The organism is Neobacillus sp. C211, assembly GCF_051842875.1.
Lineage (GTDB): Bacteria > Bacillota > Bacilli > Bacillales > Cytobacillaceae > Neobacillus.
The window spans coordinates 1-51,272 of record NZ_JBPXRO010000037.1 but is presented as its reverse complement, the minus strand read 5'-3'; the positions used below and the strand labels follow the sequence as shown (position 1 = coordinate 51,272).

At 39.5% G+C, this 51,272-nt stretch carries 53 protein-coding genes and 2 rRNA genes; 1 reads left to right on the top strand and 54 read right to left on the bottom strand.

Annotated elements, in window-relative coordinates:
• The 43 genes from ACSU6B_RS25125 to metG form a co-directional block, all read right to left on the bottom strand.
• Nucleotides 1-75, bottom strand: a 16S ribosomal RNA gene (locus tag ACSU6B_RS25125); the annotation flags it as partial.
• A 349-nt stretch (nt 76-424) separates the two neighbouring features.
• Complete coding sequence (gene lysS, locus ACSU6B_RS25120; protein ID WP_410889056.1) at nt 425-1,909, bottom strand: lysine--tRNA ligase; 1,485 nt, start codon at nt 1,907-1,909, stop codon at nt 425-427.
• Nucleotides 1,910-2,100: 191 nt separating this feature from the next.
• Nucleotides 2,101-3,102: a tRNA dihydrouridine synthase DusB gene (gene dusB / locus ACSU6B_RS25115; protein WP_410889055.1), complete on the bottom strand. Its 1,002-nt coding sequence runs from the start codon at nt 3,100-3,102 to the stop codon at nt 2,101-2,103.
• 27 nt (nt 3,103-3,129) lie between these two features.
• Nucleotides 3,130-3,336: a helix-turn-helix domain-containing protein gene (locus tag ACSU6B_RS25110; RefSeq protein ID WP_168241482.1), complete on the bottom strand. Its 207-nt coding sequence runs from the start codon at nt 3,334-3,336 to the stop codon at nt 3,130-3,132.
• A complete protein-coding gene (gene folK / locus ACSU6B_RS25105; protein ID WP_410889054.1) occupies nt 3,288-3,815 on the bottom strand; it encodes a 2-amino-4-hydroxy-6-hydroxymethyldihydropteridine diphosphokinase in 528 nt (175 codons plus the stop codon). The genes ACSU6B_RS25110 and folK overlap by 49 nt, the downstream gene beginning before the upstream one ends.
• A gap of 2 nt (nt 3,816-3,817) precedes the next feature.
• The gene (gene folB, locus ACSU6B_RS25100; RefSeq protein WP_214717294.1) at nt 3,818-4,177 is read right to left on the bottom strand and encodes a dihydroneopterin aldolase; all 360 of its coding nucleotides are present in this window, start codon (nt 4,175-4,177) and stop codon (nt 3,818-3,820) included.
• Nucleotides 4,170-5,012, bottom strand: coding sequence for a dihydropteroate synthase (folP, locus tag ACSU6B_RS25095; RefSeq protein WP_410889053.1), 843 nt, complete (start codon nt 5,010-5,012; stop codon nt 4,170-4,172). The genes folB and folP overlap by 8 nt, the downstream gene beginning before the upstream one ends.
• A 145-nt stretch (nt 5,013-5,157) precedes the next feature.
• Nucleotides 5,158-6,087, bottom strand: coding sequence for a cysteine synthase A (gene cysK / locus ACSU6B_RS25090; RefSeq protein WP_215000024.1), 930 nt, complete (start codon nt 6,085-6,087; stop codon nt 5,158-5,160).
• Nucleotides 6,088-6,235: 148 nt separating this feature from the next.
• Nucleotides 6,236-7,129 carry a peptidyl-prolyl cis-trans isomerase gene (locus ACSU6B_RS25085; RefSeq protein ID WP_410889051.1) on the bottom strand — a complete coding sequence of 298 codons (894 nt, stop codon included), beginning with the start codon at nt 7,127-7,129 and terminating at the stop codon, nt 6,236-6,238.
• Nucleotides 7,130-7,162: 33 nt separating this feature from the next.
• Complete coding sequence (hslO, locus tag ACSU6B_RS25080) at nt 7,163-8,041, bottom strand: Hsp33 family molecular chaperone HslO (protein WP_410889049.1); 879 nt, start codon at nt 8,039-8,041, stop codon at nt 7,163-7,165.
• Nucleotides 8,042-8,055: 14 nt separating this feature from the next.
• Nucleotides 8,056-8,841, bottom strand: a complete 786-nt coding sequence (locus ACSU6B_RS25075; protein WP_410889047.1) for a type III pantothenate kinase — start codon at nt 8,839-8,841, stop codon at nt 8,056-8,058.
• Between the two features lie 110 nt (nt 8,842-8,951).
• Nucleotides 8,952-10,892 (bottom strand): ATP-dependent zinc metalloprotease FtsH, encoded by a 1,941-nt coding sequence (gene ftsH, locus ACSU6B_RS25070; protein ID WP_410889046.1) that lies wholly within the window; start codon nt 10,890-10,892, stop codon nt 8,952-8,954.
• A 125-nt stretch (nt 10,893-11,017) separates the two neighbouring features.
• Entirely contained in the window at nt 11,018-11,563 is a 546-nt protein-coding gene (hpt, locus tag ACSU6B_RS25065; RefSeq protein WP_410889045.1) for a hypoxanthine phosphoribosyltransferase, read from the bottom strand.
• Nucleotides 11,564-11,588: 25 nt separating this feature from the next.
• Nucleotides 11,589-12,974, bottom strand: a complete 1,386-nt coding sequence (gene tilS / locus ACSU6B_RS25060; RefSeq protein ID WP_410889044.1) for a tRNA lysidine(34) synthetase TilS — start codon at nt 12,972-12,974, stop codon at nt 11,589-11,591.
• 199 nt (nt 12,975-13,173) lie between these two features.
• On the bottom strand, nt 13,174-14,187 hold the full coding sequence (locus tag ACSU6B_RS25055; RefSeq protein ID WP_215016803.1) for a serine/threonine protein kinase: 1,014 nt from the start codon (nt 14,185-14,187) through the stop codon (nt 13,174-13,176).
• The gene (locus ACSU6B_RS25050) at nt 14,156-14,893 is read right to left on the bottom strand and encodes a vWA domain-containing protein (protein WP_168241471.1); all 738 of its coding nucleotides are present in this window, start codon (nt 14,891-14,893) and stop codon (nt 14,156-14,158) included. The genes ACSU6B_RS25055 and ACSU6B_RS25050 overlap by 32 nt, the downstream gene beginning before the upstream one ends.
• Nucleotides 14,894-14,987: 94 nt before the next feature.
• Nucleotides 14,988-17,462: a stage II sporulation protein E gene (gene spoIIE, locus ACSU6B_RS25045; protein WP_410889043.1), complete on the bottom strand. Its 2,475-nt coding sequence runs from the start codon at nt 17,460-17,462 to the stop codon at nt 14,988-14,990.
• Between the two features lie 299 nt (nt 17,463-17,761).
• Nucleotides 17,762-18,199: a S1 domain-containing RNA-binding protein gene (locus tag ACSU6B_RS25040; protein ID WP_215000039.1), complete on the bottom strand. Its 438-nt coding sequence runs from the start codon at nt 18,197-18,199 to the stop codon at nt 17,762-17,764.
• A gap of 95 nt (nt 18,200-18,294) precedes the next feature.
• Entirely contained in the window at nt 18,295-18,678 is a 384-nt protein-coding gene (locus tag ACSU6B_RS25035) for an FtsB family cell division protein (RefSeq protein ID WP_410889041.1), read from the bottom strand.
• A gap of 13 nt (nt 18,679-18,691) precedes the next feature.
• On the bottom strand, nt 18,692-19,324 hold the full coding sequence (yabQ, locus tag ACSU6B_RS25030; protein ID WP_410889039.1) for a spore cortex biosynthesis protein YabQ: 633 nt from the start codon (nt 19,322-19,324) through the stop codon (nt 18,692-18,694).
• Nucleotides 19,321-19,623 carry a sporulation protein YabP gene (gene yabP, locus ACSU6B_RS25025; protein ID WP_168241468.1) on the bottom strand — a complete coding sequence of 101 codons (303 nt, stop codon included), beginning with the start codon at nt 19,621-19,623 and terminating at the stop codon, nt 19,321-19,323. Before yabP ends, yabQ begins: the two co-directional genes overlap by 4 nt.
• A 76-nt stretch (nt 19,624-19,699) precedes the next feature.
• A complete protein-coding gene (locus ACSU6B_RS25020; RefSeq protein WP_088084933.1) occupies nt 19,700-19,975 on the bottom strand; it encodes an RNA-binding S4 domain-containing protein in 276 nt (91 codons plus the stop codon).
• Nucleotides 19,976-19,993: 18 nt separating this feature from the next.
• The gene (gene mazG, locus ACSU6B_RS25015; protein ID WP_410889038.1) at nt 19,994-21,460 is read right to left on the bottom strand and encodes a nucleoside triphosphate pyrophosphohydrolase; all 1,467 of its coding nucleotides are present in this window, start codon (nt 21,458-21,460) and stop codon (nt 19,994-19,996) included.
• Nucleotides 21,461-21,462: 2 nt separating this feature from the next.
• Entirely contained in the window at nt 21,463-23,073 is a 1,611-nt protein-coding gene (locus tag ACSU6B_RS25010; protein ID WP_410889037.1) for a putative polysaccharide biosynthesis protein, read from the bottom strand.
• A gap of 162 nt (nt 23,074-23,235) precedes the next feature.
• A complete protein-coding gene (spoVT, locus tag ACSU6B_RS25005) occupies nt 23,236-23,772 on the bottom strand; it encodes a stage V sporulation protein T (protein WP_214717308.1) in 537 nt (178 codons plus the stop codon).
• Nucleotides 23,773-24,011: 239 nt separating this feature from the next.
• Entirely contained in the window at nt 24,012-27,557 is a 3,546-nt protein-coding gene (gene mfd / locus ACSU6B_RS25000) for a transcription-repair coupling factor (RefSeq protein ID WP_410889035.1), read from the bottom strand.
• A gap of 96 nt (nt 27,558-27,653) precedes the next feature.
• Nucleotides 27,654-27,884, bottom strand: a complete 231-nt coding sequence (locus tag ACSU6B_RS24995; RefSeq protein WP_168241463.1) for an anti-sigma-F factor Fin family protein — start codon at nt 27,882-27,884, stop codon at nt 27,654-27,656.
• 145 nt (nt 27,885-28,029) lie between these two features.
• The gene (gene pth / locus ACSU6B_RS24990) at nt 28,030-28,590 is read right to left on the bottom strand and encodes an aminoacyl-tRNA hydrolase (protein WP_098933560.1); all 561 of its coding nucleotides are present in this window, start codon (nt 28,588-28,590) and stop codon (nt 28,030-28,032) included.
• 174 nt (nt 28,591-28,764) lie between these two features.
• Nucleotides 28,765-29,394, bottom strand: coding sequence for a 50S ribosomal protein L25/general stress protein Ctc (locus tag ACSU6B_RS24985; RefSeq protein ID WP_215000049.1), 630 nt, complete (start codon nt 29,392-29,394; stop codon nt 28,765-28,767).
• Between the two features lie 159 nt (nt 29,395-29,553).
• Entirely contained in the window at nt 29,554-30,510 is a 957-nt protein-coding gene (locus tag ACSU6B_RS24980) for a ribose-phosphate diphosphokinase (protein ID WP_214717310.1), read from the bottom strand.
• Nucleotides 30,511-30,533: 23 nt separating this feature from the next.
• Nucleotides 30,534-31,907: a bifunctional UDP-N-acetylglucosamine diphosphorylase/glucosamine-1-phosphate N-acetyltransferase GlmU gene (gene glmU / locus ACSU6B_RS24975; protein ID WP_410889032.1), complete on the bottom strand. Its 1,374-nt coding sequence runs from the start codon at nt 31,905-31,907 to the stop codon at nt 30,534-30,536.
• A 206-nt stretch (nt 31,908-32,113) separates the two neighbouring features.
• Nucleotides 32,114-32,404: a septation regulator SpoVG gene (gene spoVG, locus ACSU6B_RS24970; protein WP_003347151.1), complete on the bottom strand. Its 291-nt coding sequence runs from the start codon at nt 32,402-32,404 to the stop codon at nt 32,114-32,116.
• A 153-nt stretch (nt 32,405-32,557) separates the two neighbouring features.
• On the bottom strand, nt 32,558-32,932 hold the full coding sequence (locus tag ACSU6B_RS24965; RefSeq protein WP_168241459.1) for a RidA family protein: 375 nt from the start codon (nt 32,930-32,932) through the stop codon (nt 32,558-32,560).
• Nucleotides 32,933-33,131: 199 nt separating this feature from the next.
• Entirely contained in the window at nt 33,132-33,959 is an 828-nt protein-coding gene (purR, locus tag ACSU6B_RS24960) for a pur operon repressor (protein ID WP_215000053.1), read from the bottom strand.
• A 56-nt stretch (nt 33,960-34,015) separates the two neighbouring features.
• The gene (gene ispE, locus ACSU6B_RS24955; RefSeq protein ID WP_410889030.1) at nt 34,016-34,885 is read right to left on the bottom strand and encodes a 4-(cytidine 5'-diphospho)-2-C-methyl-D-erythritol kinase; all 870 of its coding nucleotides are present in this window, start codon (nt 34,883-34,885) and stop codon (nt 34,016-34,018) included.
• A 275-nt stretch (nt 34,886-35,160) separates the two neighbouring features.
• Nucleotides 35,161-35,346 (bottom strand): small, acid-soluble spore protein, alpha/beta type, encoded by a 186-nt coding sequence (locus tag ACSU6B_RS24950; RefSeq protein ID WP_410889028.1) that lies wholly within the window; start codon nt 35,344-35,346, stop codon nt 35,161-35,163.
• A gap of 122 nt (nt 35,347-35,468) precedes the next feature.
• Nucleotides 35,469-35,732: a biofilm formation stimulator Veg gene (veg, locus tag ACSU6B_RS24945; RefSeq protein WP_066249244.1), complete on the bottom strand. Its 264-nt coding sequence runs from the start codon at nt 35,730-35,732 to the stop codon at nt 35,469-35,471.
• A gap of 208 nt (nt 35,733-35,940) precedes the next feature.
• Nucleotides 35,941-36,825 (bottom strand): sporulation peptidase YabG, encoded by an 885-nt coding sequence (yabG, locus tag ACSU6B_RS24940; protein WP_215000082.1) that lies wholly within the window; start codon nt 36,823-36,825, stop codon nt 35,941-35,943.
• Nucleotides 36,826-36,934: 109 nt separating this feature from the next.
• The gene (gene rsmA / locus ACSU6B_RS24935) at nt 36,935-37,813 is read right to left on the bottom strand and encodes a 16S rRNA (adenine(1518)-N(6)/adenine(1519)-N(6))-dimethyltransferase RsmA (protein WP_410889026.1); all 879 of its coding nucleotides are present in this window, start codon (nt 37,811-37,813) and stop codon (nt 36,935-36,937) included.
• On the bottom strand, nt 37,806-38,366 hold the full coding sequence (gene rnmV / locus ACSU6B_RS24930; RefSeq protein ID WP_215000059.1) for a ribonuclease M5: 561 nt from the start codon (nt 38,364-38,366) through the stop codon (nt 37,806-37,808). The genes rsmA and rnmV overlap by 8 nt, the downstream gene beginning before the upstream one ends.
• 211 nt (nt 38,367-38,577) lie before the next feature.
• Nucleotides 38,578-39,759, bottom strand: coding sequence for a ubiquitin-like domain-containing protein (locus ACSU6B_RS24925; protein WP_410889025.1), 1,182 nt, complete (start codon nt 39,757-39,759; stop codon nt 38,578-38,580).
• A gap of 235 nt (nt 39,760-39,994) precedes the next feature.
• Nucleotides 39,995-40,762 (bottom strand): TatD family hydrolase, encoded by a 768-nt coding sequence (locus tag ACSU6B_RS24920; RefSeq protein ID WP_410889023.1) that lies wholly within the window; start codon nt 40,760-40,762, stop codon nt 39,995-39,997.
• Nucleotides 40,763-40,947: 185 nt separating this feature from the next.
• A complete protein-coding gene (gene metG / locus ACSU6B_RS24915; RefSeq protein WP_215000065.1) occupies nt 40,948-42,915 on the bottom strand; it encodes a methionine--tRNA ligase in 1,968 nt (655 codons plus the stop codon).
• Nucleotides 42,916-43,393: 478 nt separating this feature from the next.
• Here metG and ACSU6B_RS24910 point away from each other — a divergent pair, with 478 nt between their 5' ends.
• Nucleotides 43,394-43,684, top strand: coding sequence for an AbrB/MazE/SpoVT family DNA-binding domain-containing protein (locus ACSU6B_RS24910; protein WP_176525588.1), 291 nt, complete (start codon nt 43,394-43,396; stop codon nt 43,682-43,684).
• Between the two features lie 91 nt (nt 43,685-43,775).
• Here the strand turns inward: ACSU6B_RS24910 and rsmI are convergent, their stop codons facing one another.
• The 11 genes from rsmI to rrf form a co-directional block, all read right to left on the bottom strand.
• The gene (gene rsmI / locus ACSU6B_RS24905; RefSeq protein WP_410889021.1) at nt 43,776-44,648 is read right to left on the bottom strand and encodes a 16S rRNA (cytidine(1402)-2'-O)-methyltransferase; all 873 of its coding nucleotides are present in this window, start codon (nt 44,646-44,648) and stop codon (nt 43,776-43,778) included.
• Nucleotides 44,626-44,913: a GIY-YIG nuclease family protein gene (locus ACSU6B_RS24900; RefSeq protein ID WP_410889019.1), complete on the bottom strand. Its 288-nt coding sequence runs from the start codon at nt 44,911-44,913 to the stop codon at nt 44,626-44,628. The genes rsmI and ACSU6B_RS24900 overlap by 23 nt, the downstream gene beginning before the upstream one ends.
• Complete coding sequence (locus ACSU6B_RS24895) at nt 44,903-45,652, bottom strand: tRNA1(Val) (adenine(37)-N6)-methyltransferase (RefSeq protein ID WP_215000071.1); 750 nt, start codon at nt 45,650-45,652, stop codon at nt 44,903-44,905. Before ACSU6B_RS24895 ends, ACSU6B_RS24900 begins: the two co-directional genes overlap by 11 nt.
• A 48-nt stretch (nt 45,653-45,700) precedes the next feature.
• The gene (gene yabA, locus ACSU6B_RS24890) at nt 45,701-46,072 is read right to left on the bottom strand and encodes a DNA replication initiation control protein YabA (RefSeq protein ID WP_168241447.1); all 372 of its coding nucleotides are present in this window, start codon (nt 46,070-46,072) and stop codon (nt 45,701-45,703) included.
• A 13-nt stretch (nt 46,073-46,085) separates the two neighbouring features.
• Entirely contained in the window at nt 46,086-46,913 is an 828-nt protein-coding gene (locus tag ACSU6B_RS24885; RefSeq protein ID WP_088084910.1) for a PSP1 domain-containing protein, read from the bottom strand.
• Nucleotides 46,906-47,913 carry a DNA polymerase III subunit delta' gene (gene holB, locus ACSU6B_RS24880; protein WP_410889017.1) on the bottom strand — a complete coding sequence of 336 codons (1,008 nt, stop codon included), beginning with the start codon at nt 47,911-47,913 and terminating at the stop codon, nt 46,906-46,908. The genes ACSU6B_RS24885 and holB overlap by 8 nt, the downstream gene beginning before the upstream one ends.
• A 46-nt stretch (nt 47,914-47,959) precedes the next feature.
• Nucleotides 47,960-48,289, bottom strand: coding sequence for a cyclic-di-AMP receptor (locus tag ACSU6B_RS24875; protein WP_088084908.1), 330 nt, complete (start codon nt 48,287-48,289; stop codon nt 47,960-47,962).
• 127 nt (nt 48,290-48,416) lie between these two features.
• Nucleotides 48,417-49,052, bottom strand: coding sequence for a dTMP kinase (tmk, locus tag ACSU6B_RS24870; RefSeq protein ID WP_214717325.1), 636 nt, complete (start codon nt 49,050-49,052; stop codon nt 48,417-48,419).
• 32 nt (nt 49,053-49,084) lie between these two features.
• Nucleotides 49,085-50,524 (bottom strand): aminotransferase class I/II-fold pyridoxal phosphate-dependent enzyme, encoded by a 1,440-nt coding sequence (locus ACSU6B_RS24865; RefSeq protein WP_410889015.1) that lies wholly within the window; start codon nt 50,522-50,524, stop codon nt 49,085-49,087.
• Nucleotides 50,525-50,668: 144 nt separating this feature from the next.
• On the bottom strand, nt 50,669-50,887 hold the full coding sequence (locus tag ACSU6B_RS24860; protein ID WP_215000078.1) for a sigma factor G inhibitor Gin: 219 nt from the start codon (nt 50,885-50,887) through the stop codon (nt 50,669-50,671).
• Nucleotides 50,888-51,095: 208 nt separating this feature from the next.
• A 5S ribosomal RNA gene (gene rrf, locus ACSU6B_RS24855) occupies nt 51,096-51,212 on the bottom strand.
• Nucleotides 51,213-51,272 lie beyond the last annotated feature (60 nt).

The following is a 51,272-nucleotide window of genomic DNA, read 5'->3' as shown; positions in this document are numbered from 1 at the left end:
ATTGGTTCGCTCGACTTGCATGTATTAGGCACGCCGCCAGCGTTCGTCCTGAGCCAGGATCAAACTCTCCAAGAAAGTTGATTAGCTCATTTTGTTACGTTGGCTTAGTTTCAGAATTGAAACTAAAAATTTTGTTTGTTTGCACGATTTTGTTTGTTTAGTTTTCAAAGATCAATTTCTCTATCGCCTAAAAGCGACTTTATAATCTTACCAAGTTATCAATGTAAAGTCAATAACTTTTTTTATTTCTTTTATCTTGTCATCACTGCCTCGCAGCAACAGATATTAATATACCACCATTAAAGACCTAGTGCAATAGTATTTATTATTTTTTTATATAAAATTACAAAGTAAAAATATTCTAACTCTTCAAGGCTAAAAGCAATAAAAAAAGTGCCAGTGGCACCGGCACTTTCTAAAGATATTACTTATGACGCATTAACGGGAATAACAGTACGTCGCGGATAGATGGTGAATTAGTCAACAGCATAACTATGCGGTCTATTCCGATTCCTAATCCTCCAGTAGGCGGCATACCATACTCCAGAGCTTCAACGAAGTCATCATCCATCATATGGGCTTCGTCATTCCCTTGTTCGCGTTCCTTTAATTGCGCTTCGAAACGTTCTCTTTGATCAATCGGATCATTAAGCTCTGTAAACGCGTTTGCATGTTCACGCGCTACAATAAATAATTCAAAACGATCTGTAAATCGCGGATCCTCATCATTTTTCTTCGCAAGCGGCGAAATTTCTACTGGATGGCCGTAAATAAACGTAGGCTGGATTAACTTTTCCTCTACTTTTTGCTCAAAGAATTCATTTACAATGTGACCATAAAGCATGTTGTTATTAATTTCGACACCATGTTCTTTAGCAAGTTGACGAGCCTCTTCCACACTCATCTCTTTCCAGAAATCTGCACCCGTGTATTCTTTAATGGCATCAACCATGTGAAGTCTTTTCCATTCCGGGTTAAGGTCTACTTCATAATCCCCATATTGAATTGTAGTGGAACCAACTACTTCTTTAGCAATGTGGGCGATTAAATTCTCAGTAAGACTCATGATATCGCGATAATCTGCGTAGGCTTCGTAAAGTTCAATCATTGTGAATTCTGGGTTATGACGGGTAGAGACCCCTTCATTCCGGAATACACGGCCAATTTCATAAACCTTTTCTAGCCCCCCGACAATTAACCGCTTTAAGTGAAGCTCAATAGCAATCCTCATAAACAACGGCATATCGAGAGCATTATGATGCGTAATGAACGGACGTGCGGACGCACCCCCAGCGATAGAATGCATCATAGGTGTTTCAACTTCTAAATAACCATGGTCATCTAAATAACGACGCATCGATTGAATAATACGGCTTCTCGCAATAAATGTCGCCTTACTTTCTTGGCTCATAATTAAATCCAAATAACGCTGACGGTAGCGCTGTTCTACATCTTTAAGTCCATGGAACTTATCAGGCAGCGGACGCAATGCCTTTGTTAAGAACACAAAGTTTTCAACCTTTACGGATAGCTCGCCCACTTTTGTTTTAAATAAAGTTCCAGTTACCCCAATAATATCCCCTAGATCAGCGGTATCAAATAGTTTGTAATTCTCTTCACCAATAGCATCCTGACGAACATATACTTGAATTTGACCCGTTAAATCTTGAACATGCGCAAAACCTGCTTTACCTTTTCCACGCTTCGTCATAATTCGGCCTGCTAAAGAAACAGAAATGTTTTTTGCTTCGATGTCTTCTTTTTCTAATTCTCCATATTGCTCAATCAATTCATTTGTATTGTGTGAACGGTCAAAACGCTTACCAAATGGATCAAGACCATTTTCGCGCATGGTGTTCATTTTTTCACGTCTGACCCTTAATTGGTCATTTAAATCTTCCTGACTCATAAAATCCACTCCAATAATCATTTATTATGTAAAATGCTTTTATTAATCCATCCATTTTTCTACATACTTTATTATTTTACACAAACTTATAGTTTCAGACATCAAAAAAGATCTTAATAAAATAAAAACTGCCAGTTATTTCACTGGCAGCATCCAATTAGTATTAGAAAAAGACACTTTAAGTGACAAATTTACCCTACAATCAACTGACTTTGTTCTTTTTCCTCAACTTCTAACACTAAGTCGTTTAATAATGTCACTAAGTGATCTCTTGTTTCACACTCATTAATGGCATTACGAACTTTAGCGTTGCCGCGGACCCCTTTTAAATACCAAGCAGTATGCTTGCGCATTTCGCGAACCGCAATATTTTCATTTTTCAGAGCGATTAAGCGGTCAAGATGAAGAATACATACATCAATCTTTTCTCTAACAGTTGGTTGAGGCATTAATATCCCAGATTCTAAATATTGTACGGTACGATAAATCATCCATGGATCTCCTAATGCAGCTCTTCCAATCATGACTCCGTCCACACCAGTTTCCTCGAGCATTCGTTTGGCATCCTGTGGTGTCTGGACGTCCCCATTCCCAATTAACGGAATGTTAAGATTTTGCTTTACTTCACGGATGATATCCCAGTTTGCTTTTCCTTCATACATTTGAACACGCGTTCGACCATGAAGCGACACAGCCTTTCCTCCTGCGCGTTCGACTGCTTGGGCATTTTTAACAGCAAAAATATGCTGCTCATCCCAGCCCATCCGCATTTTCACGGTAACAGGCTTTTCCACTTCCGCAACTACCGCAGAAACCATCTCGTAGATTTTATTTGGATCAAGAAGCCATTTCGCTCCCGCATCACATTTAGTGATTTTTGGAACAGGGCAGCCCATATTAATATCGATAATATCAGCATTGGTATTCTTATCAACAAATTTGGCTGCTTCGACAAGCGTTTCCCTTTTGCCGCCAAAAATTTGCAAACTAAGCGGTTTTTCACGCTCATCGATGTAGAGCATATTCATTGTTTTTTCGTTTTTATAAACGATACCTTTATCGCTTACCATCTCTGCACAAACTAAACCAGCACCGAACTCTTTCACCGTTAGACGGAATGCAGAGTTACATACCCCAGCCATTGGAGCTAAAACCACTGGATTCTTCATTTCAATTTCGCCAATCTTCAACATGAAACTACCTCCTATTCTTTGATGAACTTATTCCTTAGGAGTTAAATCATCTATACTTATTTTTAATGAATGCGCAATTCTCTCAAGAAGGTCAACTGCAGGCAGGCGATTTCCTCTTTCAATCTCTCCTAAGATCGATACAGATACACCTAGTTCCTTCGAAAAGCCTTCTTGTGTAAAGCCCTTTAGCTTCCGATAGGCACGAATCCGTCTTCCCCATTTTTCCGCTTCCATATTCGGACTCCTTCTTTATCAGGTAATTCTTCTAACGATGATTCAAGCAATTTATTTATCTTTAAAAATTGACTGTCGTGAATGATCTCTAAAAGTGGAATAATTACAAAAGCCCGTTCTAACATCCTCGGATGTGGAACTATGAGCCTCTCGCTTTCAATATTTTCTTGGTTAAAGGTAAGAATGTCAAGGTCTATTGTTCGCGGACCCCACTTTATTTCCCTTTTTCTCCCAAGTTCCAATTCGATTTTTAAGCATAACTCTAGCAACTCCATTGGACTTAATGCCGTCTGAATCTCAATTATCATATTCAAAAATAAGTCTTGGTCTTCATAGCCAACCGGATCTGTTTCGTAAATAGAGGAGTAATTTACCAAGTGAAGATCAGAATAGCTTGTTAATTTTTTGATTGCACTCGTTAAATTATCATATCGGTTTCCTAGATTCGATCCAAGGGCAATAAATGCTGTGTTTTCCACTTTTATCTTCTCCTTGTAATTTCTACTGCAACAGACCTGTAATGGCCCGAAATCGGCGGATTTGGCTTAATCACGGTTACTGTAACCTCGGATACAAGTGGAAACCCCATCAGAACGTTTGAAGCAATGCTTTCTGCAACAGCTTCGACTAACTTATACGGCTGCCCCTCGATTATTTCCTTACATACTTGGTATAACTCAGCATAATTTACTGAGTGCTCCAGTTCATCTGTTTCGCCTGCTTTTTTTAAATCAAGGGAAACGGATAAATCAACCTCAAATCGCTGTCCCAGCCGAGTCTCTTCCGGGAAAACACCATGGTAGCCGTAAAACTCCATTCGATTGACATAAATTTTATCCAATCAGTTCACCCTTTCCCATTAGGGCATCCATCATTTTTGCCATCCTGCTCATTTCCTTGACATCGTGAACACGTATTATGTGGCAGCCCTTTTGGATTCCATAACAAATCGTTGCTCCTGTACCTTCCATTCTTTCGTGAACTGGAAGATCTAACGCCTGTCCAATCATTGTTTTTCTGGATGTCCCTAATAATACTGGATAGCCCAGTTTAACAAATGTATCTAAATTCTGCATTGTTAGCAGATTTTCTTGGTAATCTCTCGCAAAACCGATACCAGGGTCGAGAATAATATTTTCATCCGTTACACCTGCATTTTTGACAATCGTTATACTTTCATAAAGATCATTAATGACATCTCTCATGAAAACCTTATAGTTTCGGTCATGACGATTATGCATAAGCACGATTGGAACACCGTAGTCTGCAGCAACTTGACCCATTTTTTCATCGGCTTTTGCCCCCCATACATCATTGATTATATGGGCGCCTGCTTCAATCGCCTGCTTTGCCACTTCTGCCTTATACGTATCAATCGAGATTGGTACATCGACATGCTTAGCGATAGCCTCAATTACCGGGATTACCCGTTTGAGTTCTTCCTCGAGGGGAACCGCTGCAAAGCCAGGCCGTGTCGATTCACCGCCGATATCAATGATATCAGCCCCATTTGCGACCATTTCTTTTGCTCGTTCCACAGCCATTTCAACATGATTAAATTTGCCGCCATCTGAAAAGGAATCTGGAGTTGCATTTAAAATGCCCATAATAATGGTTTTTTTACTACTATCCAAGGTATATGGTCCACATTTGATTTGTTCTTGAGTTGCTCTCATACCTAATCCTCCTATACAGGCTTTTTTCACTCTTTTTATCATACATGAAATCTTAATTAGTTTACAAAAAAAAGAAGCATCGGTAAGCCGACGCCTCTCTTTAATTGTCTAATTTCAACGCCCAGCGGCGTTTCCACTTTACTATTTATTCAGCATCATACTGGTAAAGCACTGTACTTAAATAACGTTCACCGTTATCAGGAATAATTGCTAGAACCTTTTTACCTTTTCCAAGTTTCTTCGCAACTTCTAATGCAGCATGGATTGCTGCTCCTGAAGAAATACCACCAAGAATTCCTTCTTCTTTAGCTGCACGTCTTGCTGCAGCAAAAGCATCTTCCGTTCCAACTTGAATCACTTCATCATAAATATCAGTATTTAAGGTTTCTGGAATAAATCCTGCTCCAAGACCTTGGAGCTTATGCGGGCCAGGTGATCCGCCAGAAAGAACAGGTGAATCTGTTGGTTCAATAGCAACAATTTTTATTTCAGGGAATTTTTCACGAAGAACACTTCCTGCTCCAGAGATCGTTCCTCCAGTTCCGATTCCTGAAACAAATGCATCTAATTGATCCATTTGTTCAACGATTTCTTTACCTGTTGTTCTTCTATGAACTTCAGGATTCGCTTGGTTCTTAAATTGCTGCGGTAAGAAATAACCATGTTCCTGTACTAATTCTTCTGCCTTAGCAATAGCACCCTTCATACCAGCTGGACCAGGTGTTAACACAAGTTCCGCACCGTAAGCACGAAGTAGATTCCTTCTTTCCAAACTCATCGTTTCAGGCATAACAAAAACGGCCTTGTAACCTTTTGCTGCAGCAATCATAGCTAGTCCAATTCCAGTATTTCCACTTGTAGGCTCAATAATGGTATCAACACCAGGTTTAATTAAACCTTGTTCTTCTGCTGCTTCAATCATAGCTAAAGCGATACGATCCTTTACACTGCTTCCAGGATTAAAATATTCAAGTTTTAAATAAACCTCTGCACTATTTTCATCTACTAATCTGTTTAATTTAACGATAGGCGTTTGACCGACTAAATCGGCAACTGAATTTGCAACACGAACCATTTAGAGCACCCCTATTCCGAGTAATTTGATTGGATTTATATAATTTAATTTACCAGTTTTATACTTAGTTTGTCAATCGTTTTGTTTGGCTATTTTTACAATATTTCAAATTTTAGAAAGAAAAAACACAGTAATAACATCTGTGTTTTTAGTTTCCTTCTTTACCGTAAAACCAATCCACCTGAGCATCATCCCAAAAAGTAGAAGCAGCAGCTGGGGATTTCATTTGTTCTAGAGCAATTTGGCGCCGAATTTGCTCTTTTACATCTTCAAAGGAATATTTCTTTCCATTTATTTTTCCTTCTAGCTTAATGATCGCATAACCTTGGTCTACCTTGATTGGCATACTGTAGGCGCCTTTCTTTAATTCCTTAGCTATTTGGATATATTGGACCGGGTAGCGTTCATCTTCCTCACTAAGGTATCCTATATCTCCGCCTTCATTAGCAGAAAATTCCTCAATCGAACGTTCCATAGCTAATGTCGAAAAGTCCGAACCTTGTGCTAATTCCTGTATGGCCTGGTCTGCTTCTTCCTCTGTACTCACAACAATATGTGATAAATGAAAGGCAGGCGGCACATGAAAAAGCTCTTTATTTTTTTTATAATAGTTACTTAATTCATCGTTTGAGACCTCGACATCTTTTGTTAAAAGTTCCTCTAAAAGGAGGTTGCTTCGGATTTGTTCCTTCCACTTCTCTTCATTTTTTACGCTCTGTTTACTCAAAGAATTATAGGTGGCTTGCAGCATTCTATATTCACGTTCAACATCTTGATTGGTTATTTTAATTTTATATTTCGCTGCCATTTCCTCTATGACCTTTTGATCGACCATTTCTTTTAAAACATCTTTTCCATATCTAGCTTCTAGTTCATTCAGCCATTCTTGTCTTAGGATTGTTTTTTTTCCGACGGTTGCAACTGCCTCTTCATTCATTACTGCTCCACCTGCCAGATTTGCCTTTGATAAAAAAAAGGCGATTGTTAGGCAATTAACCATGATCAGGGCCGCAATAACCATCCAAAGTTGCTTCCTCCCCAACGTCTCTCCCCCAATCAGAAAAGCGTAAGCACCTTACTTTGCATCCTTTTTCAGTTCTTCTAATTCATCGCTCGAAAAGAGGTACTTTTCATTGCAAAAGTGACAATGAGCCTCAGCCTGTCCATCTTCTTCAATCATGGCATGGATCTCTGCTGCCCCTAAGCTAACAATCGCATTAGCAAAGCGTTCTTTAGAGCAATTACATTCAAAGCCCACTGGCATCGTTTCTAGGACCTTTACATGCTCTTTTCCAAAAAGCTCTTCGAGGATTTGTTCTGGTGTTAAACCTCGTTCAATTAATTTGGAAATGGGCTCAATGGTTTTTAATCTTTCTTCCAGATTTGAAATGATGCGTTCCGGTGTCCCAGGCATTAATTGAAAAATAAACCCGCCTGCTGCCAAAATGCTATCATCGGGATTTACTAAAACACCGACACCCACCGAAGAAGGAGTTTGCTCAGAGGTCGCAAAGTAATACGTAAAGTCTTCTCCTAATTCACCTGATACTAACGGAACCTGTCCAGAGAAAAAGTCACGCAGACCCACATCCTTGACAACCGCAAGTGTCCCTTCAGTACCGACCGCGCGGCGGACATCAAGCTTGCCATTTTCAGTTGATTCAAAATCAACTTCTGGGTTGGTTACATACCCGCGGACTTCCCCTTTAGCATTGCTATCAACAACAATTGGGCCAATCGGGCCGCCACCGTTGATTTTAATTGTTAATTTATCCTCACCCTTTAGCATAGCCCCCATCATTACCCCTGCGGTCATCGTGCGGCCGAGTGCAGCTGATGCCGTCCGCCAGGTTTGATGGCGCCTTTGCGCCTCACTTACCGTTTCTGTTGTACGAACGGCATAGGCTCGAATATTGCCATCATAGGCAAGTGCTTTTACTAGATAATCCTTCATTTATAAACCCCCTTCTAGCTGTTATTCTTTAGGATATCCACGTTTCTCTTATAGATAAGCTGTAAACCTTTTAAAGTTAAAAATGGATCAACAATATCAATAATGGTTGATTCTTGGGCAATTAAATTAGCTAGTCCGCCTGTCGCAATCACCGTTGGCTTCTTCTCGCTTTGCTCCATCATCCTCTTTACGATGCCCTCTACCTGTCCTACATACCCGTAGACAATACCAGCCTGCATCGCCGCCACGGTATTTTTGCCGATTACCCCTTCAGGGCGGGCTATTTCAATTCTCGGCAATTTTGACGCTCTCGAATAAAGGGCCTCTGTTGAAATACCCACTCCCGGGGCAATCGCACCACCCATATATTGGCGTTCCTCATTCACATAACAATAAGTTGTTGCGGTTCCAAAATCGACAATAATCAAGGGACTGCCATATTCGTGGATAGCGGCAACAGCATTAACAATTCTGTCCGCCCCAACTTCTCTTGGATTTTCATATTTAATATTTAAACCCGTTTTAATCCCTGGTCCAACAACGAACGGCTTCACATGAAAATACTTTTGACACATTCTTTCCAGCGCAAACATAATTGGTGGAACGACAGAGGAAATAATAATGCCATCAATATCTGAAAAAGAGAGGCCAACATGATCAAACAATGCTTTAATGTTCATTCCAAACTCATCTTCCGTACGATTTCTATTTGTTTCTACACGCCAATGATATTTAAGTTCCTCACGATCATAAACACCCAGAACAATATTGGTATTCCCTACATCAAATACGAAAATCACATCTATCACTCACTTTTCAGATTATTCTCTTCTATACTGAAAACATAATAACATAAATATGTTTTTTGATAAAAAAAAAGAGCGCTTCAATGAAGCACTCTTTCGACTATTTATTTATTATCTGTTTCATTAGGAGGGTTAAGCGGCTCAACCTCATCCTTTTTCGTATTGATATTAACCTTCACGTCTTCTACTTTTTTCGGACCGATTTTAACGGCCTCTAAAGCGACATTAGGCGCTGGCATATGACCATGGTCAACTAAATATTTAATTTGTTCAGCAACAAGGGTTTCAACTTCAAGAAGTGTCTTTGCAATGAGATCAAGCTTGTCACGATTTTCAGTGAGAATGACTTTAGCTCGAGCGTAACATTCCTTGATAATTCTTTGCACTTCCAAGTCAATTTCATAAGCAATCGCATCGGAATAATTTTGCTCATTATGAATGTCACGGCCTAAGAATACCTGACCGCCTGAACCTTGACCAAACTGAAGCGGCCCAAGCTTATCACTCATACCATATTCAGTTACCATCTTACGAGCAATTCCCGTAGCGCGTTGGAAATCGTTGTGGGCTCCAGTACTTACTTCACCAAAGACAATCTCTTCCGCCACACGCCCTCCGAGTAAACCAACAATTTTATCAAGCAACTCAGGCTTCGTCATAAAGTAACGGTCTTCTCTAGGCAGCATGACAGCATATCCGCCGGCCTGACCACGAGGTACGATAGTAACTTTGTGGACCATGTCGGCTTCATCTAGCACCAAACCAATCACCGTATGGCCGCCCTCATGGAATGCAACGATATTACGTTCCTTTTGGGAAATAACCCTGCTCTTTTTAGCAGGCCCAGCAATTACCCGGTCGGTCGCTTCATCAATATCTTCCATATCGATTTTCTTCTTACTGCTTCGGGCTGCAACTAATGCCGCCTCATTCAATAAGTTCTCTAAGTCAGCACCTGAAAAGCCTGGTGTACGCATCGCAATATTCTTTAAGTTTACAGATTCATCTAACGGTTTATTACGTGCATGTACTTTAAGTACTGCTTCACGTCCGATCACATCCGGACGGTCCACGGTAATTTGTCGGTCGAAACGACCAGGACGTAAAAGGGCAGGATCCAAAATATCGGCACGGTTTGTAGCAGCAATAATGATAATTCCTTCATTTGCCCCAAAACCATCCATCTCAACAAGCAATTGGTTCAAGGTTTGCTCACGTTCATCATGTCCGCCGCCTAGTCCAGCGCCACGTTGACGTCCAACTGCATCAATTTCATCAATAAAAATAATACAAGGTGCATTTTTCTTGGCATTTTCAAATAGATCACGAACACGGGAAGCTCCGACCCCGACAAACATTTCAACGAAATCTGAACCGCTTATCGAGAAAAATGGAACGCCAGCTTCTCCTGCAGTGGCTCTAGCAAGCAATGTTTTACCAGTACCCGGAGGGCCTACTAGAAGCACTCCTTTTGGAATACGGGCACCCAGTTCGGCATATTTCCGCGGATCCTTTAAGAATTCTACCACTTCAACTAATTCTGCTTTTTCTTCATCCGCACCAGCTACATCTCTAAAACGAACCTTTTTCTTATCATCATTATAAAGCTTCGCCTTAGATTTACCAAAGTTCATCACACGGCTGCCGCCGCCTTGGGCTTGGTTTAGTAAGAAGAAAAATAAAATAAAGATAATCACAAACGGAATAATCGATGTAAAGAAAGTCACCCATCCGCTTGTTTCCTTGGCAGGCATTACTTCCACTTTAGAATCCGCTTTATCAATTCGGTCAAGAATCTTTTCGCTGTTTGGAATATAGGTTATGAATTTTTTACTTTTCGCTTCTAACTCACCACGAACTTCATAAACGCCTCGTTCAGGCTGCATTGAAAATGATTTCACTTCGCCATTTTCTAATTGCGTTACAAACTTATCATATGAAATATGATCTGTTTGTTCATTGCTTCCATTAAAGAAACTCACCACACCAATAATGACTAAAAATATCAATAAATAAAAGATGGTATTACGGAAAATCCGATTCATCTCTTACCTCCTCCCACGATAGGCAAACTATACTAAATGGTATCATAGAAAATATTACTAATTCAAGGAATTACTCTCATGCTTAAAGCTTTATATATTGCTTTAGGAATGAGCTAATAAGTATCTTAAAGATTATTGCTGTATACTTCAGGTTTTAAGACACCGATATATGGAAGGTTTCGATATTTTTCAATATAATCCAAGCCATATCCAACAACAAATTCATCTGGCACAATAAAACAAACATAATCAGCTTTAATTGCACTTTTTCTACCAGTTGGTTTATCAAGCAATGTTACAATCTTGATCGATTTTGCTTTCCGATATTTAAATAGGTCAACCAAATAACTAAGTGTGAGACCGCTATCGATTATATCCTCGATAATTAGAATGTCTCTGCCTTCTACAGATGTATCTAGGTCCTTGAGGATTTTTACTTCTCCGGAAGAAACAAGCCCAGTTCCGTAGCTGGAAACATCCATAAAGTCCATTTCAAGGTAGCAATCCATCCGTTTTAATAAATCAGCCATAAACGGCATTGCACCTTTTAGAACACCTATGGCAAGCGGGAATCGATCGTGATACTCTTCCGTTAACTGTCCAGCTAACTCCCGGATTTTAATTTGAATCTCTTCTTCTGTTACTAAGACCTTTTCAATATCCTGTTTCATTCTAAATGTGCCCCCTAGAAGATCGTTACTTTTGATATTTGAATAGTATATATTGTTTAGCTGAGTAATCTATGCCTTCAAGAGAAGATTTTTTTAAACCTGGAAGCCAGATAATAGAACCTTCTTTGTCGGTGAGTACAGGCCACATATTTCGATCATGAACTGGTACTTTCTGATCAATAAATATGGCTTTTAACTTTTTCGATCCTTGCATTCCCTTAATTGTCATCCGATCACCCATTTTCCTTGAACGAATGATAATCGGCCACTGAATACTGCTTGTATGAAACACGGCAGTGTATGGACTTGCCGTTGGAATGCCCCCCTCCATATATTTGCTGCTAATTTCCCCGCCATTTGGCAATAAAATCGTTCCAGGCTCTGTCATTTCAAAATGATATGACTCAACCTCGGTTGGTTGAAATTGGAAGGAAAGGGAATGATAGGAACGGGAAACTTTTAAACCATTGGGCAAATCAAGTTGACCTGATGGGTGAGGATGATTAATTATGAAAAATACTTGATCGATATGTACGGCAGATAATGAAGCTGGTATTTCTTTGTAAAGATAGTTTAATATTAGTTGAATCCCTCGCCTTTGTAAAGGTATAGGCACTTCAAGAAAGCGTTTAATGTCAATGGTAATTTCACTTTCTTCCTTTTTTGTCATAACTGTATTCATTCGTTGGACAGTTAACTCCAGAAGAAAGGTTTCATCACTTTTTAATTCCTCGCTAAACCGTTGGAAATGTTCATGCACATGTGGATTTTCCCTTTTTAAAAAAGGGACAACTTCTTTTCGAAAGCGATTTCTACTATAGATCCCTTTCTCGTTACTCGGATCTATTCGCGGGCTTAGGTTATGATTTAGGCAATATTCCTGAATATCAGCCCTTTCCAATCCTAAAAATGGACGAAAAATGGTTCCCTGTTCAAATGGCCTCGAAAAAGGAATACCCGCTCGAGCCAGTCCCGCACTGCCTCTTGTTAATCTCATTAGGATGGTTTCGATTTGATCATCACCATGATGTGCAAGGGCTAAAAATCGATACTGATACTTTTCCATAATCTTCGAAAAAAACTCATACCTTACATCTCTTGCGGCGATTTGCGAACTTTTTCCTGTGCTTTCCATAATTTCTGGGACATTGACGCGAGTCATCTCAAACGGAAGATTATTCTGTTCACAAAATGCTTTGACGAACAGCGCATCCTCATAGGACTCCTGACCACGAAACATATGGTCTACATGGGCTACAACTAGGGAAAGGTTTTGTTTCTCTTTTTCCGCGAGCAAAAAGTAAAGCAGCGCTAGCGAATCCGGGCCTCCCGAAACACCAATGACAATCTTTTTGGATTCTAATCTGAATCCCTGGTGACTAAGAAAGGCCTTGACCTTAGATTCCAACATATGATTGCACTCTTTCTTAAAACAAAGTTTAAAGCATTAAAACGTTTAGAATAACATTAGTCTACCACTTTTACGAATAAACTATCAAAGCATTGGCATTACAAAATCCTTAGAAATTTTTCCTATTTATCCTCTTAAAGAACTACGTATTAAATAACCTTTCTTCTTATACGAATGACCTTGAGAATAGTTTCAACAATTACAGCAGTTTATTAAATGTGTACCATCCATATAAAAGACCTAACACGATCGCTATTAACCAAAATTCCATCCAGCCACTCTTTTTTTTCTTTTTCCGATAATGCTGCCTTGTTACAGGCTGGTTCCCTTTTGAATCTGGCCGGGGCGGCTGTTTTTGGGAAGGTTTGGTCGGACCAATGGGCTTTAATAGCGGATCGGGCATTTTTTTATCGACCATAAGATCTAATAAGTCTGCTCTCATTTGTTTAGCGCTGCTATAATGGCCTTGAAGTGCTTTTAGGATGACCTTTTCCCACGCTAGCAGTTCCGGCTTCTGTCGGATCGCATCTCTTAATTGCGATATTCCTCCACTGGTTTTCGTTAATCTTTTGGGATAGGCGGTATTAATCATAATCATTGCGACTGCAAACAGGTCATAGGAAGGCTCAGCTTTCCTAGACCCCAGTCCCCAATAACCGCGGTCATAGAACTCCGTGAATTCCTTAATCGCTCTTCCTTGAATGGTCGTGCCGCCAACATCAATGCATCTTATTTTTGGAGGAGGACCTGTGACGATTAAGTTTTCTGGCTTTAGGTCCCCGAATACCCAGCCATTTTCATGAAGCTTGTCTAAATCATTTAAAAGCTGCAAAAATAAAACACTTGTCCAGGATTTCCCCTTTTGTTGTAAAAAAGTTAAAAAGTCTGGTCCTTGGATATATTCCATCACATAAAAGGAAATGCGTCCGTTATTACTCTGCCAATCATCTACATCAAGCAAAGAAGGTCCAAGGGTTGGGGGTCCCTGGACCTTTGCTAAGGATTTTAAAACATTTACCTCAGAAGTGATTGACATACCATTATCACTCATTTTTAAAGCGACTTGAGTGCTATTATGCTCAGCAAGGTAGACCACCCCGTTTGCTCCAAATCCAAGTTCCTTAATAATTTTATACTTTTTTAAATGCCATTTCCCTGAAATGATTGTCCCTTGGCTTACCTTACATTGACTCTTCAAAGTATGATTCATCATCACGTGAAAGCAGGCTCCTTAGGGATTGTTTTTCTTCGAAAGAGGATAGCGCTGTCCGTAACGCTGGTCCTGTCGGTGTTATTCCTCCAGTGGACAACTGGGAGAATACACTTGTCAGAGTTTGCAGTTTAGGTGTCCAATCCAGCAATTTTTCGACATCTTTCTTTTTCCCGGGAAATACATAAACCGAAAATTGATTATCTCCTGTTCGAGCGTTCAAGCTTAGTGAGAGGTCGAGCAGGGCTTCTTTAACTGTCGGAAGTTTGTGTTTCATACTTGCGCTTGTATCGACAAGAATCAACACTTCTAATTCGACAGTTTCTCCTAATTCATCGACAACCTCCATCACTTCTCCGCGTTTTTCAGGCGGGAGGTCTTCCATTGTTTGTGAACGTCCCAAAATTTGTTGCAATTCACGGTTAACCACACCCTGAATCGTTTGGTTCATCGCCTTACGGGTTACCATTTGCACTGTTTGTGAGAGCTGCTGGGCATAGACAATCTGACTGACTCCCCCGCCTGACATCGCGATCCCATCAATTTCAGTCATTCCTTTTTCATCAATGGTATCCTGCTCCATCACACCGATGACATTAACAGTGATTCCTTGTTCTTTCGCTAGTGCAGCCATGGCAATTGGATCGTCCCCTTGATTGGAACATCCATCGGTAATTAGTAATATTTGGCGGATTTTCCCTGTATACATAACCTTCTCCCTTCACAACATGTATTGGTACCATTTTCGACGGGATCTAAATGATTTATACATATTTTAATGAGAGACGGTATAAAATGCTCTATTAGGCCTGCCGTTTCAATTTGGGAACAGGAATGGATGCCCATTTTGGCGTATTATGTTTTATTTTCGCTACAGTCACGGTCATATCATCATGGATGATTTCAGATCTCGATCGAATGACTTCCTCGAGAATTAGATCAGCTACCTCCTGCGGATTATCTGTCTCTAATCCTTGTAATTTTCTTTTCATCCATAAATCATAATTTTCTACATGCAAGGGACCTTCAAACACCCCATCGCTCATCATAATTAGTAAATCGCCAGCTTTTAGTTGTTCACTGACCACATCCACTTCAAATTCTTGAATCATTCCTATTGGCAGATTGCTTGCCTGAATTTTAATAATCTTACTCCCTCTTTTAATAAAGCTTGGTGTGGATCCAATCTTAAGGAACTTGGCTGAAGCATTTTGCAGATCAATCATTGCTAAATCTAATGTAGAAAAAATTTCATCCTGCGTCCGGAGCGATAGTATAGAATTAACAGATTTAATTGCTACTTTTTCCTCGATTCCTGATTGGAGGATTTTTTGTAATAGAAGCAGTGTTTCTTTACTCTCGTAATGGGCTCTCTCCCCATTTCCCATTCCATCACTAATAGCTATCGCATATTTACCTAATCCAAGTTCAATCGTCGAATAGCTGTCTCCCGATACAAGACCCCCATCCTTGGCAGCATGGGCGATTCCTGTTTCTACCGTAAACGCCTTTGATGATCTGAATGTCACGCGGCAAAAGTCATTCGGAATGGTTGCACATTCTTCCTTATTAACGACAATGGTTTCACCGAGAATATCGGATAACATCGGCGCAATTAATTTGTCACACTCTCCATGGCCATCGCAAAATGGCAAAGACATCTCAATATCGACATTTCCTTGCTCGAGGCTATAGATTTCGACTTGTTCTATATGAATTCCGAACGATTGCATGGCCTCCATAATTTGTTCTTCCTGCTTGTGGTGGTTTTCTCTTTCCCGTTGGATCTCTTTCGCAAAATTATCCATCACTTCGGACACACCTAACAATTGATCCGCAACAAGTCTGCGGCTTTCCTGAACCTGCTTTTTCAACTTTTGATTGGCTTGAAAAAACGTTAATTCTTGCCCAATCGATTCATACACTCTTTTTGATCGTGTACAAATCTTTTCCCATTCTCGCGATAGTTTAGTAGAAATATTCCCGTCGTTTTGATCCATTTCATGAATAATTTCTTCCATATAGGCATAGGTTGTATTAAAATTGTTCGCCCAGCATTGATCCTTCTTAAAGCATGTTTGGCAGGTTTTTTCGGTTACGTTACTCATAAAGTAATCCATTTCACGTTCATTTTGCTCTTCTTTTGGTTGGATCTCCATTTGTGAAAAGCTTTTGGACAAGGCATGGAAGACATTAGAGAATTGTGAAACCCGCTGTGCCGTAACATCGCGCATCTTACGCATATATTTTTGCTGCTCTGCTGTGTACTCCGGTGTACCAGGGATATACTTTGCTAATCGAGAAGTTAATACCTGAGGTGTTAAGAGGAATAAGAAGATGGCCGCAGCTGACTCCAATACAGTAAGCAGGATGGATCCTCCGCCTTCCCCATACATGCCAATTAGGAGCGTAGCGATAAATAATCCAATTGAAACACCTATTTTTTTTCCTTCCTTCATCAAGCCCCCCAAGACACCTGAAAAAGCAAGTAAACTCATATGGTAAAAACTAGATACGCTAGCAAGACTAAAAATTAACCCAGTGACGACCCCCACTGTCGAACCGACTGTTGCACCAGCTATAAAAGAAAACACTAATACTAGGTATCTCGACATAATATGCTCAACCGATAGGTCATAAACCTTCCAGCCAATTGTCCCCGTCATAATCGAAGCGAGCATAATGATTAGACAAACGATTTCTTCCGTTTTTAACAATTGTCTCCTTTTATTAAAGGTTAGCAATGGGATACTTTGTAAAAAAATTAACGTCAAAATAAAAGCAAGACTTGTTTGAACTCCGACCATCATTAAATCATATAGTGTCAATTGCTGTGAAAGTATAAACGCCTCAGCCAGTTTCCCCAGCCCAAGCACAATACCGACAATAAAAGGTGTCGATTTCATTTCATTCCTTAACCATTTCTTACATATTTGGAAAACTACCATGTAGCTGAGCGTAACTACGAAGGTAAAAGCTGCATTTGTTAGCGAAATGGTCACTGCACCGATAATCAATCCGATCAAGGCAAGCGGTGCCCGATCTCGTTTAATTAAATAAACAGAGGCAAAAAAGGGAAGGCAAAACGGAGTCAACTTTGCCAAAATCAAGGCCCGTCCCAGCAAAAAACCCACCATTAATAACAGGTACCCCTTTTTTATGAAAAAGGACTCTAGCATTAGTTGAACTTTTTTCATTCCACTCTGCAAAGCCCATTTCGATGAATGAAGATTAACTTCTCTGACTGGTTCTATGAAACTAGCATTTGTCTTTTCCATAAATCACACTCCCTATTCTTTCATCGTTAAGATAATTATAAAATTAATAGTCAGAAAAGTTTGTCAAATTAGTGAACAAGCAAAAAGAATCGTTCGACTGTTTTCACTATTATCATTCAAATAATAGTAATTAGTGTCGTTGGGTGTCATCATTGGGTGTCAGGCACCATGTGAAGAATTCACATGGTGCCTGACACTTTTTTATTGGAAAACAAAAAAAGACAGGCCATTTAGTCCTGTCTTAGATTTATAGATATTGAGTAAGGCCACTCTTATTCTGATAAAAGTTAACAGCAAGTTTACCCCCGCTTAGCTCCTCTTCCTCCACGCTTGGACTCCGTGTGCCGTTTTAAGGAAGATAAACGATCCTCACTATCTTTTAAAAATTTTGCCATTTTGGTTTCAAAATTTTCCGGCTTAGCAGTATTGCGATCGTTGTTTCTACCCTGACGAGGACGTTGTGATTGTGAGTTTGAATGGGATCTTTGCTGCGTCTCTGGTCGATCCTTCGCTTTCTTAATCGACAGCCCAATTTTCCCATCCTTCTCAACATTGAGGACTTTTACCTCAACTTGGTCGCCAACCTTTAAATGATCATTAATATCTTTCACATAGTTGTCCGCAACCTCGCTGATGTGTACGAGTCCTGTTGAGCCACCCGGCAGCTCCACAAACGCTCCAAAATTAGTAATTCCTGTTACCTTCCCCTGTAACTTGCTGCCTACTTCAATTGACATAAAAAGAATGTTCCTCCTTAAAAGTATAAAAAATCAATCTTACTCTATATTATACAAAAAGAAAAAAATCAGTGTCAATATGGCTACAAATTGGTTCATTTCCCCTTTTTTTCATCAGGGATCGTAAAAATAATTTCATTTTTCTCAGAGAAGAAATATTCTTTTCTAGCTAACTTTGCAATATAATCATCATCATTTAATTTAATAATATTTTCATTGAGAATATCCTGTTGATTCTTTAAGTCTGTTAATTGGTGATTAAGTTCCTTCTTTTGAGCAATCTTTGCCTTGAGTTTAGCAGTTTGGGAAATGGTGCTGGAAATCATTAAATAAGAGAGAATACTGGCCAAAACCAAAAACATCGACAGCCGCCTTGCTAATAATTTCTTTTTCCTAGCTGAGGCAATTCCTGCATACTCCTGCTGTTTAACATACGTTGTCTGGATCTTTGACACACTTTTCTTTTGTTCTTCTCCCATTTCCCTCACCGCCTTACTCTTTTGGTTTTTTCCATCTATTTATCATCTTACTAATATAATTCCTGATTTTGTGAAAATTTCCTGCCGTTTTATTATATAACTTCTCGACGGATTTTTTAATACCTTTCGGCAAAAGTTTCCAAAAAATTAACATAATTTTTCGGAACGGTACAAAAATAATCTTTAGGATAAATAGTAAAACTTTACCCATAAATCTAACAAGGGTTAAAAGCCCCCTGCCAATTGAAATGATAATGATAATAATTAGCTGAATAAGACCCAAGATTGGTTTATAAATCAGGAGATGGAAAGCTTTTTTTATAAAGCGGATGACAGCTATCGTTGTTTTAATCGATACCTCAAGCAAGTGAAGGTAAATTCCTTTAAATAAACTCTGGTAGGCGGCAAATCCACAAACAAGCGCGAGGAAGATATAAAATCTTAATTCCCCATTATTCACTAAAAATAACGTGTAAAATATGATCACCGCTTGGATCATCCAAAATAATAAATCATTAAAGAATACAATCCACTGCTTTCTTTTCGGCCGATTTAAAAACCGCTGATAGGTATCGAACATGGCGCCGAATAACGACCCCATTCCAATCATTGAAAGCAACGTAATAAATTGAGTCGAGAGGGTCATCGGAATAACTTACTAAAGAACCCTTTAGCTTTCTCCCCGTGCTGTTCGTCAAGGTAAACTAAATCAAAAATTTTCCCCTTAATCGAAACAATCCCCTTTTCTACATCGAGATTTTTCATTTGCAAATTTTGTCCTTTGATTGCTAAAAATCCCATCGATGTTTCTAATAAAAACTCTTCATTATCAAAACTCTCCACTTGCTTAACACCTGTAATCTCAAGAAGTTTTCTGCCTCTCATGATGACGTCATGGTCTGGAACACTGCTCTTTGTTGGATTATTATCATAGTACTGGCTCATTAACATCCCTCACAATCATTTGTACAACCTTTTTGATACAATTTATGTGAAGGATTTGAAAATTAGAACTCGGTTACTACATTGGGAATTCTGTGGAGCCAATTCTTTCTTCATTGATAATCGTATACATCTCTGCTGCTTCCTCTTTGCGGGTGGTATCCTGGATCCGGTCAATCCTTGCGGTAACTTTTCTTTGCCCCAGTCGGATTGTTAATTCATCCCCGACTTTAACCGTTGAAGAAGCCTTGGCCTCTTTCCCATTAATTTCGATTCTCCCTTGATCAGACACCTCTTTTGCTAAAGTCCTTCTTTTGATTAATCGCGATACTTTCAAAAATTTATCTAGACGCATGCGTAAACTCCCCTTTTTCTAAAGTCCTAATAATTTTGCTTCGTCCCAGTATAGGTCGAGTTGTTCCAGTGTATGTTCTTCAAAAGTCCTGCCACTGTCCTTTACTTTTTCCTCGACAAATTGAAAACGGCGTGTAAACTTTTCATTCGTTTCGAACAATGCTTCTTCTGGATGGATCTTTAAGAACCTGGCAACATTGACAAACGCAAATAGTAAATCGCCAAATTCCCCCTTAGCCCGTGCCATGCCCTCGTCTGTTCCGTCTAATTCATTCACAAATTCTTCGAGTTCTTCTTTCACTTTCTCTAACGCAGGTGTGATTTCCTGCCAATCAAAGCCAACCTTTGCCGCTTTCTTTTGCAATTCATACGCTCTTAATAAATTCGGCAGGGCCATTGACACTCCTTCAAGTAACGAAGCAGGTACTTCACCCTTTTCTAACTTCTTAATTTCTTGCCAGTTTCTTACTACTTCCTCGGCATTATCCGCCTGACCATTTCCAAACACATGGGGATGGCGGCGAATCATTTTCGCTGATAAACCTTCAATAATGTCATCAATCGAAAAATAACCATCATCTTCACCGATTTGGGCATGGAGCATGACCTGAAGCAGTACATCGCCCAGTTCTTCGATTAAATGGTCAATATCTTCATGGTTAATTGCGTCAATTACTTCGTAGGTTTCTTCTATTAAATATTTTTTTAAGGATTCATGGGTTTGCTCTCTATCCCACGGGCAGCCAGTTGGACTCCTAAGTTCAGCAATAATTTCCCTTAATTTTGAAAAATTCTTCAATAGGATTTGTTCCTCTTTCACTGGCGGAATATAAACGGACGTCAGATTGTTAATCGATACATTTCGGTCCAATTCAAACAATGGAACTTTTTCGATTATTTCTTGACTGCTCCCTGCCGCTGTAACGATATAAACCTGATAATCATCTGGTAATTTTTCCATTAAGGTTAATTTAACGTTAGAGGAAACAAATTGGTCATATACTTGGCTCACAATCATATGTTGGTCAATTTGCAGTTGTGCTACGTTGAGTAATGTCCCATCAAGTAACTGAAACCCTTCAATCGGGTCAATCTTTAACGAGGTAAATAAGGCATCAATAAAACTTTGTCCCCCGCCAATGCTTATTTCAATATCCCTTGTTGGACCATACGCCAAAAGAAGCTGCACAGCCCGCTCTGCTACTAGTGGATGTCCTGGGACGGCATAAACAATCGTCTCGCTTTCTGCCTTTTGCAACAGCGTCTCGACAATTTCTTCATATACTTCCTCGAATTGATCGTGTTTTTCATAGATTGAATCAAATGAAGTATACCTTAATCCTTCTTTCTCCAACTCAGAGACCACCGGATGTTCCTTCGTCCGCAAAAATAACGAGTTTGATTTAAGTAACTTCTTATATACACCAACAGGAAGTTGTTCCAAATCTCCTGCACCTAAGCCTAGAATTTCAATCCTTCTTACCATTGTTAATTCCTATCCTTTCGGGCCAATAATTTTATTAATGTACTTCCAAATGGAAATAGCGCCAATTCTTCCTCACGAAAGACTTTGCCTCTTATAATAATCAATAAAAAGAGGAAACCACCAACGATTACCGCGCTTAACGATTGAAAGACAGCTTCGATTCGACCATAATCATCCGAGCCGAACATATATAAATAAACCTTTAAAAAGAGGACCATCGATGCGGTGGCCATTATGATCGTTCTCCAAAAGTGAAGGGAGAATAGCGAGATCCGAACAACTTTTTTAAATTGAATGAATAGCAGAGCTGTGACCATTCCCAGCGAAATAAGTGATGAAATGGCAGCACCCATTGTTCCATATAAGGGTACCAAATAAACATTTAGGATATATTTTAACGGAAATATACATGCAACTGCGATGGCAGGAAATAGCAGCACACCCATGCCCTGCATAATGGCGATAATCGTTGCGGTTAGCGACGTAAACAAGATCACAAAACTCAATACCCCTAACACCGCTGAACCAGCTTCATTTTCAAACAGCATCGTGTTAGTCGGTTTAATGATCGCCCATAGACCTGAAGAGGCACCTAAACCGAAAATGATACTCACTTTAAGAGCTACTTGAATTTTGTGTTGTAAAAATTCAGGTTTGTCAGCCAACCGCTCTCTAGTGATTAAGGGAACAAGGGTTAAAGACATGGAGGTGGCAGCAATAGTTCCTAACTGGATTAATGGCTGTCCACGGTCAAATATCCCCTTAAGGCTTTTAGCCACGTCTCTATCAATCCCGCTTCCAACAAGCAGGGAGTAGAGATTCAAAGCATCGGCTAATTGGATAAATATCATGAGCATTCCGCTAATACAAATCGTGAGACCCTGATAGACAAGGGCCTTAAAGATCTTTTTTGCATCGTTTGCATATCTTTGAAACATTCCTTGCCTTGGTGCTACTACCTTCCATTCTTTACGTATCCATAGAAACATAAACAAGATAATTCCTGAGATCATACTGCCGGTAATCGAACCAAACATGGCCCCACCGCCGACAAGATAGAGGGAATAACCCTTTTCTATAAAAAGAGAGGCCAAAAAGAGAATCGTCAATACTCGTGTGGTTTGTTCCCCCACCTGTGATAGTGCCGTTGGGACCATGTCCCCAATCCCTTGGTAATAGCCTCTCAGAATCGACATCATTGGAAAAAACAAAAACACAATCGAGACTACCCTTAATAGAATCGAGAGATGGGGGTCATTCATCCAAACAGCGATTGCTTTTGCACCAAAGTAAAGAATAAGGAAACAGATAAAACCAAATAATTGCAAATAAATAAAGGATACAAAAAGAAGCAGGCGTGATTTTTCGTCATCACCTTTTTGTTTCTGCTCCGCATAGAGCTTTGAAATGACGACTGGGAAGCCTGTCGTCGAAAGGACAATGGCCATCCCATAAAACGGATATACTTGCTGATATATGTAAAAGCCAATATCTCCGACAATGTTTTGAAAAGGAATTCGATAAAAGGCACTTAAAATTTTTGTAATAAGGGCCGCAAGCATTAGAATAAAGGCTCCTCTAAACAGAGCCTTTGATTGATTCACAGACTTCATTCATTCACCTACTAAGAAAAGCGCAAGCGCCCGTTTAGCGCTGGAGCTAGATAGAAAATACAAACTCGAAGGTAATTATATCATGGGGAGTTCCCATTTAAACTAAATAAAAAAGACAGCAATGGCTGTCTTTTTAAAATTTGTTAAATAGGATTAGTTCTTTTATGACTCCATTTGTCGAGCTAAGAAACCAGCTGCTGTTTCAACAGCCTTCTGCTCCACTTCGCCAAGAGTTCCTTCTTTAGAAAAAATGATAACTGCCCCGATTGGATCACCATTTGCAATAATAGGGCCGATCGTATATGAAGTTATTGCTTCTTCATTTCCATCCACTAAGGCGATATCACCCTTTTGAGTGAACAGCAATGAATTTCGTTCTTCCATTGTTTTTTCAACTACATCACTAATATTTTTATTTAAGTACTCTTTCTTAGAACCGCCTGCCATTGCAATAACGGTATCTCTATCACAAATTAACACAGGGTTCCCGAGGCTATCGAAAAGTGCTTCCGCATATTCTTTGGCAAAATCACCCAATTCACTTATAGGTGAATACTTTTTTAAGATGACTTCTCCGTCTCGATCAACGAAAATCTCTAACGGATCCCCTTCGCGGATACGCAAAGTTCTGCGTATTTCTTTAGGAATGACAACACGACCCAAATCATCGATTCGACGAACTATTCCAGTTGCTTTCATCCAATGTTGCCTCACTTTCATCTGATGATTATTCAACTTGGCGATGACGGTTTTTCCTTTTATTGTAATCATCACCAACTTTGAACTTAGTATCTTTCATCTGGAAAGTTCTATACATAAACGTTATAATTTTTCAAATATATAACAATTATCCGAAATTGGATAAAGCAGGATTCCAGTGAATTGCTTGGACAAACCAACAAGCGAGCCACTTTCTACAAATGTTTAGAGGAATCCAGTTAATTTACTGGATTTTCATGACCCTTTTTTGCTTGGGACAGTCCCTTAACCATTTCAAAGGCAATATTCAGCCATTGTGAGGTTTTATAATCCTTGACCTTGATCACAATTTTCAGCCTAGGACCTTCCATTCCAGGGGTAACATTTCGGCCAAATTGGCTTCCAATATGAAAAATCTTACTTCCATCAATCGTGTTGGTAACCTGTTCATTCACTAAAATGGTTATTTCCTGTTTTAGCTGCTTAATTTGTTCCACCCCATTTAAAAGGGCATAAACCTTCATTTCAGCGATTTGGAATAGGCAGGAAACCTCATCCGGATATTCACCAAACCGGTCCAACATTTCCGCTTCAAGCTCTTCAATATCTGCAAGAGTTTCGGCCCCTCTAAAACGTTTGTACATCTCTATTTTTTGATGCCCATCCTTAATATATGTATCCGGAATGTAGGCATCAATTTCAAGGTCAATTTCTACTGATTTTTTTACAGCTGCTCCAGGCACGCCGATGTTAACCTTTCGCTCTTCAATCGCTTCTTTCAACATTTGCGAATAAAGATCAAAACCGACGGAGTCTATAAATCCATGCTGCTGGGCCCCTAGTAAATTTCCTGCCCCTCTTATCGATAAATCGCGCATCGCAATTTTAAATCCTGAACCTAATTCAGTAAATTCCTTGATCGCTTGAAGGCGTTTTTCAGCGACTTCTGTTAATACTTTATCTTTTCGATAGGTGAAATAGGCGTAGGCAACACGATTGGACCTTCCCACACGGCCACGGAGCTGATACAGCTGAGAGAGCCCCATGCGATCCGCATCAAAGACTATTAATGTATTAACATTCGGTATATCCACACCTGTTTCAATAATGGTCGTACTAACAAGAACATCAAATTCGCCAGCTAAAAAGCCAATCATCACCGCTTCTAATTCATTTTCTGTCATCTGACCATGGGCAAAGGCCACCCGCGCATCGGGGACAAGCATCGATATTTCCTCAGCTTTGCGTTCAATGTCTTCCACTCGGTTATATAAAAAGTAGACTTGTCCGTCGCGGGCTAGTTCCCTTTCAATCGCTTCCCGCACCAGAGATCCATTATATTCCATCACATAGGTTTGGACAGGAAAACGATTTTCAGGCGGTGTTTCAATAACCGATAAATCTCGGACTCCGAGCATCGACATGTGAAGAGTTCTAGGGATTGGCGTTGCTGTCAAAGTTAACACATCGACATTCGTTTTTAATTTCTTAATTTTTTCCTTATGGGTAACTCCAAACCGCTGCTCTTCATCAATAATCAGCAGCCCTAAATCACGATAAACAATATCTTTTGAAAGCAGGCGGTGTGTTCCTACGACAATATCAATCGTACCTGCTTTTAAACCTTTAATGGTATCCGTCTGCTGTTTTTTCGAGCGGAAACGGCTTAATAGGCCAATATTAATCGGATAATCTTGAAATCTCTCCCTTAATGTTTCATGATGCTGCTGAGCCAAAATGGTTGTGGGCACAAGAAAAGCGACTTGCTTCCCATCTGCGATTGCCTTGAAGGCCGCGCGAATAGCTACCTCTGTTTTTCCATAACCTACATCGCCGCAAAGAAGGCGGTCCATCGGACGTGGTCTTTCCATGTCCTTCTTAATCTCATGAATCGAGCGTAACTGATCATCTGTTTCTTGGTAAGCAAACGATGTTTCAAAATCTCTTTGCATATCGCCATCAGGCGAATAGGCATAACCCACAGCAGCTTCCCGCTCCGCATATAATTTGATTAAATCGTCGGCAATATCTTGAACAGAGGATTGAACCTTCTTCTTAACCTTTTTCCAGTCCGTTCCGCCCAGTTTATAAATTTTTGGCTCTTTTCCTTCTGAACCGACATACTTCATGACCAGGTCAATTTGTTCAACTGGAACATAAAGTTTATCTGTCCCCTGATAACGGAGATGGAGATAATCCTTATGAATTCCATTAATGACCAGCGTTTCAATTCCTAAATATTTACCGATTCCATGGTTCACGTGAACAACATAATCACCGATTTTAAGCTCTGAGTAACTCTTAATTCTTTCAGCATTTGATAGTTTTTGACGGTTAGTAGATTTTTTGACCCGTTTATTAAATAATTCTTCTTCGGTAATCACGGCTATTTTCTGGATCGACAGTTCAAAGCCCGTTTGCAGGTTTCCTTTCATAATCTGAACCCGGCCAGGTAACAGCTGCTGTTCACCCTTCGTCAAACTTGCAGTAATTTCATAGTCCTCTAGTACACGCTCTAATTTTTTTACCCGCTCTTCATCCGGTCCTAGAAATAAAATAGAATAATTGCTTTTCTTCCACCTGTCGATCTCTGCCTTTAATAAATGCATCTGCCCATGAAAGTTTTGCATTTGCTTACAGGAGACATTAATAATATTTTGCGGACTTGTATTGGCGACATGACGCAGAAACAAGGACATATAAACAATCGGTAATTCTCTTTTTTGCAGCAGAACTGAAAGGTCATGGGAAATATGTAAATCATGGATAATCTGGCCTGTGCCAAGTAAGCTTGTATACCATTCTGCCTCTTCTTTTACTAAGGAATCATTCATCTCTTGAACTCGGCTTATTTCGTCAATAAACACAAGGCCATTGCTTGGCAGATAGTCTAGTAAACTAGTAGCCCTATCGTAGGCTAGTGAAAGGTATTTAAAGACCTGGTCAGGCTTTTGACCGTTTTTCAACTGCTCCAATTCAAAACTTATATTTTGCGATAGCTGCATTTTTGCTTTATCATCTTTTAGTTTTCGAAGGCTTTTACCTAATCCGGTTTCAAGATGATCAATAATGCGGCTATAATTGTCTGCTTCTAACACTACTTCTGTTGCTGGTCCAATATGAACCTCTGAAACCTTCTCTTTTGAACGTTGATCATCAAGCGAGAAATAACGAATCGAGTCAATTTCAGTATCGAATAATTCAATTCGCAGCGGATTTGCTTCGGTAAGCGGATAAATATCAATGATCCCGCCTCTTACACTAAATTCCCCTGGAGTTGTGACCATTTCCGCTCGGATATAACCCATTTTTACAAAAGTATTTAAGGTTTTCTCGATTGTTATATCTTCCCCTAATTTTAACGAGAGCTGGTATTCTTTCCATAAAGACTTAGGAGGTACGATCTTCTTTAACCCTGCAATTGGGACAATTAATATTCCTTTATTATGCTTGCTCCAGTAGTTTAAAGCTTCAATTCTTTGGGCTTTTAATTCCGGGCTGGCAATGCTCATCTCAGCAGCAATTAACTCATTGGCTGGAAAAAGAAAAACATCTTTCTCACTTAATAGATTGACAATATCATCATAGAGTTTTTGTGCTTGTAATAGATTGTGGGTGACGAGCATGATCGGCCTTTGCGTTTGTTCGTAGATAGAAGCGGTTAAAACTGTTCTTGACGAACCCGATAACCCTGCAATCAACTGTTCCTTTAATCCCTCTTCCACTCCCGCGATCACGGAATGGACATCTTCCTGCTTTAGAAATAACGATTTTAAAGCTTTCAAGGTTTCTCCTCCCTCCTCAACAAAATTCATATTAAAACGTTCTTATGTTAGTAAATTATAAATAGAAAAACGCTTTGGACGGTACTCCAAAGCTGGTTAATGAATAAGGAAATCGTATTGATGGTAATCTGGATTCCGCTCTAAAGCTTCCTGACAGTCTTCACAAATGGCTGTGATGTGAATATCGCCGGACGAGTCATACGCAACCATTTCCAGTCTTTCTTGATCTGTTAATTTATGAAGACCGAGGCTTTCGCTGTGAATCGATGCTTTATCAATTGAACCAAGTTTGGTACCACAATGACGACAATGGTAATGGATAGCCACGCCTGTCCCTCCCTAATCTAGGATTCCTTATTAGTATTAACCTACTAGGAGGAACTTATTCATTAGATTAACCGCTCGTATGATGATCCTTCCATTTCGTTTTAATGCTTTATTGTATGACACAATGGCTTGTGTCATGAACAATTTACTGATTATATTCATTCATGACCTGTAAGAATGGCTTTTCCAGCCATGCCGAGCAGGCTTCTGCACTTTTCTTCACTGCATCCTCAGTTGGAGCCTTTTCGTCCGGATGAAAACGTCCTAGAACATAATCAGGCACACTCATTCCAGGTTGAGGGCGGTCAATTCCAATCCTTATTCTGTTGAACTGCTGCGTTCCAAGATGGGCTACTGTGGACTTAATCCCATTATGTCCGCCAGGGCTCCCTTTTTGTCGAAGTCTAATCTTTCCGACCGGCAAATCAAGATCATCATAAATTACAAGCAGATCTTCTATGTCAATATCATAATAATCCATCACAGCTCTGATTGATTCTCCAGATAAATTCATATAAGTAAGCGGTTTTAATAAAATTACTTTTTCACCACTATAAAAACCAATCCCATATAGTCCTTTAAATTTGGACTGGTTAAGTGGGATCGCAAATTTACTCGATAGAGCATCAATGACTTCAAAACCAATATTGTGTCTCGTCTGGTCATATTGTTTTCCTGGGTTACCTAAACCAACGATTAACTTCATCTGGGGTCCCACCTCTTCTGGCTTAGCCAACCTTTTAAATATTTTGCGAAACATAGATTTTTCTCCTATAAATATTTAATGCGATAAAAGACGTAACCTGAAGAAGATTACGCCTTCCAACTCTTAATTTACATTGTGCTTGGAACATTGTCTAGCCCAAGCGCGATTGCTTTTCTATTCCGGAGTGGTCTCTCTTCCTTCTTCATTATCAGGATGTCCCGGTGCTTGTTGTTCACCTGCATTAATTTCCTCTTCTTGCTTTGGTGGAAGGATAGATGCGACAACTTCATCATCCTCATGGTTGATCGTAAATGCACCTGCTGAAGGAATATCACCCATAGTTACGGTTTCGCCAACTTGCAGGTTAGCAATATCCACCTCAATTTGCTGCGGAATATTATCTGGAGTCGAAGTAATCGATATTTGGTGAATTGGCTGCTGTAAGACACCGCCATCTTTTACACCTGCAGCCTCACCTACTAGAACAAGTCTTACATCTACATTAATCTTTGAGGATTTATCGACTGCTAAGAAATCAACGTGAAGTATCTCTTTTTTAAACGAATCCTCTTGATATTCAGTTAAGATAACGTCTTGTTTGCTGCCTTCCACATCTAGTGAAATAATTCCATTTCTTCCCACTTGGCGGATTGTTTTTGTTAAGTCAGCTGAACTAACAAAAACCGGCTTATTGTCCACCTTGTTACCATAAATAATAGCAGGTATATTTCCACTGGTTCTAATTTTCTTTAGTGCGGAATGACGGAATTCCTTCCGTTCTTTTGCTTGTAGTACAGTACTCATGTTTAGTTACCCTCCTATTTTATCAAAAACTGTCTATATAAAAATGCCCCAAAAGAGGGCGGTCTAAACATTTTTTTGGACTGTTTGTTCCAAAATAGGTAACTATACATAAGCAAAAGTAGGATCTGACCAAAGAGGCCAGACCCTTCATTCTTATCATCAATCAAACAAAGTACTTACAGATTGCTCCTCATGAACACGAATAATCGCTTCACCAAGCAGTGGTGCTACAGATAAGTTAATAATCTTATCAATCTTTTTCTCTTCTGGAAGTGCAATGGAATTAGTGATCACTAATTCTTTAATTTTTGAATTTTGAATTCTTTCGATTGCAGGACCCGATAAGACCGGATGGGTACAGCAAGCATAAACTTCTGATGCACCGTTTTCAATTAAAGCGTTCGCGGCAAGTGTGATGGTTCCAGCTGTATCGATAATATCATCAATTAAAATCGCCGTTTTCCCTTCAATGTTACCTACGATATTCATCACTTCAGCCACATTTGGTCTTGGGCGGCGTTTATCGATAATCGCAATTGGAGCTTTCATCCGTTCCGCTAATTTCCGAGCTCTAGTTACGCCGCCATGATCTGGAGAAACGATGACAATATCGCCATTGAATTCTCTAGTTTTAAAATAGTCAGCTAAAATAGGTACACCCATTAAATGATCCGTAGGAATATCAAAGAATCCTTGAATTTGTGGTGCGTGCAGATCAAGACAGATCACACGAGTGGCTCCTGCCGTTTCAAGCAGGGTTGCCACTAATTTAGCTGTAATCGGCTCACGAGCACGTGCCTTACGATCCTGACGTGCATAGCCATAGTATGGCATCACAATATTAATCGTTTTAGCAGAGGCCCTTTTTAATGCATCAATCATGATTAATAATTCCATAATATTTTCATTAACAGGTTGGCTAGTCGACTGGATGACATAAACGTCACCACCACGAATACTTTCTTCAATATTAATTTGGATTTCTCCATCACTAAATCTTGTGACAGAACATTTACCTAATTCTACACCGATGACTTTAGCAATTTCTCTTGCAAGGGGACGATTGGAATTTAAACTAAATACCTTAAGATTTGGGTCTAAATATTGATTCGACATAATAGCCTCCTAAATTTCTTAGCCTATTTCTTTAGATTAAGCTTTTGAACGTAATTTTCCTTATTCACTTGCTTTGCTCGGGCAATCGATAAGGCCTCACTTGGTACATCTTTTGTAATCGTTGAACCAGCGGCCACATATGCACCCTTCTTAATCGTAACAGGAGCAACTAGATTTGAATTGCAGCCAATAAAGACTCCATCTTCTATTTTTGTTAAGAATTTATTTTTACCGTCATAATTCACTGTAATCGAGCCACAGCCAATGTTTACATTGGCACCTACTTCAGCATCACCAATATAGCTTAGATGGGAGGCTTTGCTTCCTTTTCCAAAGAGAGCCTTTTTAATTTCGACAAAATTGCCAATCTTCACTTCATCCTGAATCGCTGATTCTGGACGAATATGGGCAAATGGCCCAATGTTGACTTGAGCACCGATCGAGCTATTATGGGCAACTGATTGACGGATTACCGTTTCAGCGCCAATTTCACATGAAACGATTTCAGAGTTTGGTCCAATCTGACATTCTGCTCCAATCACTGTTTTGCCTTTGATCATCGTTCCTGGATAGATAACTGTATCCTGCCCTATTTCAACCTCTGTTTCTATATAGGTGTTCGCCGGATCAATAATCGTTACCCCATTCCGCATATGTGCTGCATTTGTACGGCCACGCATAATTCGTTCTGCTTCCGCTAACGCCACGCGGTCATTCACACCTAATGTTTCTTCAAATTCATCTGTTTGGAAAGCTGTGACAACTTCCCCTTGATTTTTTAGAATTTCTATCACATCAGGTAAATAATATTCCCCTTGAACATTTTCATTTGAAACGTTCTTTAAGGCTTCAAATAATGCAAGATTATCGAAGCAATAAGTACCAGTATTGATTTCATTAATCTTTCTTTCCTCTTCAGAGGCGTCTTTATGCTCAACAATTTTTTCAACTAAGCCTTTTTTATTACGAATGATTCGGCCGTATCCTGTTGGGTCTTCAATTCTCGCTGTGAGGATGGTAGCTTTTGCAGCTAACTCTTCATGATGTTTAAACAGAGACTCCATCGTTTCAGCCTTGATTAGAGGAGTATCCCCACAAACAACAATCGTCACTCCTGCTTTCCCTTCGAGCAGGCTCTGTGCCTGACTAACAGCATGGGCAGTACCTAACTGCTGATCTTGTAGAGCATACCGACTGCTATCGCCCAGCTGTGCTTGCACCATTTCTGCCCCATGACCAATAATTGTGACAACTTCTTGTATATTAAGCTTCATTACTTGGTCAACCACGTGTTGTACCATTGGTTTTCCGCATACCGGGTGTAATACTTTATAAAGCTTTGACTTCATCCGCGTTCCTTGCCCTGCAGCCAAAATCACAGCATAACGATTATGCATGTTCAAGTCCTCCAATTAACCTTTTTATCCATTAAAAATATTAACGTAAATGGGCGTTCTTTTCAAGGTATGTGAGGGAATAGTCTAATTTTGTAATAATGAGTTAATTTATGAGTAAATAAGAATGGAGGGAATAAAGGGGAGGGGATTAACTAAAAACAATAAAAAGAGCCTTCATAGAAGAAAGGCCCTAGTTGTAAAAATCCTTAGGAAGCTCCGGCTTCTTCAAATTCTACTTCTAATTCACCTAGACGGTGGTACTCAGCCAAAACAGCTTCTTGGATTTTACCGCGCGTTCCTGAATTAATTGGATGCGCAATGTCACGAAATTCTCCATCTGGAGTACGTTTGCTTGGCATAGCTACAAATAAACCGTTGTTCCCGTCAATAACACGAATGTCATGAACAACAAACTCATTGTCCAAAGTGATTGATGCAATCGCTCTCATGCGTCCATCCGTATTAACTCGGCGTAATCTTACGTCAGTTACTTCCATGTGCTCACACCCTTTTCTGATATAAAAAGCTAAGTAATTAAATTCAACAACTTTTTCAGAAATCCTTCTTTATATTCAAAATATTTTAGAAAATTTAGGGCAAAATAGTGAACAATTGTAAACACAGGAGTAAATTAACAGAAATTAACTAAATTATTTAACCAGTGCGACAACTTCAATTTCAACTAAAACATCTTTTGGTAAGCGGGCAACTTCGACACATGAACGAGCGGGTTTATGGATCGAGAAATATTCACCATATACCTCGTTTAGTGAAGCGAAATCATCCATATTTTTAATAAATACAGTTGTCTTAACGACTGTTTCAAAAGACGCACCAGCAGCTGTTAAAACTGCCTGTAAATTTTGAAAAACTTGGTGAGCTTGTTCTTTAATATCGCCTGTTACCAAGGCTCCATCAGCTGTTAATGGAATTTGCCCTGAGCTATAGAACATATTATTTACAGTAATTCCTTGCGAGTATGGGCCAATAGCCGCCGGTGCTTGATTTGTTTGAACTGTTTTCATCCTAATTCCCTCCATCTATTTATTAGGCTGTGTTAAACTTGCCTGTTGATTTCCGCTCCAGGCACTTCGCTTTTTGCGGGCGGTCGGTGAGCCTCCTCGGCGCATTCGCGCCTGTGGGGTCTCACCCTGACCTGCTAGTCCCGCAGGAGTCTCGTGCCTTCCGCTCCATTCAACAGGGTTAGAAAATCAACAATAATTACTAACACAGCCATTTATTAAAGTAATTTCCAGCTTGAACATTAATCTTTTTTTCTTTCACATTTACATCAGATAACTGGACGAGGGAAATATATTCATCGACTAGACGCTCCTGAATTTTTTCTGCCTCTACTAAAACTGCAATTCCAGCCAGATGCCCATTAAATTCTTCAAGCATGCTGATCATTCCCATGACAGTTCCGCCAGCCTTCATAAAATCATCGACAATAAGGACCCGTGAATCCTGTTTCATGCTCCGTTTTGAAAGGACCATGGTTTGGATTCTTTTGGTTGAACCGGACACATAATTAATACTTACTGTCGGTCCCTCCGTTACTTTACTATCTCTTCGGACGATGACAACTGGAACATTCAACTGACTTGCTACAGCATAGGCAAGAGGAATTCCTTTTGTAGCAACGGTCATGACTACGTCAATTTTTGCATCTGTATAGGCAGAGGCAATAATGCGGCCCGCGTTTTGCACTACTTGAGGATTCCCTAATATATCAGTTAAATATAAATATCCACCAGGTAAGAGCCTGTCAGGTTTAGCAATTAATTCACACAATTCATTGATAAAAGGTGCTGCTGCTTCTTGACTTACTTTTACAAAGAACTTTACCCCGCCTGAAGCCCCTGGCACTGTTTGTATGGTCCCAATTCCTCTTTTTTCAAACGTCTCTTTGATAATACCCAAATCTTCACTAATCGATGATTTCGCAGATGAATAACGATCTGCAAAAAAAGTTAGCGGAACTAGTTGCCGAGGATGATCTAGTAAATAATTTGTCATATCAATCAAACGTTCACTGCGGCGAAATTTCATAACATGCCCCCAAAAACACGAATATTCTAATTATAGAATACCATTTTCGTACGTTTTTAATCAAGTGAGTGCCGTTCCCCTAACATGCGGACCGCAAATACTTGGTCACAGAATCCTCTTAATCCATTATAAATTCGATGCATTCTTGAATCATGCTGAACAATTCCAAAAACAGTTGGACCGCTGCCGCTCATTAATACGGCATCTGCACCAAAACGCTTCATTTGTTCTTTTATTAATGCAACTTCAGGGTGAAGGTTTAAGGTAACATCTTCTAAAACATTCCCCACGTTTGTACATACCTTTTGGTAATCATGTTCATTTATCGCTTCAATCATTCCCCGAATGTTTGGATGGGTCATTTTATTGGTATCTAGTCTTCGGTATACTTCAGCTGTTGAAACCCCAATAAAGGGCTTCGCAAGGATCACCCAACATGTCGGCGAGGCAGGTAATTCGGTAATCATTTCCCCTCTGCCCTTTGCCAAGGCAGTACCTCCATAGACACAAAATGAAACATCTGATCCAATTTCGCTTCCTAGTTCGGCCAATTCATCCATTGTTAAACCGAGATTCCAGAGTTTATTTAAACCTCTTAAAGTGGCAGCAGCATCACTGCTTCCCCCCGCAAGTCCAGCCGCAACGGGAATCGTTTTTTCAATCGAAATCAGCACACCTTTTTTTACATTAAATCGATCCTTCAAGAGCTGTGCAGCTTGAAAGGCTAAGTTACGCTGGTCATCAGGGACATAGCGATTGTGAGAATGAATATGTATTTTATCATCGTTTAATAACGATAATTCAACCCGGTCAGCCAAATCAATTGTGGTCATAATCATCTCCACCTCATGAAAACCGTCTGATCGTTTGTGTAAAACATCTAATGCTAAATTTATTTTGGCCGGGGCTTTTACTAAAAGCTTCACTACGTCCACCTACTTCTTTATTGTCCAGTTCCAGCGCTAAACGGGCGCTTCCACTTTTCTTAGTCCGGAAATCCACATTTTGTCCTATTTTACCACAAAATGATAAAACTAAGACGTGAGATATGATAAATCCTATCAAATTTCATATTTTATTATTAGATTTATAAGAAAAGGGTCATAAATTGGAGAAAAAGAAAGCCAGAGGAGATTGTCCTCTGGTCTCGCTGAAGTATGTGATTGATTAATATCAAAAGCGGAAGTGACTTATTTATAAGTTAAACTCTAGGACCTTGATTAGCCAAATGTTCTTGTGCAAGTTCAACGGCACGCTTAACCATATTCCCTGCATCCTTTGCCTTGATGCCGCCCCATCCTTCTTTTTGAACGACATCATAAAAGCCAAGCTCTTTCGCAAGCTCCTCTTTAAAGTGACTGGACATAATCCCTCTTCTTCTGCCCATCTAAACAACCCCCTTCATACTACAGCATTGTTAGTATGGGATAGATATAGAGTTTTCATGAAACTGTTTTAAAATAGCAAAAAGCAGTAAACAAATGTTTACTGCTGTGTATTGCTTATATTCTAATTTAAGGCTAAATGTCCTGATGCATCTTCGTAGAAAGTAATTTGAACTGTTTCTGTTAATACATCTGCATAGCTGTAAGAAACACGTTCAAATGAGTTTTCATCCTGATCTAATTCAATAACAAAAACAGATGGATAAGTCTCAGCTAAAACACCGGAACGTTCAATCGTCTTTCTGCGTCCTCCGTTGGCTTTAAGCAGTAATCTTTTCCCTAAATTTGTGTCAAGAGCCTTTTTAATATCGGCTAAGGTTTTTGGCATTCGGTCCACCTCACTGTGTAAAGTATAACACACTGACATAGTCATGTCAAACAAAAACATAAATTATATCAGTCAAACAAAAAGATTGTCAATATTTTTTATTCTACTTTTTCTTCTAAATTTCAACATTTTTATCGTTACCTTATTTGCATGGGAATATGTATCGGCTCAGAAATAAAAAAAATAAGCCTTATCGGACAGCAAAGGCTTATTCATTCTCTTCTTGGATTGGCCGATAAGGCATTCCCGTTCGTAACACTCCTCTTGTTTCAATTCCTCCAAGTCCCTTTTCACCTGTTAATGTGTTCTTTAACACGTCCCAGACATTAATTCTTTCCATAAAAGGTGTAAAACTGATTTTGGCGACAATATAGACTGGGTCGAGGGCGTGGATGTTAATTCTTGAGGGCGAACTGGCATAATTTGCCCCAGCATGAATCAATGATTCAAAGTGCGATTGACATGCTCCTGCAAAAATAACCAACTGATCTAAGTGGGGAATCTTTTTTCGTGCTTCCTTGACCGTTTGGACAAAATGTTTGGAATGGCGATATGCATTAATATCCGTCATTTTTCCTTTTGCCTTTGAATACGCGTCATGTCCTGTAATAACAAGAATATCTGGGCGATATAAATCAATCAATTCCCCTATTTTTTCTGGCATCTCTTTTTCATTACAGTGTATACCTAAAACAGGGATTCCCACTTTTTCATACAGTGTCATACATTTCTTCAAATAGGATGGATCACCATCCAGATGGAGAACCTTCCCAGGCATTTGAAAATAATTACTTGGTTTTACATATCCTCCGGTCGCTTCATATTCCTGACGGTTCTTGATTAATTCAACATCCTGTTTAAACAGCTTAAAAGACTGTTCCTCTAGCGTCCGGTATTCATTCTTCAATCTGACTCTTTGATTATCGTCGATGACGACCAAATCTTCGTATGGTGCGTCTGCCACAAGGCGAAAGTCTTCTCCGTATAGGACTGCAAATTTCTGGTCGTTTATTTTTCGAACATCTATCACGCGAAATAGAATGTCACAATTATACGAACGCCTGCCGACAATATCCATTAATTTTATATCCACTGCCGTCACTCCAATAAGACCAGCAAAAGGGCCTTTAAATAAAGTTTCTCTCATAGGCTATGCAAACCTTTGCTTTTTTGTGAAAAAAAATAGACCCTTTAAAAAGGGTCTAGTGGAAAAACGGATATAATTCTTCGCTTAAGCGGCCAAATTCCTCTAAGGAAAGGGTCTCCCCTCTTCTAGCAGGATCGATTCCGCTTGCACTTAAGGCGTGGAGGATGTCTTCTTTCTTTTGCTTTCCCTCGGGCAGCTGGCTTGTTAAGTTATTAAGCAGGGTTTTTCTTCGTTGTGCAAAGCTGGCCCTGGTCACTTGAAAAAAGAATGTTTCATCTGTAACCGTAACAGCGGGATGTTCCCTCCTGGTTAACCTGATGACGGCAGAATCCACATTCGGCTGCGGCACAAAAACCGTTTTTGGAACGATCATCACTGTTTCTGCCTCTGTATAATACTGAACAGCGATTGAAAGAGAGCCATAGTCCTTCGTCCCTGGCCGTGCAGAAATCCGGTCTGCCACCTCTTTTTGGAGCATACACACGATCCCGCGAATAGGCAAATGTTCTTCAAGAAGCTTCATGATAATCGGTGTTGTAACATAATAAGGTAAATTAGCAACCACCATGATATCGTCCATATCATTAAATTCTTCTCTAATGACTTCAGCCACATCTGCCTCTAATACATCATTATGTATAATTTTTACATTGGGATAAGGTGATAGGGTATCATTTAAGATTGGTAATAAACGTTGATCGATCTCGAAAGCGACGACCCTTTTACTTGTGCGGGCCAACTGCTCAGTAAGCGCACCAATTCCTGGTCCGATTTCAATCGCACCAGAATCTTCTGTTAAATTCGCAAAGCTAACAATCTTTTTCAAGATATTTGTATCAATTAAAAAGTTTTGGCCAAGGCTCTTTTTAAATGAAAATCCGTATTTTTTAAGAATATCTTTTGTCCTTACCGGTGTAGCTATATCTTTATTCATGTAGTTCCTCCTGACTTACAACCCTTAGTGCTTCAGAGAATTCCTGCTTACTGATTTGGAATACATTTAAGCGCTTATGAAGCTGTTTTCCATTGGTATAACCAATTTTTAAAATTTTCCCCAACATAATTCTTCTTTCTTTAGCCCCTTCACCACCGATAAGGCCAGCTGTAAGTAGGTCCTCTTGCGTTATTTCCTCTGTAAACGTTTCATGCATGGTCTGGGCATCCTTAAGCGCCTCTTGGATGGCTTCAGGACTGGCATGTTCCACACCGAGGCTTTCCCCTGCTTTTCCCATAGCTGCTTCCTTCGTTAAAAATGCGTGTTTACAACCAGGAACAGCCTCAGCGATCGTCTTTCTAATTTTTTCACCAGGAAAATCAGGATCCGTAAAAATAATTACTCCTCGGGACTGTTGAGCACGCCTTACTTTTTCAATGGTGGTTTCATTTACAGCTGAACCATTTGTTTCAATTGTATCTGCATTGATTGCCCGTTTAATCGCTGTAGTATCGTCTTTACCTTCCACAACTATAATTTCTTTAATCTTCATTTTAAAAGTGTGAGCCTCCGTAATAAAAAAAATAAAAAATGAAAAAAACTTGAAACATTTTTGTAATGTACATCGTCTATATTATTGAATCCATTCATACAATAAAGTAAAATAAAGATGAAGCATTTTATCAATATGTATTCGATGTTAGTATAAAGAAATTTATGAAAAAAGCAAAATGCAGAGGATAGGACCCTCTGCAAATTGTAAACTAATTTAAAATTTTAATCTTTACTTTTTTGCGTCCCCAGCGGTAGCAATCCTGATTAGATGGCATGAATAAATCAATGATATATCCTTTAATTGCCCCTCCTGTGTCAGCTGCTACAGCATAGCCGTAGCCTTCAACATACACCTTTGTCCCCAGCGGAATAACCCTTGGGTCAACGGCAATTACCTTCATGTTCGGGTTAGCACGGAGATTAAGTCCCGTTGCTGTTCTACCTGAACAGCCATTACAATACGCTGTATAAGCAGTTGCAGTAACGTAGAACTCCTGTCCCGACTCATCTGCACCACGTGAAACTTGTAACGATAAATCCTTCGTTCCGACAGCCACAACTTTATCTTGCTTTTCTGCAATCTTCTGCTCACTAATTAATTTTCTAGTTACTTCTTTGCCATTTTCAATTAGGACTTCATATTGTTTAGAAACGCGACCGTGCTTGCCTTCGGTAATCGTCTTTTCTTTGCCTTTTTCTAAACTTTCATCCTTTTTGGTTACTACAGCAAATTGAACAGGTTCTTCCACTACATCGGTGACTTTTTCTACTCGAATGACGTTAACAACACCATTATCTGAGATGGTTTCTGTTAATGACGGTTCAACTCGGTCTAGTGTGTTTAACTGAATTCCCTGTTGTGATAAAAAGTCAGCGACCGTAGCCGAAGTGGCCCAAACTTGTTGCTTTTTACCGCCGTCAACATATGTAAGATGAAATGCTTCTTTTATTCCAATCTTCATCTTATCTTGTATTGCCGCTTGCGGTCTTGGTGAGATTTGGTCATGTTTGCTCAAAACAATTTTCTGCTCTTTTAGGAGTTCAGCCACTGTATCAGCTGTCGTCCAGATCGTTTTTTTCTCGTTGTCCTTGACAATGTGAACCTGGTTAGCTTGCTTCCATACGACTTTCAGGTGGTCCTTCACCTTTGCATTCGCCTTAGGTTGCAAATAGTCTTGTGAGCGGGTGGATACATCCAATTCATCTAATAATTCTTTGATGGTATCTGCATGTGTTTTCACGACCTTTTGCTGATCGTTAAGAGTGATGGCAACAGTTTTCTTTGATCCTTCGTAAAAAAGAATACCAAGAGTTGTTAGCAAAACTACGAAACTAGCAAAAGCAATGGTCAATGTCTTCCGGCTCAAAGACTTGGAAAACAGGTTTTTCATGTTTTTGAATACGATGAAAAACGCCTCCTTTTCTTAGAGAGATTAATGAACCATGCTGTCGGCTGTTAATCTTTGCATACTGTGCGAAGGTATTTCTAATTATGCACAAAGTTGAGAAAATTGCAAAGATAAACTTATCGACACGGTTATCCTATGTAGAAAAGGAGACATGTAGAACTTTTTGTTATCGCTAAAATATAAGACAAGCTTCCACCAGCTTCGACAAAATCCCCTATCATTTTATGGCGAATAATTTTTTAGCATTTCGTGTCGTTGCTTCCGCCACTTCTTCGATTGTCAATCCTTTTATTTCGGCAATTTGCTCAGCTACTAATTTTACATAACTAGGCTCATTTCTTTTCCCTCGGTAGGGATGGGGAGCCAAATATGGGCAATCTGTTTCTATTAATAGTTTATCGAGTGGAATTTCAGCAGCTACTTCTTTCGGCTTTTTGGCATTTTTGAAGGTTACAGGGCCTCCAAGAGAAATATAAAAGTTCATTTTCACGCATTCCTTCGCTACTTCAGGGCTGCCGCTAAAGCAATGCATAATCCCGCCTACTTCTTCCGCTCCTTCTTCCTTTAAAATTTCCACAATATCAGCTGTTGCTTCGCGGTTATGAATCACGATTGGAAGATTAATCTTTTTAGCAAGTCTGATTTGTTTTCGAAAAACTTCCTTTTGAATATCCTTTGGAGATTTGTCCCAATGATAATCCAAGCCCATTTCACCGATGGCTACTACCTTTGGATGGGCAGTTAATTCCTCTATCCATCGTAAATCCGCCTCGGTCATGTCGATCGCATCAACGGGATGCCACCCAATGCAGGCAAAGATAAAATCATAGCTATCAGCTAATTCCATCGCCTTTAGAATGGTCTTGCGGTCAAACCCGACCACAACCATATTAGTGACTCCCTCACTTTGAGCCCTAGAGATTACTTCTTCTAAATCTTCGTTATATTGGTCATCATTTAAATGTACATGGGTATCAAATAGCATAGTTTTGCTCCTTCACCATTTTTTTCAAAAAGAATTTTATTTTTCGCTAACATTTTCTTATTCGCGTTAGAAATGCCAATATTCAACAATAACCAAGTAATAAAAAGAAATGTCTCGAAAAATGTTCCACGTGTAACATTGAAAAGCGCCTTGTGCAGGCGCTTTTCTTGTAAAGTTATTAACCTTTATTTCACCTTGGAACCATTCGGTAATGTTTGATCGACGGTTGCAAGCGAAAGTTGACCATCTTTTGAACCTGCTAGGATCATTCCCTGTGAAAGTTCACCACGAAGTTTAACTGGTTTTAGGTTGGTAATACAAATGACCTTTCGACCAACTAATTCTTCCGGCTTATAATATTGGGCAATTCCAGAAACGACCTGACGCTTTTCATACCCTAAATCAAGCTGAAGCTTAAGCAATTTATCCGCCTTTTTAATAGGCTCTGCTTGAACAACTTCGGCTACCCTCAAATCAATTTTCATAAAATCGTCAATCGCAATTTCGTCGATTTCTTCAGGTTTTTCTTCTGGCTTTACTTCTTTCTCTTCTTCAACTGCCGGAGCAGAACCCTGCATTTTCGTCTTAATAAATTCTACTTCCTCAGCAATTTCAAGTCTTGGAAATATCGGTGCATCCTTTTCTACCTTTGTTCCGCTTGGTATGACACCAAAATCAGTGAGGCTTTCCCATGTTTTAAGGCTCTCATCCTGAATACCCAACTGCGTAAAGATGGAATTCGGTGTACGTGTTAGGAATGGCTGCAGTAAAATCGCAATTCTTCGTAAGGATTCGGCCAGATGAGCCATTACACTAGCAAGTACCTCGCGATTCGCCTCATCCTTCGCTAAAGCCCATGGTTTTGTTTCATCAATATATTTATTGGTACGGCTGACTAGCAGCCAAATTGTAGATAACGCTACTGAAAACTCCATCTTCTCCATTACATCTTCGTATACATTAACTGTATCCTGGTTAACTTGCAGCAGCGATGCATCAAATTCCCCAATAGAGCCGGAATAATCAGGTATAACACCGTTGAAATATTTTTCAATCATTGCGACCGTACGATTTAAAAGATTACCTAAATCATTGGCTAGGTCGAAATTGATTCTTTCGACAAATCCTTCCGGTGTAAAGACGCCATCCGCCCCAAACGGAACTTCTCTTAATAAATAATAGCGGAGCGCATCCAGACCATAGCGATCAATTAAGGTGACAGGGTCAACCACATTCCCTTTCGATTTGGACATTTTTCCATCCTTCATCAACAGCCAGCCATGGGCAAATACCTTTTTGGGCAGTGGAATATCTAATGCCATTAGCATAATTGGCCAATAGATGGTGTGGAAACGGACAATTTCCTTACTCATTAAGTGAACATCAGCTGGCCAGTAATTTAAATATTTTGCATCATTATCTGTTCCATAACCAAGTGCCGTAATATAGTTGGAAAGGGCATCAATCCAAACATAAATAACATGCCTTGGATTCCCCGGCACCTTGATCCCCCAATCAAACGTTGTCCTTGAAACAGCAAGATCCTCCAGGCCAGGTTTGATAAAGTTATTAATCATTTCATTTTTTCGAGATTCCGGTTGGATGAAATCGGGATTTTCCTCGTAGTACTGCAAAAGACGATCTACATATTTACTCATTCTAAAAAAGTATGATTCTTCTTTAACCTTTTCCACCGGTCGGCCACAATCCGGACAATTTCCATTCGTTAGCTGACGGTCGGTATAAAAGGATTCACATGGTGTACAGTACCAGCCTTCATACTGATCGAGATAAATATCACCTTGTTCAAGCAGTCTCGCAAACATCTTTTCAACGACTTGTTTATGTCTTTCATCCGTTGTTCGGATAAAATCATCATAAGAAATATCGAGTCTTTTCCATAATTCTTTAATTCCATCGACAATTTCATCGACATACTGCTGCGGAGTAATCCCTGCTTCTTCAGCTTTCCTTTGAATTTTCTGCCCATGCTCATCCGTTCCAGTTAAGTACATAACATCATAGCCGCGCATCCGCTTATAACGGGCCATTGCATCACCTGCAACAGTTGTATAAGCATGCCCAATATGTAAATTACCGCTTGGATAGTAAATCGGTGTCGTTAGGTAAAAAGTCTTTAATTTATTCTCCATCTTAATCCCTCCGCTAGTTTGCGAGTCCAAAGCTCTATTTAACCATTATTGCCTCTTTTTTCCCGCTTCTATCCTCAAAATATACCGAAAAACCAACTTTTGTGCAAGGAGGCGCTCTTTTACCTGATTCCTTTATTTTTTCATATTTTCCTATTACACCCATAAAGGCTTCAATTCCTGCGAAGGATATATAGTTCAATCGCATCAATTTATGTTGAAGTTTGTCGAAGAAATATCGAATTGAACAGTTGTTTTATCAACAATCCAATAGCATTATTCACTGCTAAATATAGGTAATTTTTAGAAATAACGTTGTTAAATCAACGATCATCTTAATTGAATAAATTTACTAATATTTTTCAAAATAAAAATTATTGACGGATATGGGAATTTCTTGTATTATTAAGTTATGAAAATTTTGTCGAATAATGACGAATAAATAGATAGAGAAAAATAAGTGCAAATGTGAGAGGAGATCATAAAAATGAAATCTACTGGTATTGTTCGTAAAGTTGATGAGCTAGGCCGTGTGGTTATTCCAATCGAATTAAGACGTACTCTTGGTATCGCTGAAAAAGATGCTCTTGAAATTTACGTTGATGATGAGCGTATTATCTTAAAGAAATACAAGCCAAATATGACTTGCCAAGTTACAGGAGAAGTATCTGATGATAATTTAACTCTTGCTGGCGGTAAATTGATTCTTAGCCGTGAAGGTGCAGAACAGTTATTACAAGAAATCCAAAACAACTTTGAATTAGTAAAATAATAGAAAGCTCCGGCACTTCAATTAGTGCTGGAGCTTTTTTTATTTGAAATTGGAAACAAATTTTCAGCGGTGTATCCCACTTAAGCTCTATCTATTCGACATGGTAGGCCTGATACACTTCTCTTTTATTTATGTCACGATCTTTCGCTGTTAGTTTGATCGCTTCCTTCGAAGCGATATTTTTTTCTGAAATATAATGATTTACATGTTCTTCAAGCGTTAAATTGTGCCACCAGCTTGGTTCTTCCTCTTGTTGCTGATCCGTCCCCTCAACAATCAAGCAAAACTCTCCGCGGATTTCATCCTGCGTGGTCCAAGCAATTACTTCTTCGATCGATCCGCGAATAAATTCCTCATACTTTTTCGTTAACTCCCTGCAAATTGCGATCTTCCGGTTTCCGAGGACATCTGACATAACCGAAAGCGTTTCTTTAAGGCGATGTGGTGATTCATAAAAGATTAACGTAGCTGACTGCCACTTTAAGTGTTCTAACTCCGCCCGCTTTTCTTTCTTGTTTCGATTCAAAAAACCAAAAAAGTAAAAGGGCTGGCATACTAAACCGGAGGCAATTAATGATGTTAGGGCAGCATTTGCACCTGGTAACGGAACGACTGTTACCTTTTCTTCAATGGCCGCTGCGACCAGCTCATAACCTGGATCTGAAATGGCAGGCATACCCGCATCACTTACCAGCGCAATCTTTAACCCTTCCTTTACTTTTTGAATCAATTTATCGCCGCTCGTATCTTTATTGTGTTCGTGATAACTTACAACAGGTGTTCCAATTTCAAAGTAATTACAAAGCTTCTTTGTATTTCTTGTATCTTCTGCAGCGATTAAGTCTGCCTCTTTTAATAGTCGAATCGCACGGAAGCTCATATCTTCTAAATTGCCAATTGGTGTGGGAATAAGATATAAGATCCCTTTCGTAGCTTCATTCTCAAAGCTTTTTTGCTGCCACATACACATCACCTGTTTCTTTCATTAAAAATTCATCTTTTTTCTTCCTGCTTAATTGCTTAAAGAAGTATTCTGCCCTCAGCGCGTCCCCTTTATTTTCATAGCTTCTATAGTATGTAAGTTCGACCGGACCTCTGCCCCGCGTATATTTTGCCCCTTTTCCTTCATTATGAAGCTTAATCCGGCGTTCAAGATTATTCGTATATCCACCATATAAACTACCGTCCTTACAGGTAAGAACATAAAAATAGTGATCGCTATTCTCCATATAAAATCTCTCTAATTTCTGGTGTATATTCATTGTTATCATTATAAACAAATAACGGGGGAGAAATTTTTATATCCGGACTGCCATCCTTAATTGCCTCAATTAAAAGCGTATTAGCCTCTTTCCCCTTCTTCGGATAGACAAATTGAATCCGTTTGGGTTCAAGCCGATATTGTCTCATCAATGTAATGATATCCAGCAGTCGCCCCGGTCGGTGTACAAAAGCCACCTTGCCGCCTTGTTTAGCCAATTGACTTGAAGCCTTGACCGCATCCTCTAGTGTACAAAGAATTTCATGACGGGCAATCGCTAGATGTTCATTGGGATTCATCTCTTCCTTTGACGGCGTTGTAAAATACGGGGGATTGCAAGTGACGACATCAAATTGCCCATGGCCCAGCTGTTTTGGCATATCCTTGATATCACCATGAATCATTTGCAGTCGGGGTTCTAGTCCATTATATTCAATGCTTCTTACCGCCATATCGTAAAGCCGTTCCTGTATTTCAACACCAGTAATCTGGCCCTTTGTTCGTGCACTTAAAAATAAAGGGATGACACCATTCCCGCTGCAGAGGTCAATTAAGTTCCCTTTTTGAATCGGAACATATACAAATCTTGCAAGTAAAACGGCATCAAGGGAAAAGGCAAAAACAGACGGACTTTGGATAATCCTTAAGTTTTCCGCTAATAAATAATCTAACCGTTCATCTTCCTTCAAGTTAACCAAATTATCCATCCCCTAAATGTATGAAAATAGAGGCTGATTTTTGTCAGCCTCTTAAGGTTATTTCTTATTAAGAAAGGAAAGACAGAATAAACAATCGCCTTCCTTGCGTAAACTTCCAAAATGAAGGTTACAGATATGAAACCCTTCTTGATAGAGTCGGGCGAGGTTATCATATCCTTCCCCAACATCAAATGGCTTTACCCCCGGAGACTCGGGCAGGACTGCCCCCTTTTTATTCTCTGTTACCTTTTTTTCCGCTTCAGTCGTTACATCTAAACGGCGTCTCAAATGTTCATTTTCAAGCTTTAAATAATGATTCTCTTCTAGTATTTCGGCTAAATGCTGCTTTAATTCCCCCAGCTGCTGGTAAAGATGGCCAATTTGTGTTTCCATATTACTTACTGATTCAAATATTTCTTTTTTATCCACGTCTTCCACCTCGTTAATCTGTGGATTGTATAGAAAAGGCACCTTCTTTATTGATTTCCTCCAAGGTATACTCCAGAACCCGATCCTGTTCCTTTAGTTCAACCTGCAGTACCCGCTCTAATATATTTAATCCTACTACTTTTCCTCTACCCTGTGGTGTTTCAATGAATTCCCCTAAATCCGGCAGCAATGCTTTAGCAGATTCATATTCATCATTTTCATATTTTAAACAACACATCAGCCTGCCGCATAATCCAGATATTTTTGTAGGATTCAGTGAAAGGTTCTGATCCTTCGCCATTTTTATCGAAACTGGATCGAAATCCCCTAAAAAGGTCGAACAGCATAACATTCTCCCACAGGGACCGATACCACCAAGCATCTTCGCTTCATCGCGGACACCAATCTGGCGTAATTCAATTCTCGTCCTAAAAATAGCTGCTAAATCCTTCACAAGCTCACGGAAATCAACTCTTCCATCAGCCGTAAAGTAGAAGATGACTTTATTTCGATCAAATGTATATTCTACATCGACTAGTTTCATATCCAGTTGATGCTCATTCACTTTTTCATTACAAACTTCATAAGCTTCCTTTGCGGCTTGCTTATTCTCTTCAACAATCATTCGATCCTTCGGGTCGGCAATTCTCACCACTTTTTTTAGTGGAAGGACAACATCATGCTCCTCCACCTGTTTGCGAGCGATGACTGCTTTACCATACTCAACTCCACGAACTGTTTCGACAATCACAAAGTCATCTTTTTCTATAGAGAGGTCCCCTGGATCAAAATAATAGATTTTCCCCGCCTTTTTAAAGCGTACTCCTACAACATCATACAAATGAAGATCCCTCCTGCAATTTTAACACAAGCTGTTCCATCATCAGCTGAGGATTCATATTCCTCTCAAGCTTTCTTTTTGCATCAAGAATAGCTGACATTTGATCCGATATGCGCCGTCCAGATGTTTGCAGTGCAAATTGTTGCAGCCGTTCATTTTCCTCTCGAAAAACAACTTGCTCCTGCCTATCTAATTGTATATATAGTAAATCCTTAAAAATAAGAAGTAAAAGGTCTAAACCACGGTGAATTTGTTCTTTATCTTTAAAGTGTGGAAACCATTCAGTCTGAAGCGTTACCATAGCCTCCAACGGATTTTTTTTCAACACCTCATATAATTTTACCACTATTTTTTGAGCTTGTGCAAACCATTCATCGACATTTAATTTCTGTGCCTCATCCAAGCTATTGGTCAATTGAGCAAGTAACGGAGCCTTTAGCGGTTCTACGCCGTTTTCCACCAATTGTTTAATCATAACTAAAGGTGATAATGGATGAAATGTTAGTATTTGGCACCTCGAAAGGATCGTTGGTAGAATTTTCTGCGGCTGTTCTGTTAATAGAAAGGCAACTGTCCCGGGATTAGGTTCTTCTAAAAATTTCAGTAAACTATTGGATGCACTGACACTCATTTTATCTGCATGGATAAGCAAATAAACCTTTTTCAAAGATTCTAATCCCTTTTTGGAAAACTCAACCTGCAGGCTTCTGATTTGGTCAACCTTAATGGATAATCCATCCGGCTCCACAATATGAACATCAGGATGGTTGCTATGATTGATTCGACGACAATTATTGCATTCTTCACAAGGTTTATAACGATCAATGATGGACTCGCAAAATAGGGACTTCGTTAGTAACAACGCAATTTCCCGCTTACCTGTCCCTCTAATACCCTCAAGAAGGTACGCATGGGCCACTCGATTTTTCACTAAACTGTTTTTTAACATGTTTAACACAGTTGGCTGAAGCTCTTCTAGCTGTTCCCATGATTTTACCAAGCTCATCACTCTCTTACTTTATAAAATTAACCGACATTCACTAGGCTTAAAAATGCATGTATTGCTCAATTGGAAGGACAAATACGGTTGCCCCGCCAACCTCAACTTCAACGGGATATGGGACATACGAGTCTGCATTTCCACCCATCGGTGAAACAGGGGCAACTAACTGTTCTCTGGATCTGCAGTTGTCTTTAATAATTTGGAGGGCCCGGTCCACGCGAATATCCTCAGTACCAATCATAAAGGTCGTATTACCTGACTTCAGAAATCCACCTGTACTCGCTAGTTTCGTTGCCCTAAAATTGTTATCTACTAGTGCCTTTGATAACCGATTGCTATCCTGGTCCTGTACAACAGCTATGATCAGTTTCATCCGAACCACCCTCTCTTTTTTATCCCATTCTAGTTTTGTTGTTTCCTATATTATAACAGGTAACAGAGTTCCTTACATTCGTAATGGCAGGGAAGGCTACATATTTATTTTAGGATAAAAAAAAGCCTTACAGGGAAGGCTTCCTTTTTGCTAATTTTTCTACTATTATTTTTAGGGTTTCTTGAAAAACCTCTTCCACTGTGCCGGAAGCATCAATAGACTGAATTCTATCTGGAAAGCGTTCGATTAATAGATGATATCCTGTGCTAACCTTTTGGTGGAATTCCAGGTTTTCTAAATCCAATCGATTAATCTCTCTGCCTTTATTTTTGTTGATCCGCTTTAAGCCTAACTCTGGTTCGATATCAAAGTAGATGGTTAACTCAGGCATCAAATTTTCAATCGCAAATTGGTTGATTGCAAAAACTTCATCAATTCCTAACCCGCGTGCATAGCCTTGGTAAGCCAAAGAACTATCAACAAACCGGTCACACAACACGATTTTCCCCTCTGCTAAAGCTGGTTTCACCTTTTCTATCAAATGCTGCCTTCTTGCAGCAGCATAGAGTAAGGCTTCTGTCCGCGGGTCCATCGCAGTATTTTCTTTATCTAAAATCACGGCACGAATCTGTTCAGCGATATCAATCCCGCCTGGTTCTCGCGTTAGGAGTACGTTTCCAAGCTGCTGGGCTACCATGTTAATAATTGTTGACTTTCCCGCGCCATCCGGGCCCTCAAATGTTATAAATATTCCTTTATCCATTTAAATAAAACCTCCAAAACTGTATCTATCTCTTAAGCTGTGTAAAAGGTCTTTATAAGACCATCCTTTATTCGTGCGCCGCCTTGAAATCTAGCTCCTGATTTTAACAGGCTGGCGAGTTGACTGAGTTTATCTTTTGTTATCCTTTCACCCTTCATCAGCAAGGGAATACCCGGGGGGTATGGAATAATCGTTTCGGCGCATACCTCACCTACCACTGCAGTTATAACTACCTCTTTTACCATTAAATTACCCATTTCTTTAAAAGGGATCGCTAACGTTGAGATTTTTTGACTAGCCACCTCAAACACCCCTTGAGCATCATTTAAAGGTAAACCAGCTAGCGCCTTCTTAATTTTCAGGACCGCTTCTTCTAAAGGAAAGCTTTGTCCTTCTTTTAATAAAGGAAGAATAAGGAGCACATTATTTGGATCGGCTAATTCTGTATAAATGGATACCTCTTCTAATCTTCTTTGGAGCTCAAAGCCATTTAACCCTGAGCGGGACTGGATAGTTAATTTTAAAGGATCGCCGTTAACATTTGGGTATTCTAACACCCGGATTGCCGGAATTTCCGCCAACATCTCTTTAAAGCGTTGAATTTCATTCAAAAGAAAGGTTAAATCGTTTGGTTTATATGTAGCTAAATAATTTCTGGACAGGTCCAAGGATGCCATAATCGGATAGGACGGGCTGCTTGATTGGAACATGGCTAAGTATTCCTTTACCTTATTGCCATTAATCAACTGGCTATTCACATGTAAAAAGGATCCCATCGTCATCGCGGGGAGCGTCTTATGTGCTGATTGAACCACAACATCTGCACCCAATTGAAGGGCTGAGGGCGGGAAAGGAGCTCCCAGGATAAAATGTGGCCCATGTGCCTCATCCACTAACACAGGGATATCATGCAGATGTGCTTCTTTGATTATTTCTTGTAAATCATATCCCATTCCATAGTAGTTCGGATAACTCAAAATGAGTGCTTTTGCATCCGGATATAAGTTAATGGCTTCTTTAACCGTATCTATACGTATACCAGAAGGGACTTTCCACTCCTGGTCAAATTCAGGCTCGAGAAACACGGGGTCAGCTTTTGCCAAGCTAAGTCCATTTAAAACGGATTTATGGCAATTTCTTTGAACGAGAACATTTGTTCCCTCTGAACAGGATGCCATAATCATTGCTAGATTCCCTACGGTTGAGCCATTCACAAGGAAATAACTCTTTTTGGTTTGATATAGGCTAGCTAATAGTGATTCAGCCTCTAATATTGCCCCCTCTGGCGAATGCAGATCGTCTAAACCCGATAACTCCGTCACATCAATTTGTAAAATCTGCTTAAAATAGCGATTTGCTTCTGGTTGATTTATAGTACCATATTTATGTCCAGGGACATGAAAGGAAATAGGGTTCTTTTTGACATGGTCGATTAACACATCATACAAAGGTGTTTTTAATTGATTATTCATTTGTTTACTTCCTTCTAAGAGCTTCGTTTATCCAGCCTTATTAGCAGGCAAGAGCCCCCCACTGCTGGAAGTTTCACTTCATTCTAACAAAAAATCAGTGCCCAATCTCATATGAATGCAAAAAAATAAGCCCATAATGGACTTTTATGAAAAAATTTCTGGTGTGGTTATTTTTTTCAGTTGTTTGAGAAAGTATTTATATTTTGGATCCTTTGTATCTGTTTGTATTAAATCATTTTCGCATTCTGTACAAATAAATGAAGTGTATAGATGTATGCCTATTGGTTTTTGGTTTTCACAAATAACGCACGTTTCCTCATGATACTTCTGTGCTAATAATGAACTCAATCCCTCCACCTCCATACATCCATTCTACCCTTACGCGCCTATTTGTATACAATTTTTCGAATAATCTTTTCCCGTCATCTTAATTAATATATTATGTAACAATTTGCAATTGGGTGTATGTCTATTTGTAATTTCTTTGAAAACACTTCGTACTTTTTTACTATTGTCATTGTCCTTACAGATGACAAACAAAAAAACAACCTTTTCAGGTTGTCTTAGATGTGCCTGGCAACGTCCTACTCTCACAGGGACGCGTGTCCCAACTACCATCGGCGCTGAGAAGCTTAACTTCCGTGTTCGGTATGGGAACGGGTGTGACCTTCTCGCCATTGCTGCCAGACTATTTTTTTAGAGGAATCATTCCCTCAAAACTAGATAATGCAGAAGAAGTTTGTAAAAC

What these genes read in the sequence shown, in the direction of transcription:
- ACSU6B_RS25035 (WP_410889041.1), bottom strand. Translation starts at nt 18,678, where the DNA reads ATGGGAGAAGAACAAAAGAAAAGTGTGTCAAAGATCCAGACAACGTAT.
- ACSU6B_RS25040 (WP_215000039.1), bottom strand. Translation starts at nt 18,199, where the DNA reads ATGTCAATTGAAGTAGGCAGCAAGTTACAGGGGAAGGTAACAGGAATT.
- cysK (WP_215000024.1), bottom strand. Translation starts at nt 6,087, where the DNA reads ATGGTTCGTGTTGCAAATTCAGTTGCCGATTTAGTCGGTCAAACGCCT.
- pth (WP_098933560.1), bottom strand. Translation starts at nt 28,590, where the DNA reads ATGAAGTTAATCGTTGGTTTAGGTAACCCAGGAAAACAATATGACCAG.
- mazG (WP_410889038.1), bottom strand. Translation starts at nt 21,460, where the DNA reads ATGGTAAGAAGGATTGAAATTCTAGGCTTAGGTGCAGGAGATTTGGAA.
- rsmI (WP_410889021.1), bottom strand. Translation starts at nt 44,648, where the DNA reads ATGTGGCAGCAAAAAAGCTTTGAGAATGAAGCTACGAAAGGGATCTTA.
- metG (WP_215000065.1), bottom strand. Translation starts at nt 42,915, where the DNA reads ATGGAGAATAAATTAAAGACTTTTTACCTAACGACACCGATTTACTAT.
- purR (WP_215000053.1), bottom strand. Translation starts at nt 33,959, where the DNA reads ATGAAATTTCGCCGCAGTGAACGTTTGATTGATATGACAAATTATTTA.
- ACSU6B_RS24985 (WP_215000049.1), bottom strand. Translation starts at nt 29,394, where the DNA reads ATGAGTACTGTACTACAAGCAAAAGAACGGAAGGAATTCCGTCATTCC.
- spoIIE (WP_410889043.1), bottom strand. Translation starts at nt 17,462, where the DNA reads ATGGAAAAGACAAATGCTAGTTTCATAGAACCAGTCAGAGAAGTTAAT.
- yabP (WP_168241468.1), bottom strand. Translation starts at nt 19,623, where the DNA reads ATGAGCCAGTACTATGATAATAATCCAACAAAGAGCAGTGTTCCAGAC.
- spoVG (WP_003347151.1), bottom strand. Translation starts at nt 32,404, where the DNA reads ATGGAAGTAACTGACGTAAGATTACGCCGAGTTAATACGGATGGACGC.
- ACSU6B_RS24925 (WP_410889025.1), bottom strand. Translation starts at nt 39,759, where the DNA reads ATGAAAAACCTGTTTTCCAAGTCTTTGAGCCGGAAGACATTGACCATT.
- rsmA (WP_410889026.1), bottom strand. Translation starts at nt 37,813, where the DNA reads ATGAATAAAGATATAGCTACACCGGTAAGGACAAAAGATATTCTTAAA.
- spoVT (WP_214717308.1), bottom strand. Translation starts at nt 23,772, where the DNA reads ATGAAAGCAACTGGAATAGTTCGTCGAATCGATGATTTGGGTCGTGTT.
- ACSU6B_RS25055 (WP_215016803.1), bottom strand. Translation starts at nt 14,187, where the DNA reads ATGATGAATCATACTTTGAAGAGTCAATGTAAGGTAAGCCAAGGGACA.
- tmk (WP_214717325.1), bottom strand. Translation starts at nt 49,052, where the DNA reads ATGGATAAAGGAATATTTATAACATTTGAGGGCCCGGATGGCGCGGGA.
- hpt (WP_410889045.1), bottom strand. Translation starts at nt 11,563, where the DNA reads ATGAAACAGGATATTGAAAAGGTCTTAGTAACAGAAGAAGAGATTCAA.
- folP (WP_410889053.1), bottom strand. Translation starts at nt 5,012, where the DNA reads ATGAGAGCAACTCAAGAACAAATCAAATGTGGACCATATACCTTGGAT.
- veg (WP_066249244.1), bottom strand. Translation starts at nt 35,732, where the DNA reads ATGCCAAAAACCTTAGCCGATATTAAAAAGGCTCTTGACACAAATTTA.
- glmU (WP_410889032.1), bottom strand. Translation starts at nt 31,907, where the DNA reads ATGCATAATCGTTATGCTGTGATTTTGGCTGCAGGGCAAGGAACGCGG.
- hslO (WP_410889049.1), bottom strand. Translation starts at nt 8,041, where the DNA reads ATGAAGGATTATCTAGTAAAAGCACTTGCCTATGATGGCAATATTCGA.
- ACSU6B_RS24950 (WP_410889028.1), bottom strand. Translation starts at nt 35,346, where the DNA reads ATGGGCAGAAGAAGAGGGATTATGTCCAGTCACTTTAAAGAGGAGCTT.
- rnmV (WP_215000059.1), bottom strand. Translation starts at nt 38,366, where the DNA reads ATGAAGATTAAAGAAATTATAGTTGTGGAAGGTAAAGACGATACTACA.
- ACSU6B_RS24965 (WP_168241459.1), bottom strand. Translation starts at nt 32,932, where the DNA reads ATGAAAACAGTTCAAACAAATCAAGCACCGGCGGCTATTGGCCCATAC.
- dusB (WP_410889055.1), bottom strand. Translation starts at nt 3,102, where the DNA reads ATGTTGAAGATTGGCGAAATTGAAATGAAGAATCCAGTGGTTTTAGCT.
- ACSU6B_RS25050 (WP_168241471.1), bottom strand. Translation starts at nt 14,893, where the DNA reads ATGTATACAGGGAAAATCCGCCAAATATTACTAATTACCGATGGATGT.
- ACSU6B_RS24865 (WP_410889015.1), bottom strand. Translation starts at nt 50,524, where the DNA reads ATGAATAATCAATTAAAAACACCTTTGTATGATGTGTTAATCGACCAT.
- ACSU6B_RS24980 (WP_214717310.1), bottom strand. Translation starts at nt 30,510, where the DNA reads ATGTCGAATCAATATTTAGACCCAAATCTTAAGGTATTTAGTTTAAAT.
- ACSU6B_RS24875 (WP_088084908.1), bottom strand. Translation starts at nt 48,289, where the DNA reads ATGAAACTGATCATAGCTGTTGTACAGGACCAGGATAGCAATCGGTTA.
- ACSU6B_RS24920 (WP_410889023.1), bottom strand. Translation starts at nt 40,762, where the DNA reads ATGCTATTTGATACCCATGTACATTTAAATGATGACCAATATAACGAA.
- ACSU6B_RS24900 (WP_410889019.1), bottom strand. Translation starts at nt 44,913, where the DNA reads ATGGAGAATAGCGATCACTATTTTTATGTTCTTACCTGTAAGGACGGT.
- lysS (WP_410889056.1), bottom strand. Translation starts at nt 1,909, where the DNA reads ATGAGTCAGGAAGATTTAAATGACCAATTAAGGGTCAGACGTGAAAAA.
- ACSU6B_RS24860 (WP_215000078.1), bottom strand. Translation starts at nt 50,887, where the DNA reads ATGGAGGTGGAGGGATTGAGTTCATTATTAGCACAGAAGTATCATGAG.
- ACSU6B_RS25020 (WP_088084933.1), bottom strand. Translation starts at nt 19,975, where the DNA reads ATGCGTCTAGATAAATTTTTGAAAGTATCGCGATTAATCAAAAGAAGG.
- ACSU6B_RS25010 (WP_410889037.1), bottom strand. Translation starts at nt 23,073, where the DNA reads ATGAAGTCTGTGAATCAATCAAAGGCTCTGTTTAGAGGAGCCTTTATT.
- tilS (WP_410889044.1), bottom strand. Translation starts at nt 12,974, where the DNA reads ATGTTGGAATCTAAGGTCAAGGCCTTTCTTAGTCACCAGGGATTCAGA.
- ACSU6B_RS25110 (WP_168241482.1), bottom strand. Translation starts at nt 3,336, where the DNA reads ATGGAAGCGGAAAAATGGGGAAGACGGATTCGTGCCTATCGGAAGCTA.
- ftsH (WP_410889046.1), bottom strand. Translation starts at nt 10,892, where the DNA reads ATGAATCGGATTTTCCGTAATACCATCTTTTATTTATTGATATTTTTA.
- ACSU6B_RS24895 (WP_215000071.1), bottom strand. Translation starts at nt 45,652, where the DNA reads ATGGATAATTTGGTTAACTTGAAGGAAGATGAACGGTTAGATTATTTA.
- yabQ (WP_410889039.1), bottom strand. Translation starts at nt 19,324, where the DNA reads ATGACCCTCTCGACTCAATTTATTACGTTGCTTTCAATGATTGGAATG.